This is a genomic window from Pantoea cypripedii (genome assembly GCF_011395035.1).
Lineage (GTDB): Bacteria > Pseudomonadota > Gammaproteobacteria > Enterobacterales > Enterobacteriaceae > Pantoea > Pantoea cypripedii_A.
The window spans coordinates 391,636-449,306 of sequence record NZ_CP024769.1; the positions used below are offsets into that span (position 1 = coordinate 391,636).

At 53.7% G+C, this 57,671-nt stretch carries 43 protein-coding genes (2 of these 43 only partly in view); 19 read left to right on the plus strand and 24 right to left on the minus strand.

The window, feature by feature from the left end; translation table 11 throughout:
* The 4 genes from CUN67_RS22190 to CUN67_RS22205 form a co-directional block, all read left to right on the plus strand.
* On the plus strand, positions 1-448 hold the 3' portion of the coding sequence (locus tag CUN67_RS22190; RefSeq protein ID WP_208717620.1) for a sugar dehydrogenase complex small subunit. Its footprint begins 119 nt before the window's first position; the window shows 448 of its 567 coding nt (coding positions 120-567); its start codon lies beyond the left edge, outside the window; it ends in the stop codon at positions 446-448.
* 30 nt (positions 449-478) lie between these two features.
* Entirely contained in the window at positions 479-2,134 is a 1,656-nt protein-coding gene (locus tag CUN67_RS22195; RefSeq protein WP_208717621.1) for a GMC family oxidoreductase, read from the plus strand.
* Positions 2,131-3,531 carry a c-type cytochrome gene (locus CUN67_RS22200; RefSeq protein ID WP_208717622.1) on the plus strand — a complete coding sequence of 467 codons (1,401 nt, stop codon included), beginning with the start codon at positions 2,131-2,133 and terminating at the stop codon, positions 3,529-3,531. Before CUN67_RS22195 ends, CUN67_RS22200 begins: the two co-directional genes overlap by 4 nt.
* Before the next feature lie 303 nt (positions 3,532-3,834).
* Positions 3,835-5,148, plus strand: coding sequence for an MFS transporter (locus tag CUN67_RS22205; RefSeq protein WP_208717623.1), 1,314 nt, complete (start codon positions 3,835-3,837; stop codon positions 5,146-5,148).
* Positions 5,149-5,261: 113 nt separating this feature from the next.
* On the opposite strand, the gene CUN67_RS22210 is transcribed toward CUN67_RS22205, so the two are convergent.
* Entirely contained in the window at positions 5,262-6,062 is an 801-nt protein-coding gene (locus CUN67_RS22210) for a MetQ/NlpA family ABC transporter substrate-binding protein (RefSeq protein ID WP_208717624.1), read from the minus strand.
* 237 nt (positions 6,063-6,299) lie between these two features.
* Between CUN67_RS22210 and CUN67_RS22215 the strand changes: the two genes are divergently transcribed.
* Positions 6,300-7,415: a metallophosphoesterase gene (locus CUN67_RS22215; RefSeq protein ID WP_208717625.1), complete on the plus strand. Its 1,116-nt coding sequence runs from the start codon at positions 6,300-6,302 to the stop codon at positions 7,413-7,415.
* A gap of 272 nt (positions 7,416-7,687) precedes the next feature.
* Positions 7,688-10,048, plus strand: coding sequence for a glucose/quinate/shikimate family membrane-bound PQQ-dependent dehydrogenase (locus CUN67_RS22220; protein WP_208717626.1), 2,361 nt, complete (start codon positions 7,688-7,690; stop codon positions 10,046-10,048).
* A 58-nt stretch (positions 10,049-10,106) separates the two neighbouring features.
* On the opposite strand, the gene CUN67_RS22225 is transcribed toward CUN67_RS22220, so the two are convergent.
* The 3 genes from CUN67_RS22225 to CUN67_RS22235 form a co-directional block, all read right to left on the minus strand.
* Complete coding sequence (locus tag CUN67_RS22225) at positions 10,107-10,907, minus strand: pyrroline-5-carboxylate reductase family protein (protein WP_208717627.1); 801 nt, start codon at positions 10,905-10,907, stop codon at positions 10,107-10,109.
* Entirely contained in the window at positions 10,904-12,088 is a 1,185-nt protein-coding gene (locus CUN67_RS22230; RefSeq protein WP_208717628.1) for a M20 aminoacylase family protein, read from the minus strand. Before CUN67_RS22230 ends, CUN67_RS22225 begins: the two co-directional genes overlap by 4 nt.
* Before the next feature lie 62 nt (positions 12,089-12,150).
* Positions 12,151-12,852, minus strand: a complete 702-nt coding sequence (locus CUN67_RS22235; RefSeq protein WP_208717629.1) for a GntR family transcriptional regulator — start codon at positions 12,850-12,852, stop codon at positions 12,151-12,153.
* A gap of 499 nt (positions 12,853-13,351) precedes the next feature.
* Between CUN67_RS22235 and CUN67_RS22240 the strand changes: the two genes are divergently transcribed.
* From CUN67_RS22240 to CUN67_RS22265, 6 genes are read left to right on the plus strand one after another with little or no spacing between them, the layout of a single operon-like run.
* Positions 13,352-14,458, plus strand: coding sequence for an ABC transporter substrate-binding protein (locus CUN67_RS22240; RefSeq protein ID WP_208717630.1), 1,107 nt, complete (start codon positions 13,352-13,354; stop codon positions 14,456-14,458).
* A 36-nt stretch (positions 14,459-14,494) separates the two neighbouring features.
* Complete coding sequence (locus CUN67_RS22245; protein WP_208717631.1) at positions 14,495-15,388, plus strand: branched-chain amino acid ABC transporter permease; 894 nt, start codon at positions 14,495-14,497, stop codon at positions 15,386-15,388.
* Positions 15,381-16,253: a branched-chain amino acid ABC transporter permease gene (locus CUN67_RS22250; RefSeq protein WP_208717632.1), complete on the plus strand. Its 873-nt coding sequence runs from the start codon at positions 15,381-15,383 to the stop codon at positions 16,251-16,253. Before CUN67_RS22245 ends, CUN67_RS22250 begins: the two co-directional genes overlap by 8 nt.
* Positions 16,250-17,029 (plus strand): ABC transporter ATP-binding protein, encoded by a 780-nt coding sequence (locus CUN67_RS22255; RefSeq protein ID WP_208717633.1) that lies wholly within the window; start codon positions 16,250-16,252, stop codon positions 17,027-17,029. Before CUN67_RS22250 ends, CUN67_RS22255 begins: the two co-directional genes overlap by 4 nt.
* The gene (locus tag CUN67_RS22260; protein WP_208717634.1) at positions 17,026-17,745 is read left to right on the plus strand and encodes an ABC transporter ATP-binding protein; all 720 of its coding nucleotides are present in this window, start codon (positions 17,026-17,028) and stop codon (positions 17,743-17,745) included. Before CUN67_RS22255 ends, CUN67_RS22260 begins: the two co-directional genes overlap by 4 nt.
* A complete protein-coding gene (locus CUN67_RS22265; RefSeq protein WP_208717635.1) occupies positions 17,742-18,590 on the plus strand; it encodes a VOC family protein in 849 nt (282 codons plus the stop codon). Before CUN67_RS22260 ends, CUN67_RS22265 begins: the two co-directional genes overlap by 4 nt.
* Here CUN67_RS22265 and CUN67_RS22270 read toward each other — a convergent pair.
* From CUN67_RS22270 to CUN67_RS22305, 8 genes are all read right to left on the minus strand, one after another.
* Positions 18,587-20,224, minus strand: a complete 1,638-nt coding sequence (locus tag CUN67_RS22270; protein WP_208717636.1) for a hypothetical protein — start codon at positions 20,222-20,224, stop codon at positions 18,587-18,589. The genes CUN67_RS22265 and CUN67_RS22270 overlap by 4 nt on opposite strands.
* An 18-nt stretch (positions 20,225-20,242) precedes the next feature.
* Complete coding sequence (locus CUN67_RS22275; RefSeq protein WP_208717637.1) at positions 20,243-21,433, minus strand: hypothetical protein; 1,191 nt, start codon at positions 21,431-21,433, stop codon at positions 20,243-20,245.
* Positions 21,430-23,079, minus strand: coding sequence for a hypothetical protein (locus CUN67_RS22280; RefSeq protein ID WP_208717638.1), 1,650 nt, complete (start codon positions 23,077-23,079; stop codon positions 21,430-21,432). The genes CUN67_RS22275 and CUN67_RS22280 overlap by 4 nt, the downstream gene beginning before the upstream one ends.
* Positions 23,080-23,226: 147 nt before the next feature.
* Positions 23,227-23,904 (minus strand): respiratory nitrate reductase subunit gamma, encoded by a 678-nt coding sequence (gene narI / locus CUN67_RS22285; RefSeq protein WP_208717639.1) that lies wholly within the window; start codon positions 23,902-23,904, stop codon positions 23,227-23,229.
* Positions 23,904-24,593: a nitrate reductase molybdenum cofactor assembly chaperone gene (narJ, locus tag CUN67_RS22290; RefSeq protein ID WP_208717856.1), complete on the minus strand. Its 690-nt coding sequence runs from the start codon at positions 24,591-24,593 to the stop codon at positions 23,904-23,906. The genes narI and narJ overlap by 1 nt, the downstream gene beginning before the upstream one ends.
* The gene (narH, locus tag CUN67_RS22295) at positions 24,593-26,128 is read right to left on the minus strand and encodes a nitrate reductase subunit beta (RefSeq protein ID WP_208717640.1); all 1,536 of its coding nucleotides are present in this window, start codon (positions 26,126-26,128) and stop codon (positions 24,593-24,595) included. Before narH ends, narJ begins: the two co-directional genes overlap by 1 nt.
* Positions 26,125-29,862, minus strand: a complete 3,738-nt coding sequence (locus CUN67_RS22300) for a nitrate reductase subunit alpha (RefSeq protein ID WP_208717641.1) — start codon at positions 29,860-29,862, stop codon at positions 26,125-26,127. The genes narH and CUN67_RS22300 overlap by 4 nt, the downstream gene beginning before the upstream one ends.
* 16 nt (positions 29,863-29,878) lie before the next feature.
* A complete protein-coding gene (locus CUN67_RS22305) occupies positions 29,879-31,252 on the minus strand; it encodes a NarK family nitrate/nitrite MFS transporter (protein ID WP_208717642.1) in 1,374 nt (457 codons plus the stop codon).
* 500 nt (positions 31,253-31,752) lie between these two features.
* Here CUN67_RS22305 and CUN67_RS22310 point away from each other — a divergent pair, with 500 nt between their 5' ends.
* Positions 31,753-32,022 carry a hypothetical protein gene (locus CUN67_RS22310; protein WP_208717643.1) on the plus strand — a complete coding sequence of 90 codons (270 nt, stop codon included), beginning with the start codon at positions 31,753-31,755 and terminating at the stop codon, positions 32,020-32,022.
* A gap of 59 nt (positions 32,023-32,081) precedes the next feature.
* On the opposite strand, the gene CUN67_RS22315 is transcribed toward CUN67_RS22310, so the two are convergent.
* Positions 32,082-32,315, minus strand: coding sequence for a DUF2526 family protein (locus CUN67_RS22315; protein ID WP_208717644.1), 234 nt, complete (start codon positions 32,313-32,315; stop codon positions 32,082-32,084).
* Between the two features lie 156 nt (positions 32,316-32,471).
* Between CUN67_RS22315 and norR the strand changes: the two genes are divergently transcribed.
* Entirely contained in the window at positions 32,472-33,989 is a 1,518-nt protein-coding gene (gene norR / locus CUN67_RS22320; protein WP_208717645.1) for a nitric oxide reductase transcriptional regulator NorR, read from the plus strand.
* A gap of 38 nt (positions 33,990-34,027) precedes the next feature.
* Here norR and fliD read toward each other — a convergent pair whose 3' ends face one another.
* The 7 genes from fliD to CUN67_RS22355 form a co-directional block, all read right to left on the minus strand.
* Entirely contained in the window at positions 34,028-35,440 is a 1,413-nt protein-coding gene (gene fliD, locus CUN67_RS22325; protein WP_208717646.1) for a flagellar filament capping protein FliD, read from the minus strand.
* A 208-nt stretch (positions 35,441-35,648) separates the two neighbouring features.
* Complete coding sequence (locus CUN67_RS22330) at positions 35,649-37,379, minus strand: penicillin-binding transpeptidase domain-containing protein (protein ID WP_208717647.1); 1,731 nt, start codon at positions 37,377-37,379, stop codon at positions 35,649-35,651.
* A 400-nt stretch (positions 37,380-37,779) separates the two neighbouring features.
* Positions 37,780-38,703 (minus strand): arginase family protein, encoded by a 924-nt coding sequence (locus tag CUN67_RS22335; protein ID WP_208717648.1) that lies wholly within the window; start codon positions 38,701-38,703, stop codon positions 37,780-37,782.
* A gap of 134 nt (positions 38,704-38,837) precedes the next feature.
* A complete protein-coding gene (locus CUN67_RS22340; protein WP_208717649.1) occupies positions 38,838-40,073 on the minus strand; it encodes a type II toxin-antitoxin system HipA family toxin in 1,236 nt (411 codons plus the stop codon).
* Positions 40,063-40,314: a helix-turn-helix domain-containing protein gene (locus CUN67_RS22345; protein WP_208717650.1), complete on the minus strand. Its 252-nt coding sequence runs from the start codon at positions 40,312-40,314 to the stop codon at positions 40,063-40,065. Before CUN67_RS22345 ends, CUN67_RS22340 begins: the two co-directional genes overlap by 11 nt.
* 104 nt (positions 40,315-40,418) lie before the next feature.
* Positions 40,419-41,555, minus strand: coding sequence for an HlyD family secretion protein (locus CUN67_RS22350; RefSeq protein WP_208717651.1), 1,137 nt, complete (start codon positions 41,553-41,555; stop codon positions 40,419-40,421).
* A 4-nt stretch (positions 41,556-41,559) separates the two neighbouring features.
* Positions 41,560-41,883 (minus strand): DUF3302 domain-containing protein, encoded by a 324-nt coding sequence (locus CUN67_RS22355; RefSeq protein WP_208717857.1) that lies wholly within the window; start codon positions 41,881-41,883, stop codon positions 41,560-41,562.
* A 284-nt stretch (positions 41,884-42,167) separates the two neighbouring features.
* Here CUN67_RS22355 and pqiB point away from each other — a divergent pair, with 284 nt between their 5' ends.
* Positions 42,168-43,823 carry an intermembrane transport protein PqiB gene (gene pqiB, locus CUN67_RS22360; protein WP_439332295.1) on the plus strand — a complete coding sequence of 552 codons (1,656 nt, stop codon included), beginning with the start codon at positions 42,168-42,170 and terminating at the stop codon, positions 43,821-43,823.
* Here the strand turns inward: pqiB and malT are convergent.
* Complete coding sequence (gene malT / locus CUN67_RS22365; RefSeq protein WP_208717653.1) at positions 43,794-46,496, minus strand: HTH-type transcriptional regulator MalT; 2,703 nt, start codon at positions 46,494-46,496, stop codon at positions 43,794-43,796. The two genes, pqiB and malT, sit on opposite strands and share 30 nt — an antisense overlap.
* A 285-nt stretch (positions 46,497-46,781) precedes the next feature.
* On the opposite strand from malT, the gene malP reads away from it, so the two are divergent.
* Both malP and malQ read left to right on the plus strand, forming a co-directional pair.
* Complete coding sequence (gene malP, locus CUN67_RS22370) at positions 46,782-49,181, plus strand: maltodextrin phosphorylase (RefSeq protein WP_208717654.1); 2,400 nt, start codon at positions 46,782-46,784, stop codon at positions 49,179-49,181.
* Positions 49,178-51,199, plus strand: coding sequence for a 4-alpha-glucanotransferase (gene malQ / locus CUN67_RS22375; protein WP_208717655.1), 2,022 nt, complete (start codon positions 49,178-49,180; stop codon positions 51,197-51,199). The genes malP and malQ overlap by 4 nt, the downstream gene beginning before the upstream one ends.
* 266 nt (positions 51,200-51,465) lie before the next feature.
* Here malQ and malM read toward each other — a convergent pair whose 3' ends face one another.
* The 3 genes from malM to malK all read right to left on the minus strand — a co-directional run bounded on the left by malM (position 51,466) and on the right by malK (position 54,944).
* Complete coding sequence (gene malM / locus CUN67_RS22380) at positions 51,466-52,395, minus strand: maltose operon protein MalM (RefSeq protein WP_208717656.1); 930 nt, start codon at positions 52,393-52,395, stop codon at positions 51,466-51,468.
* A gap of 95 nt (positions 52,396-52,490) precedes the next feature.
* Entirely contained in the window at positions 52,491-53,792 is a 1,302-nt protein-coding gene (locus CUN67_RS22385) for a maltoporin (RefSeq protein WP_208717657.1), read from the minus strand.
* A 42-nt stretch (positions 53,793-53,834) separates the two neighbouring features.
* Entirely contained in the window at positions 53,835-54,944 is a 1,110-nt protein-coding gene (gene malK / locus CUN67_RS22390; RefSeq protein WP_208717658.1) for a maltose/maltodextrin ABC transporter ATP-binding protein MalK, read from the minus strand.
* Between the two features lie 361 nt (positions 54,945-55,305).
* On the opposite strand from malK, the gene malE reads away from it, so the two are divergent.
* The gene (malE, locus tag CUN67_RS22395) at positions 55,306-56,496 is read left to right on the plus strand and encodes a maltose/maltodextrin ABC transporter substrate-binding protein MalE (RefSeq protein WP_208717659.1); all 1,191 of its coding nucleotides are present in this window, start codon (positions 55,306-55,308) and stop codon (positions 56,494-56,496) included.
* A gap of 60 nt (positions 56,497-56,556) precedes the next feature.
* Positions 56,557-57,671, plus strand: partial view of a maltose ABC transporter permease MalF gene (malF, locus tag CUN67_RS22400; RefSeq protein WP_208717660.1) — the 5' portion only. The gene runs 424 nt beyond the window's last position; the window shows 1,115 of its 1,539 coding nt (coding positions 1-1,115); the start codon lies at positions 56,557-56,559; the stop codon falls past the right edge of the window.

Sequence of the window (57,671 nt, forward strand, 5' to 3'; positions counted from 1 at the left end):
GCCGGGCAGGGCCTTCGCCGCCAGTGTCATCAGTGGCAGCGATGCCGTAAAGCAGTTCATCAGCATCTCCCAGGCCATCACCGAGCATAAGCATCTTGATACGGTGCTGGCCGCGCGTTTTTTTCAGGCATTCAGTCAACGTGATGCGCAGTTTGGCCCGCGTCTGACCCAGCTGGCGCTGCTGCTGCAACACGGTATGACCGCACAGCAGTTGCTTGATCAGGCCGATAAAGCCGGTCTGCACGATTTCCTCTACCAAATCGTTACCGCCTGGTACACCGGTACGGTGGGCGATGACTATCACGGCACCCTGGTCGCCTATAAACAGGCGCTGATGTATCAAACCGTCAGCGATGGCCTGATTGTGCCGACTTATTGCGGTAACGGTCCGATCTGGTGGACCGCACCGATTCCGGATGAGCACAGCAGTCTCATTGACTCGCTATAAATTTCTCTTGCATAAAAAACGACGAAAATCATGAAAAAACCTATTTTTTCTGCGCAGGGTGATGCTACCGCAGACATTGTTATTGTTGGATCCGGAGTGGTGGGCGGCTTGATGGCGAATGAGCTGGTCAGCCAGGGCTATTCCGTACTGGTACTGGAAGCAGGTTTACGTATTGATCGGGCGCAGGCGGTGGAAAACTGGCGCAACATGCCGTTTGCTAACCGTGCTGGCTCCGATTTCCAGGGGTTATATCCGCAGTCAAAATTTGCCCCGGCACCGCTTTATTTCCCACCGAATAACTATGTGAATGTCACCGGCCCGAATGCTGCCAGCTTTCAGCAGGGCTACCTGCGTACCGTTGGCGGCACCACCTGGCACTGGGCGGCATCGTGCTGGCGTCACCATCCCAGCGATTTTGTCATGCAGTCCAAATATGGCGTGGGTCGCGACTGGCCAATCAGCTATGACGAGCTGGAACCCTGGTATTGCCGGGCGGAAAACGAAATCGGCGTGGCAGGCCCAAATAATGTGGCGATGCAATCGCCTGCGGAACGCAGCCAGCCGTATCCGATGGATATGGTGCCTTTCGCCCACGGTGATAATTACTTTGCCAGCGTGGTTAACCCGCATGGTTACAACCTGGTTCCTATCCCTCAGGGACGCAGCACGCGCCCGTGGGAGGGACGTCCTACCTGCTGTGGTAACAATAACTGCCAGCCGATTTGCCCTATCGGGGCGATGTACAACGGTATTCACCATATCGAACGTGCGGAACGGGCCGGTGCGGTGGTGCTGGCCGAAGCGGTGGTTTACAAAATTGATACCGATGGCAATAACCGCGTAACGGCGGTGCACTGGAAAGACAGCTCCGGCGCGTCACATAAAGCCACGGGCAAAGCGTTTGCGCTGGCCTGCAACGGTATTGAAACGCCGCGCCTGCTGTTGATGGCAGCCAACGGCGGTAACCCGAATGGTATCGCCAACGGTTCGGATATGGTGGGACGCAACATGATGGACCACTCCGGCTTCCATTGCTCATTCCTGACTGAAGAACCGGTATGGCTGGGGCGTGGTCCGGCACAGAGCAGCTGCATGGTGGGCTATCGTGATGGCGATTTCCGTCGCGACTACTCCGCTAACAAAATGATTCTGAACAATATCTCGCGCGTGGTTGCCGCAACGCAACAGGCGCTGAAGAAAGGCCTGGTGGGTAAGGCGCTGGATGAGGAAATTCGTTACCGCTCGATCCACAGTGTCGATATCTCCATCAGCCTTGAACCGCTGCCAGACCCGGAAAACCGTCTGACATTAAGCAAAACCCGCAAAGATCCGCACGGTCTGCCTTGCCCGGATATCTATTACGACGTGGGTGATTACGTGCGTAAAGGTGCTGAAGTCTCCCACGCCCAACTGGAACACATCGGCCAGTTGTTTAATGGCAAGGAGTTCAACATCAGCAAAGGGCTGAATGCCAACAACCATATTATGGGCGGCGTGATCATGGGTAAAAGCGGCAAAGACGCGGTGGTGGATGGTAACTGCCGGGCATTCGATCACGAAAACCTGTGGCTGCCGGGTGGCGGGGCGATTCCTTCAGCGAGCGTGGTGAACAGCACCCTGACGATGGCGGCACTGGGTCTGAAAGCCGCACAGGACATCGCCCAGCGAATGAGGACTATGGCATGAAGACGCTAATCGCCACCGGCTTTGCGGCTTTGGTCGCCTTTAGCGCACAGGCCGATTCCCTTGATACCAACCTGCTGAAGCAGGGTGAACAGGTTGCTATCGCGTCAGACTGCCAGGCCTGCCATACCGCACCGGGCAGTAAAACCGCCTTTAGCGGGGGTTATGGTATTGCTTCACCGATGGGGGTGATTTATGCCACCAACATCACGCCAGCCAAAAGTGGTATCGGCGACTATACCGAAGCCCAGTTCTCGGCTGCGGTCCGGCATGGCATACGTGCTGATGGTGCACAACTGTACCCGGCGATGCCTTATACCTCTTACAGCATGATGACCGATGCGGATCTGCATGCCCTGTATTATTACCTGATGCACGGTGTTCCCGCTGTCGAGCAGCATAATCCGCAAACTGACTTGCCGTTCCCGTTCAGCCTGCGTTTTAGTATGCGTTTCTGGAACATGATGTTTGCTAACGACAAAATGTGGCAAAACGATGGCAGCAAAAGTGCGGAATGGAACCGGGGAAATTACCTGGTTAACGGCCTGGCGCACTGTAATACCTGCCATACGCCACGCGGTTTCCTGATGCAGGAGCAGCAGGATCGTCCGCTGGCGGGCGGGCCGTTGGGTAGCTGGTATGCGCCGAATATTACCTCGGACCCGGTAAGCGGTATCGGTGGCTGGAGTGATGACGAGCTGGTGCAATATCTGAAAACTGGTCGTGCGCCGGGTAAAAATCAGGCCGCAGGCGGGATGGCAGAAGCGGTTGAGCACAGCCTGCAATATCTGCCGGAGAGTGATCTGCACGCCATTGCGGTTTACCTGAAAGGGACGGCACCGATTCGTGATGAGGGCGAAACGCAACCGGCATACAGCTGGGGGGCGCCGATGGATGTAGAAAATAGCGTGCGTGGACGTAATCCCAACAATGCTAATCTCTCCCTGACCAACGGCGAAGCGCTATTTAGCGGCAATTGCGCCAGCTGCCACCAGCCCGATGGCTCAGGCAGCGCCAATCAGGCTTATCCCTCGTTGTTCCACAATACCGCCACGGGTATGCGTAATCCGAACAACCTGATTGCCGCTATTCTGTTTGGTGTGCAACGAAATACCGCCGACCATCAGGTGCTGATGCCAGGCTTTAGCTCGCCGTCGTATGTTGATAAGTTGAACGATCAGCAGGTGGCGGATATCAGTAACTTTGTGCTGAAAAACTACGGCAATCCGCATGTTACCGTCACGGCGGAAGATGTTGCCTGGGTACGTAAAGGCGGCCATCCACCGCTGCTTGCGCGCCTGCAACCGCTGATGATGCCGGGTATCATCGGGGGGATTATCCTGGTGCTGGCGGGAATTGCTCTCAGCCGGATTGTGAAACGAAAAGCCAAAAAGGCATAACCTTCATCCAGGCCTGGTTAACCACCAGGCCTGTCTTGTTACAACTCCGTGTTACCACCGCTGTGACTTACTGCAAATATCAGGTTTTACGCCCGCTGGCTTTGCGCGATAAATCGCGCCGCTACAGCCGGTGTGGATGCTAATTACCTGAAGTGATGCATTTTCGCGCATGGTTTCTCTGCCATATCACGCTGTTAGTAACAGCTTTCCTTAACACGATTTGCAGTGATTCAGATCGCAAAAATAATATCCAGACTCTCTTTAATAGATAGCAGAACCACGAATCTAAACGAAGGGGGCATTATGCAGGACCGTATTCCCGGAACACGTTGGTATCGCGTTATTGCGCCGATTTTGATCGTTTGCATCGTCTCCTTCATGGACCGCGTCAATATCAGCTTTGCGCTGCCTGGTGGTATGGACCAGGATCTGGCCATTACCAGCCAGATGGCGGGTATCGTCAGCGGCATTTTCTTTATCGGATATCTGTTTTTGCAGGTGCCGGGTGGCCGGACAGCGGTGAACGGCAGCGGTAAACGTTTTATCGCCTGGTCGCTGGTTGCCTGGACGCTGGTTTCCATCGCCACCGGTTTTGTCACCAACCACTATCAATTGCTGGCGTTGCGCTTTGTGCTGGGCGTATCGGAAGGGGGGATGTTACCCGTGGTTTTAACCATGGTGAGCAACTGGTTCCCCGAGAAAGAGCTGGGTCGTGCCAATGCTTTTGTGATGATGTTTGCTCCGTTAGGTGGCATGTTTACCGCACCGATTTCTGGCTACATCATCAATGTGCTGGACTGGCGCTGGCTGTTTATCATTGAAGGGTTGTTATCGGCGGTGATCCTGCTGATCTGGTGGCTGGTGGTCAGCGATCGCCCGGAAGAAGCGCGTTGGTTGCCCGAGAAGGAAAAGACCTGGCTGCTCAGCCAGCTGGGACGTGAACGTGCGGCAGTGCGCTCTGTCGCGTCGGTGAGTAAAGCACCTTTAAAAGCGGTGTTTCGCAATCCGGGGCTGATGAAGCTGGTGGCGCTGAATTTCTTCTACCAGACCGGGGATTACGGCTACACCCTGTGGTTGCCCAGTATTCTGAAAAACCTGACCGGATCGAACATGGCGGGTATTGGGCTGCTGGCGGCATTGCCCTTTGTCGCGACCATTCTGGGTATCTATGCGATTTCATGGTTAAGCGACCGCACCGGCAAACGTCGTCTGTGGGTGATGGTGTCGCTGTTCTGCTTTGCGGCAGCGCTGCTGGCTTCGGTGATTCTGCACAGCAACGTGGTAGCGGCCTATCTCGCATTGGTGGTCTGTGGTTTCTTCCTGAAGGCCGCCACCAGCCCGTTCTGGTCAATTCCTGGACGCATTGCCGCGCCAGAAGTTGCGGGTAGCGCGCGTGGGGTGATCAATGGCCTCGGTAACCTGGGAGGATTCTGCGGGCCTTATCTGGTCGGGATTATGACCATGCTTTATGGACAGAATGTCGCGGTCTGCTGGCTGGCGGGTTCGCTGGTGGTGGCGGGTTTGCTGACCACCACGTTACCCAAAGCCTGTGACCTGAAGCCGTCAGAAGGGTTGGGGGATATGCAGCAGGATAACCTGGCGACGTATAAACATTAACGACATATTTTGTAGCGGCGCGATTTATCGCGCGCCTTTTGGCCAGGGCGCAGTTGAAAGCAGCGCAATAAATTGCGCTGCTACAAATTTGAGCAAGAGGGACGTCAGCAGTATTACCAGCCTTTAATAATATCGCCTTTATAGATTTCATTGGCTTTATTGAGAACTTCCGGGGACTGGAATGCTTCTTTCAGCTTCTGAATATTCGGACTGTCTTTATTGTCTTCACGCGCCACAATCGCGTTCACATAAGGTGACGCCTTGCCTTCCATAAACATGCCATCGCGCGAAGCGGACAGATTCGCCAGTGCCGCGAAGTTGTTATTAATGATGGAGACGTAAACCTGCGGATCGTCGAGAGTACGCGCCAGCTGCGGGGTATCCACCTCAACAAACTTCAGGTTTTTCGGGTTAGCGGTGATGTCCAGCGTGGTTGGCAACAGGCCCGCTTCCGGTTTCACGCTAATCAGCCCCTGCGCCTGTAACAACAGCAGGCTGCGTCCGAGGGTGGTGGCTTCGTTGGAAATGGTGATGGTTGCGCCATCAGGCAGATCTTTTAATGATTTGATTTTGCGTGAATAGCCTGCGATGGGGAAAACAAAGGTATTGGTGATCACGGCAAAATGATAACCACGTTCTTTTGACTGCATCTCCAGATAGGGCAGGCTCTGGAAGGCGTTGGCATCGACGTCTTTGTTGAACAGCGCTTCGTTAGGCTGGACATAGTCGTTAAAGGCCACCACATCGACATCCAGATGATATTTATCGTGAGCAACCTGCTTCACGGTGTCCCACAGCGCCTGATCTGGTCCGGTGTTGATCGCCACTTTAACACTGTTGTTGCTGTCTTTATTGCAGGCACTGAGCAGCGTCACTGAAGCAGCCAGCAGCACGGAGACTAATTTCTTATTCATAACGAAGTTCCTTTCTAAAAACGGCGCAGCCCAAATGGGGCAGGTGACGCACTATAATCTACATCTGGACGTCTGTACATCCAGATGGAAATCGTTTGCTGAAAATTACAGCGTCATGCTGTGCCATTTTTTCTCAGCCCCCATCCTGACGATTTCGCCAGTTTTGAAAAGCCGCTGACCTGTTTTTCGCCGATAATGGCGTGCCAAAACTTCGCTTAAATTCCAGGGAATCTCACGATGTTTCACCTGATTTTCAGCCTGCCTGGCTGGTATGTCATCGCACGTTTTATCGCTCCCCTGGCGTTGCCGCTGGGTGTGAAGCTCCTTTTCTCCGCCGTGGTGTTGCTTGCCACGCAGTATCTGTTCTTCAGTCGTTTTACCTCCGGCAGCATCATGTCGCCGGAAATGCCGCGTCCGGTGATTATTCTGTTCAACTGGGCGTTCTGCGCGGTGCTGTTTCTCGCCATGCTTCAGGTCGTCATCGACGCAGTAGGGCTGATTGCGCTGCTGGCAGGGCATCCGCTGGTGATTGCGCCGGAAGTACGCTATCTGGCGGGCGGGTTCGCCATGCTGCTGGCGGCGGTGGGGGTGCATCAGGCGATACGTGTCCCCCCGGTGAAAGACGTGGTCTTCAGCATTAAAAACCTGCCTGCTGAATTTGAGGGGTATCAGCTGTTGCAGCTGACGGATCTGCATATCAGCAAACTGTTCAATGGAAAATGGACAGCGAAAATGGTGGAGAAGGCGATGGCGCTGGAGGTGGATCTGATTGTTGTCACCGGCGATGTGATTGATGGCACGCTGAACAATCGCCGTGATGACGTTGCGCCATTGCAGGGACTGAACGCGCCCGATGGGGTGTTTGCCATCACCGGTAACCACGAATATTTTTTTGAGCAGGCGCGCTGGACGGAACATCTCGCCTCGCTGGGGCTGAAGCCCTTGCTTAACAGCCATACGGTGGTGACCCGCGATGATGCCAGCCTGGTGATTGTCGGGGTGACGGATGCATCGGCACCCAACAGAGGCGCACCGGGGCCGGATTTGACTCGTGCATTGTCGGGCGCACCCATCAATGCGCCAGTGGTGTTGCTGGATCATCAACCGCGCAATGCCCGCCAGAATGCGGCGCAAGGGGCGGATGTACAGCTATCCGGCCATACCCACGGTGGCTTAATTGCCGGGTTCGATCGCCTGTTCGCCAAACCCAATGGTGGGTTTGTTTCCGGGCTTTATGCCGTCGAGGGTATGCAGCTTTATGTGAATAACGGGACCGCGCTGTGGCCGGGCATGGCCGTGCGCTTAGGCCGTCCTTCTGAACTGACGCGCATTACGCTCAAACGGGCAAATTAAGCGACGGGGGCGCGCAAGGTGCCCCCATTTTTTAAGATTGATTGGTATCGTTTCCACTAAATCCTCGTGTCATGAAATTTCCTCTTCAATGGAATAATCCTGAATTGCCACTTCATCGAGAATGAAAACAATAACATATTGATTGTTATCTTTATTTTTAAAATACATGGAAAGATCGCACAGAATTATAATGTAAATCCTTTGTGATAGCGTTTACACTAATGATGTAAATTCTTTACAGTTGTCACGTTTTTCCCTTCAAGGTTAATAAAATGTCACGGGCATCCCGAATTCTAAATTTGTTAACACTCATCTTTTCAGTGGTTTGTGCTGCATGGCTGCTGATTGGTGGTGTCTGGTTACTGTCGCTGGGCGGCAGTGCTTATTACCTGATTAGCGGTCTGGCAATGGCGGCGTTTAGCTGGCTGTTGCTGAAAAGAAAGCGCAGCGCGCTCTATCTTTACGCCGCGATTCTGTTTCTTACTGCTATCTGGGCCTGGCATGAAGCCGGGAGCGATTACTGGACGCTGGTTCCGCGTCTGGATATTTGGGTGTTGCTAGGTATCTGGCTCATCCTGCCTTTCAGCTATCGTCAATTCTCCACCAGCAACAAAAAACCGTTGGGTGCGATGCTGGTTGCTCTGCTGGTTAACGTAGCGTTGCTGGCGGGTTCAGCGATGCACGATCCGCAGGAAATCAACGGCGAACTGCCGCTGACCGATAAAGCGCCTGCCGCTTCAACGGTTCCGGCGGAAGACTGGACGGCGTATGGTCGTACTCAGGAAGGGGTTCGCTACTCACCGCTGCAACAAATCAATGAGCACAACGTTAAAGATTTGCAGGTTGCCTGGCAGTTTGAGACTGGCGATCACAAAACTGCAAATGACCCTGGTGAGATCACTAACGAAGTAACGCCACTGAAAGTCGGCAACATGCTGTATCTCTGCACGCCGCACCAAATCCTGATTGCTCTGGATGCGGCCAGCGGTAAAGAGAAATGGCGCTTCGATCCCAAACTGAAATCGGACCCGACGTTCCAGCATATTACCTGCCGTGGCGTCTCTTACCATGAAATGCCGATTGCAGCTGAAAGCAACGCCAGCCAGCCTGCCAGCTGTGCACGCCGTATTTTCCTGCCGGTGGATGATGGTCGCCTGTTTGCGCTCGATGCGCAGACTGGTGAGCGTTGCCAGACTTTCGCCAACAATGGCGAACTGAATCTGCAACATCAGCAGCCGAATGCCTATCCGGGTGGCTATGAGCCGACATCTCCGCCGATCGTGACCAATAATATGGTTATCGTGGCAGGTTCAGTAACGGATAACCTGTCTACCCGCGAGCCTTCAGGTGTAATCCGTGGTTTTGATATCAACAGCGGCAAACTGGTTTGGGCGTTCGATCCCGGCGCGAAAGATCCGAATGCGCTGCCTGCGGATGGCGAGACGTTTACCGCCAACTCACCGAACTCCTGGGCACCGGCAGCTTACGATGCCAAACGCGACATCATCTATCTGCCGATGGGGGTATCGACGCCGGATATCTGGGGTGGCAATCGCACCGCCGATCAGGAACGTTTCGCCAGTGGCCTGTTAGCGCTGCATGCCTCCACCGGTAAACTGGCCTGGTTCTATCAGACCGTACACCACGATCTGTGGGATATGGATCTGCCGTCACAGCCGACCCTGGCGGATATCACCGACAAAGACGGTAACGCGGTTCCGGTGGTGTATGTCCCGGCTAAAACCGGCAACATTTTTGTTCTGAACCGTGAAACCGGTAAGCCAGTGGTCCCGGCGCCGGAAACCCCGGTTCCGCAAGGCCCGGCAAAAGGTGATCACCTCAATCCAACCCAGCCATTCTCTGAGCTGACATTCCGTCCGCAGCAGAAGTTGCAGGGCAAGGATATGTGGGGTGCCACCATGTTTGATCAGCTGGTGTGCCGCGTGATGTTCCATCGTCTGCGCTATGAAGGACCGTTCACACCGCCTTCTGAGCAGGGCACGCTGGTATTCCCGGGTGACTTCGGCATGTTCGAATGGGGCGGCATTGCGGTGGATACCGATCGTCAGATCGCTATTGCCAACCCGATGGCGATGCCATTTATCTCTAAACTGATTCCGCGTGGTCCGGGCAACCCGATTGAGCCGGGTGCCGATGGCGCTGCGGGTTCCGGTTCTGAATCTGGCGTGCAGCATATGTACGGCGTGCCTTATGGTGTGGAACTGAATCCGTTCCTGTCGCCGTTTGGTCTGCCATGTCTGCAACCTTCGTGGGGCTTTGTTTCCGCGATCAATCTGCAGAATCATCAGATCGTCTGGAAAAAACGCATTGGTACGGTGCGTGACAGCGCTCCGGTGCCGTTACCGTTCAAAATGGGTGTGCCGATGTTAGGCGGCCCGGTTACCACTGCCGGTAACGTGTTCTTCGTGGCGGGTACGCTGGATAATTATCTGCGCGCCTATAGCGTCCGCGATGGTCAGTTGCTGTGGCAGGCACGTCTGCCAGCGGGTGGTCAGGCAACACCGATGACCTATGCGGTCGATGGCAAGCAATATGTGGTGATCATGGCGGGTGGACACGGTTCGTTCGGCACTAAACTGGGTGATTACGTCATCGCCTATAAACTGCCGTAAACCTGATTACCTCTGTCAATCGCGCCCCCGTCGGGTTATCCGGCGGGGGCGTTTTCGTTTAGTTTCCGGATAATTCGGTGGTTCTGCGCAAGGCAGCTAAAACGCTTTGCTGTAAACCGGCCGCAAAATCACTTTTGTTCAGTTCATAGATGCCGTTGATACCGACGCCGCCCGGAGAATTGTTGATATCCATCAGCTGACGCGGATGGCATTGTTTTAACTTCAGCATTTCCACCGCACCAATAAGATTTTCGTACACCGCCTGGGTTGATTGCGTGCGGGTCAATCCCGCCAGTACGCCCGCATCGGCTAATGATTCGATAAAGTAATAAACGTAATTCACCCCGGCGACGGCAAAAGCCGTGAAGGCGTCGATCAGGCGCTCCTCCAGCAACATCACCTTGCCAAAACTCTCAAGGAACGGCAGCAATGGGCCGCGTTCGACCTGGGCATTGAAGGCTACGCCACTGAAGCCCAGCCCGGTATCGGTGAGGGTGTTCGGGATAATGCGCGCAATGGGGCGCGTTGCGCCCAGCAACGTCGCCAGTTTCTCCAGTGTCACTCCGGCGATGATCGAAATGACGGTGGTATTGGCAGCGGCATACTGGTTAATCTGCGCGGCAACGGCGGCCAGATCATCCTGGGGTCGGATACCCAGCACAATATAGTCGGCGCTGGCTAACGCTTCCGGCTCCGTCAGGGTGCAATTGAGTTGATACCGTGTCTGTAGCAGCGCAATACGCGCCGGATCGATATCCGAAAGGGTAACGCGACTGGTGGATAATGTGTGACGTTGTAACGCAGCGCGGATAATGGCCTCTGCCATTTGTCCGGCACCAAAAAAGTGGATGTGACTCATGGGTGTATCTCCTGGTCAGAAAAACGCGAAGGCAATAACCGTTCCACCAATGAAACCCACAAGCCGATACCGGGGGTGATCAGGTCATCGTTGAAGTCGTAATTCGGGCTGTGCAGCGATGCGGAAGGCGTCGCGCCATCTGCGCCGAGCCATAAATAAGCGCCGGGGCAAGCCTGCAACAGATAAGCAAAATCCTCAGCTGCCATCGAGGGGCGCGGATTGTCATGCACGCGCGTGATACCTGCGGTCGCGAGGGCGGCGTGGCGTAATTCGTCAGCCTGGCTGGCGTGGTTTTGGGTGACCGGGTATCCATAGGTCCACTCGACGTTTCCCGCCACACCCAGCGCTTGCGGGACAGTGCGGGCATAGTCGTCAATCAGCTGCCAGCAGCGTTCCCGCGTCGCGGTGCTCAGACAGCGTAACGTGCCAGACAGCGTCAGGCGATCCGGGATGACGTTGATGGCTTCCCCGGCGTGAATCTGTGTCACGCTAATGACGCACTGCTCCAGCGGTGACAAACGGCGCGCGGCGATGGTTTGCAACGCCAGCACCAACTGCGAGGCGGCAATAATCGGGTCCGCGCCCAGTTCCGGCATGGCGGCGTGGCAACCTTTACCTTGCAGGGTGATGGTGAAGTTATCCTGCGATGCCATCATCACTGCGGAACTGATGGCGCATTCGCCCAGCGGCAGGCCGGGCCAGTTATGCAGCGCAAACACCGATTGCATCGGAAAACGGCTGAATAAACCGTCCTCAATCATCAGGCGGCCACCTCCGGCATTTTCTTCCGCAGGCTGGAAAATAAAATAGACGGTGCCGCTAAACTGGCGCGTTTGCGCTAAATCACACGCGGCCCCGAGCAGGATGGCGCTGTGTCCATCATGCCCACAGGCGTGCATGGCGCCTGCATGGATCGACTGCCAGTCACAGCCGGTACGCTCCTGCATGGGCAGGGCATCAATATCGGCACGTAGCCCAATGGCAGGGCCAGGCCCGTTGCGCAGCACGGCCACAATTCCGGTTCCGGCAATGCCACGGTGAACCTCCAGACCGAACTCGCTTAATAACGCAGCGATTCTTTCCGACGTTCTGAGTTCCTGTAAACCAATTTCCGGGATGCGATGCAACTCCCGCCGCCAGTCAATCGCCTGACGGATCAGCTCCTGAGAAATATTTCCCATAGCGCCCCACAATATCACAGCTAATAACATGGCGATCTGGATAACCGCCGCTAATTAATCAGTTAAAGACTTAAATATATGCGTGCCAGACCTTCTTTGGTCACCGCCACCGCATGTTCTGAACTCAGGGAAATATGCTGCTCCATTAAATGGACGCCTTTATCAATATCACGAGCGCGCAGGGCAGCAATAATTTCCACGTGTTCGTCGTAAGCGTTATTACGTCGTACCGGAGCTTCCAGATCGATGCGACGGAAGAAACGGCTGAGGGAGTTTAAACTTTCCAGCATTTCGTATAACCGGGTATTGCGGGCGATACGTGCGATCTCCATATGAAACTGTTCATCAACCTGGGCAATGCGCGCCCAGTAGGCGGCATCCTGCAACTCAGGTGGATGAAGGGTGACGTTTTCCCAGATGGCGGTAGTACGCGCAATATCCTCATCGCTGGCGCGCAGGCAGGCAAAGCGGAAGGTGGATTGTTCAATCACCATGCGTACTTCATACAATTCACGCACACCCTCGGGCGTCAGATCGCGTGAATAAAAGCCACGGTTCGGCACAAAATTCATAAAACCTTCCTGCGCCAGACGGTTCAGCGCCTCGCGTACCGGGGTGCGCGAAACCCCCAGCTCCGCCGCCAGCTCGACCTCATTAACCCGTTCGCCAGGGCGAAACTGGTAGTCGATTGCCAGCAGTTTTACCTTTTCGTATACCTTTTCCACGCTGTCGGCGCTGCGGATTTTCTTTTTTGCGATGACCAATGCTGTCCCCTTGATTTTTGCTGCATACGCACCTGCAACGATATTTTTAAATTGTTAGCACAGTCGTGGGGCGCAACTCAACTAATAAATGCATACACTTCTGTGCGCACCACCTAAGACAATGTCGTTTTATTTACTACGCCATGCTCAGGCTTATTTGCACCATAAAGTGACATCAATGCACCAAAATAGCGTTAAGTGTATTCACTTGTGCATTACGATTTTCTCGCCTGGCAGGTATTTATGAGCCTGCGGTGGTTTGCTACGTAAAATTATTTCTGCCGTCACCGACTTTGTATTTATTGAATATTTTCTCACCAGCTGAATAAAACCCCGATGTGATGCTCTCTGCCACTTAAGTGCATGGCACAGCCTTTGCTTAATACACAAGTGTATGCACTTCTGCATCGACTTTGCTTCACCTTGCCAACATCAGGGTCCCCTCGGGGGATAAACACCGGCCTCAGAGCCGGAACTCATTGAAAACTGGAGAAAGATCATGAAAAAGATGTTCCCCTTTTCGGCTGTTACGGGTGTTTTGTTGTCACTGGTTGCACATAATGCCCTGGCGGATATCACGCTGGGAGCGATTCTGCCACTGACCGGGACCAGCGCCAGCATTGGCGAAGATCAGCGTCGCGGTATCGAACTGGCGGTGAATCAGATCAATGCTGCGGGCGGTGTCAACGGTGAAAAATTACAGGTGATGGTGGAGGACTCGGCAGGCAGCCCGGTGACGGGGCTGAGCGCAGTGCGCAAGCTGACGCAGGTCAACAAGGTCCCGTTGGTGGTGGGGGATTTCTCCTCCAGCGTCACCATCCCGGTGGGACAATATCTGGTGAAGAACCAGCTGCTGCATATCAATATTTCCGGCACCAGTGCAGATATCCGCAAAATCGGTAAAACCTCCTGGAGTGTGATGGGTCTTGATGACCTTTCTGCACGTTTCTCGGCGGCGGATGTCCGCAAACTTGGCTACAGCAAAGTGGCGTTTATTGCACCCGATGGCGCCTACGGCCAGGGCATGGCGCAGCAATTCACCCAGGCGTTTGAAGCCGCTGGCGGCAAAGTGGTGGCGAAGGTGCTGTATACCAGTGGCCAGCCTTCTTATCGCCGCGAACTGGAGCAAATCTCCCGCGCCCAGCCTCAGGCTTATGTGTATACCAGCTACGGCCAGGATGCGATCGTACTGAACCGTGAGGCGTGGGAACTCGGGCTGCACAACACGCCGTGGTACGGCATGTATCTGACGATGGCGATTGCCGATTCACCCGCACAGTACACCAATGGCCAACTGGGCATGGAAGTGGGCGGTGCCAGCGGTAATCAGGCGGCTGAAGCCTATAACCAGCAGTATCTGGCACAGTTCAAAGAAAAACCCCGCTCCGTCTACGGTAGCTATGCCTATGACAGCATCATGCTGGCGGCCGCCGCGATAAAGCAGGCACACAGCAGCGCACCGGCGGCGATGATCCGCGCAATGCAAACGGTGGCCCCTGGCTTCAGCGGCCTGACCGGCAAGCTCGATCTGGATAGCGATAACCAACGCCAGAGCCAACCGTATCTCAACGTGAAAGCGCAGAACGGTGAACTGGTGGCGCGCTAACCCGTGCCTTTACGGTCTTGATTGCAGGAAAACGCTATGTTGCCGTTTATGCTCGATACGCTGATGCGCACTGCTGATTTATCGCTGGTGGCGCTGGGATTAAGCCTGGTTTATGGGCTGGTGCGTTTTGCCAATATCGCCCATATGCAATACGCCATGACCGGCGCGTTTCTTACCGCCGGGGGGTTGCAGCTCGGTATGCCGTTGTTGCTGGCGATGCTGCTGGCTGCTGCGTTGTGCGGCCTGATGTCGGTGCTGCTGCATCACTGGGTATTTCAGCCATTGCTGAAGAGTGGTACCGCCAACGCCATGATTGGATCGCTGGCGGTGTCGATGGTGATCATCGCTGTGATGTCAGGGGCCGAAGGATCGGCACCTGTCAGCTTTAACCTGCCGATTGGCAGCATGTGGGAGTTTGCCGGTGTACGCCTTTCCAGCGACCGGTTATTCAGCCTGGTGATGACGTTGTCGCTGATTCTGGCCTTTGCAGGAGTGCTGTTTTGCACCCCCCAGGGGCGGGCAGTACGGGCACTGGCGAGCAATCGTGAGCTGGCAGCGGCAGCGGGACTGAACGCCAATGCCATTGTGCATGTGGTCAACCTGGTGGCAGGGATGCTCGCCAGCCTCGGGGGTTCGATGATGGCGATGCAGGGCAGTGCTTATATCAACCAGGGTAACGACCTGATGCTCCCGGTGCTGGCTGCGGCCATTCTCGGCGGGCTGGGTAATACGCTCGGGGCGGTGTTTGGCGCGTTGCTGATCGCCATCACCGAAACCCTGGTCACCAATATTGATTTCGGCAGCCTGATTAACGGCGAAATGGCCTTTGTACCGGTGACCTGGGTCAATGCCTGTTCGTTTGTCATGTTGCTGCTGGCGCTATGGCTGCGTCCTTTTGGCTTGTTTAACCGCGAGGTGCGACGTGTCTGATTTTCTTCTCAATATCTTCTGTCTGGCGGGTATCTACGCGGTCATCGCGCTGGCGCTCAATCTACAGGCAGGCTACGCCGGACTGCTCAACTTCGGCCATATCGCCTTCGTCGGTATCGGTGCCTATGCGGTGGCTTTGAGCAGCCAGTTCGGTTGGTCATTGTGGTTAGCGTTACCGGCAGGCATCGCCGTCGCCATGCTGGTCAGCCTGCTGATGGCGGCGCTGGGTCGCCAGCTGGCGGCGGATTACTGGGGCATTGCGACGCTGGCATTGGCGGAGATCATCCGCATTGTCATTACCAATGAGGATCAGGTCACCGGCGGTGCGCAGGGGATTGGCGGCATCAGCGCACCCTGGAGCGGCGGGCAATGGGTGTTCGGGGTGGTGATCCTGCTGGCGGTGATTCTGAGCACCGTGGTTTCGGTGCGTTTTGCCAGCAGTCGCTTTGGCCGCGCGCTGCGCCTGATGCGCGAACAACCGCAGCTGGCAATGTGCATGGGCTACTCGCTGCCGTGGCTGAAATGCCGGGCGCTGATGAGTAGCGCCGTGATGTGTAGCCTGGCAGGGATGTTGCTGGCCTGGTACACCAACTACGCCAGCCCGGATTATCTGTTGTCATCGGAAACCTTCCTGATCTGGAGCATGGTGATGATTGGAGGGCTGGGTAACGTGTGGGGCGTATTGCTTGGCGTGCTGGTGGTGGAAGCGTTATACAACCTGATCCCGTTCGCCAAAGACTACTTACACTTCAGCGCTGACCTGACAGGCGCATTGCGCCTCGGTCTGGTTGGACTCACCTTGCTGCTTTGCCTGCTGCTGCGTCCGGCAGGGTTGCTGCCGGAAAAACTGAGGGTTTTATCATGACACCCATTTTACAGGTCACGGATCTGAGTAAAGCCTTTGGCGGCAACAAGGTGCTGACCTCCGTCAGTTTCACCCTGGGGAAGGGGGAAATCCTCGGCCTGCTGGGACCCAATGGCTCAGGCAAAAGTACGCTGCTGAACACCATCTCTGGCTTTGCGCCTGCGGACAGCGGCAGCATCCGTTTTGCCGATCAAGCCATTGATCACCTGCCAACGCATCGCATTATCGCTGCCGGTATCGCCCGTACTTTTCAGTTACCGGCGATGCCAGAAAAAATGACGGTGCTGGAAGTGGTGATGGCGGCCGGAACGCGCGCACATGGTTTGTGGAGCGGCCTGCTGGCCTGGCGGCAAGCGCGGCAAATCGAACAACAGGATAAACAGAAAGCATTGCATCTGCTGGACGTCATGCTGCTCAGCAAAGTGAAGGATTTGCCTGCCGCCGCGTTATCGGGTGGGCAGAAGAAACTGCTGGGGATCGCCTGTGCGCTGATGGGCAATCCCCGGGTGCTGATGCTCGACGAACCGATGGCGGGTGTGCATCCGCATCTGCGCCAGCAACTGGTGGAAACCTTGCTGAATCTCTCTGCTCAGGGGATTGCATTGCTGGTGATCGAGCATGACATGCATTTTATCGCCAGTCTGTGCCAGCGCTGCATTGTGCTGGATCGCGGACAGATCGTCGCCAGTTGCCGCCCGGATGAACTGGCTAACCATCCACAGGTGCTGGAGGCCTATCTTGGTCACGGCACAGCTGCATTAAAGGAAGCGGTATGATCACGCTGAATGAAGTGGTGGCAGGATACACCCCAGGCATCGATATTTTGCACGGCATCTCGCTTGAGGTAACCGACTGCGAAATCGTCACGCTGCTGGGACCCAACGGCTGCGGTAAATCGACGTTGTTAAAAACCATTGCGGGTTTTCTCGCCCCGCGTCAGGGAAGTATCACCATCAATGGCCGGGAAACCGGCGGCATTCCGGCACATCGCAAAGTGCGCGATTGTGCGCTGGGGTTTGTTCCGCAGTTAAATAACGTGTTTAACAACCTGACCATTGCGGAAAACCTGCAAACCGGCGGGCAGTTTCTCGCCCCGGAACAGCGACGTCAACGCATGGCTAGCCTGGCAGAAACCTATCCGGTGCTGAAGACCAAATGGCGGATGGCGGCCTCAGCGCTCTCGGGGGGAGAACGACAAATTCTGGCGCTGGCGCGGGCGTTGATGCCTGCCCCCCAGGTGTTGCTGCTGGATGAGCCTTCCGCCGGGCTGTCCCCGAAAATGCTGAGTGATGTGTTCAGCGCGATTCAGACTATCCGTCATCAGGAAAAAGTGACGGTGTTAATGGTGGAGCAGAATGCGATGGAAGCGTTGCATATTTCAGACCGCGCTTATGTGCTGGCGCTGGGCAAGGTGGCCATGAGTGGCGCTGCGGATAAGCTACTGAGCGATCCGCAGATGCGTGAACTCTACTTTGGAGGGCGGGCGGCATGACATCCTCCCTCAAACCCCGTTTTGATCACGCGGTGATTAACGTTAATGACCAACTCGACCAGGCCTGTGACCGTTTTACCCGTATGGGGTTTCAATTGCTGGAACGTGGTCATCACAGCATGGGGTCCAGCAATCATCTGGCGATTTTTGGCGAAAACTATCTGGAACTGCTGGGTTACGAACCGACCCGTGCCACCGGCAGCCGGGGATTGTGGCAGGTGACGATTGGTCTGGCGGGGCTGGTGTGGAAAACCGCCGATGCCCGGCAGGCGTGGCAAGTGCTGAAAGCGCTGCATCTGGAGGGTGAACCTCCCACGATGTTCTCACGCGAGGTGACTTTGCCTGATGGCGAACATTGTGACGCCCGGTTCTGTATTACCCGGCTGCGTGCCAGCGCCGTTGCTGGTGGCTTCAGTTTTTTCTGCCAGCACCTGACACCCCAGGCGGTGTGGCAACCGGACTGGCAGCAACATCCCAACGGGGTGCAGGATATCACCGAGTTTGTGCTGGCCGCAGACAATCCCGGTGCCGGGATTGCGCTCTATGCCCGGTTGTTCGCCAGCGAACCGGTGCTGGATGCCAGCGGTGCGGGCTATGCGTTGCAAGGGGGTCGGACGCGTATCCGGGTGATCACTCCGCAGCAGGTCAGCAGGGAGTTTGATATGAAGATCACCGCGCCTGAAACCCGGATGGTGGCACTGGTGTTTGCGGTGAAATCTTTATCGATACTGCAATCCTGCCTTGATCAGGGGGAAATACCGTTTGTGGCGCGTGACGGTGCCGTGCTGGTCAGCGCCGGGGCATCAGGATATTTGCCGCTGGTGTTTCGGGAAACGACTGATTAGCTCAGTTCCTGGTCCAGGGACCATTTCAGTTCTTCTTCCGGGTTCAGGAGAAAACTCACCTCGTCATCATGACCCGATGCCATTGCCCCGTCATACCACTGTTCCAGGGATGGAATCAGTGCCGGGGTATCCACAACCTCAACGGCATCGAAATGCAGGGAGGATGGACCCAGCCATTCCAGATCCAGCCGTTCAGGGGGAGCAATCTCTCCCCGAGCCTCGGCCAGCGCCCTGGCCACTTCGGCAAAACTCGCAGGGTAGAACTTAGACTCCCACAACAAACGCAGCGCTTTGGCAGCGTTGTTCTCATGCAAATTTTTACAGTGACGCAATACCCTCACCAGTTGTTCATAGGGGGTGCCAAAGGTGGGGGTGGATTGATGGATGATCCGGAATCGCGCGACTTCTTCCCGCGTGACGCGGGTCCTGATCGTTTCGTCAATCTGTGCCAGTTCGCTTCTGTCAATCGACACACAGGCTAACTCCATGGCCTCATGCAATTGCGGCAGGGGAATAGATTCATGTTTGAGGCACAGCAACAATAACATCAGCTGATTGATATTGCTGATATTCACCCCGCGATTGATGGCATCCCAGCGTGATTTAACCTGGGCGATATACTGGTCCTGCGGAATACTGTGCAGTTTCATCATGTTTCTCACGGTTGTCATGCTGGTTTCGGCCCCGCCATTGTAAAGCAACAACCAGAATTGCGGTTCATCCATGCCTGGGCGATCCGTTTGACTTAACAAACTTGCCAGCCACTCCTGCTTGGTTTCTTTATGATTTTTCTCCCTGCAACTCTCAAACCACCGCTGTTGACGTTCGGCGATTCGGGTGCGGAAAGCCGTCTGCGCCAGCTTAATCATGTCATTGCCCATACGCAGGCCGGCGTTATCCAGCGCTGATTTTAGCTCTGCCCAGTGGCAATCTTCATAGCCGGGTCGTTGTAATAAAGCGATCAGGATATCCAGCGGTTTACCCGCACGAGCAGCGACGATGAGATTCTCTTTGACCCACCTCTCCATTTTTTCTGACAGGATCACTTTGAACGGCTTCATCAACGGGCAGAGCTTGGGTACCGGGACATTCAGGCTGTCTTTCATTTCCAGCAGGCCGCGTCGCATCTGTGCGGGTTGCAGATGCAGATAACTCAGTTCGTCCAGCAGCCGTTTTAACCGTTCACACTTGCTTGTCAGACCGTATTCTCTGGTAATTCTGTTCCAGGTGGTCTCAATTAACTGTTGAGTCGCTGCGTCGAGTTTTACCCGAGCAACTGCCAGGGCAGCCGGCAGCGTGGTTTTGTTTACCTGTACGCCAAGGTTATTCAGGATGTTCAGCAGCTCAGATGTTTGCGTTTCATGCAGGAACTTGCTGCTCAGCAGAAAGAGCAATTTTTCCAGGGCGGTGACGACATCGTTTTCATTGACAAACGTTTCCCAGTGCTCCGCAATCAAAGCGGGGAGTTCCGGTAACCCTGCGGTGGGGGCATCTTTCACGGGCGGCCTGGAAAGTTGCTCCGGGCTTTGACATACGGTGGTGATGGCGAAGGGTGGGTTGAGTGGGTACTGCCCATGAGGAACGCCAGCGGCTGAACCTGATACGGCAGAGAAGGATGTTGATGGGCTATACATAGGAATTTCTCTGTAATATTAGGGATCCAGTTCCTGGTCCAACTGCCGTTTCCAATCATGTTCCTGAAGCGGGAACAGTTCATCCTGCTCAGGCAATTGCAAGCGGGCTGGCATAGCTGGCGTCACTACAGGCGGAGCGGGCGGCAATTCCGGTTCCAGATCGATAAGCTCAGGCACCGGATCATCCGGGACAATGATGATATCATCGCGCTGCTGCCTGACTATGCTGAGTGCATTACCGATGGTCGCCGGGCAGATATATTGGTCAATTTCCCACAACAGACGTAGCATCTTGCCGGGGGTGATGTCATCCAGGTCAGGATATTGGTTAAGTAAATCTATCATCTGCATAAATTGTGGCAGCTCCTTGTCGATGCCCGGCCACGCTATTTTTATCCAATCCACATCGGAGGGGGTAAACTCAGCCCGCACGGCGGCAGCGGCGTGACCCATTGCCGTGGTGTTAACCTCGACATTCCGTTCAGTCAGTGCAACCAATACTTCAACCGGTTGCAGTCTGGTCCGGTTTTCGAGATGCAGCAACAACCGGATCAGTTGCGTCACAATGCTGGTGGCGTGGCAATGATCGAGGGAATTCCAGGCATCATTGACCAGTTTGATCTGCGTCTGTGTGATTTGAACCGTTGCCGCTGCCAGCATATTACGCACCGTTGTCAATCCCATACGCTGATTCGCGTTGTACAGCAATAACCATAGCTCAGTTGCCTTGATCAGCGGCCGTCCTGGTTGGCTGAGCAGGCTTGCAAGACGCTCCTTTTTGGTGATGCCTGAAACTTTTTTCCAGCAGACATCAAACCATTTTTGCTGTGCCTCCGTGATCTTTACCCGGTAGGCTGTTTGCGCCAGTTTCACAATATCCCGGCTCACCTTCATCCCCGCCCGCCTGACTGCATGTGTCAGAGACTCAAGACTACAATCCTGATAGCCCGGTATTTTCTGCAACGCGATGAGTTGATCCAGCGAATTGCCCTGGCTGGTGACAGTCGTAAGGTTCGTTCTGATCCATTGCAACAGCCTCTCATTATATTCCATCGCGCTATTATGACTGGGGCTGGAAGATAACGTGAGATTGAGGGGGTTTTGGCTAACAAAACTAATCTCTGAAGCAAAAGTGGTTTGCCAGCTCATAACCGGTGTGGCTGCTGCGGGCTGAAAAGATGAGATCGAGAAGCTTGTCGGGCTGTTCATAGGGATTCCGTGCCGGATGGAAGGAGGGGATTATCGAGCAGGTCATCCCATTCGTGCATAGCCTGATAGCCGAATTCATCAGGGATTGTGGATAGCCATGCATCGTCTTGCTGACTTCCCGCCGCGGTCGGTCTGGCCGATGTGGACGCTGCCGATTGACGGGCAATGATATCCAGCGCGATGCTCAGGGTAGTGAAACTGACATCTGCGCCAATCTCCCACATCAGGTGCATCAGTGCGGGAGTGGTAATCTCTTTTAGCGCCTGTGGACACCCCGTCTGACTCAGCATTTTTAGCACCCGGAATTTTTTATCCTTGTCAGCAAAGGGGGCCACTATTCTCTGGTCAGCGAGTTGTTTCCAGTTGTCAGTTGCCCAATTCACGACTTCCCGCGCCGGGAGATGGGTTTTGGCCGCCAGTCCGGAACGATGCATACTGGTCGGGCAGACCTCGATAGCGGCGTGACTCAGGACGAACGACAGTTGAGCGGCATTGATTTTGCACTCGATCATCGTCAGCCCCATTATTTTCTCCGGCGACATGCCTCCCGGCTGAGAATAGCGATCCCAGGTCTCCTTAATATGTTTCTTCTGTTCATCCGTGAGGCTCACCATCATGCTTTCATTGGCTATGGTGAGCGCCAGGCTCAGGCTGGCAAATCCCAGGGTTACGCCTGCTGTCCACAACAGGCGCCATAATTGCCCCTGTTCCAGTGGCGGTCGGCCCGTCTGGGACAGCAAAATGACCAGTGCGCCAGACGTGGTATGGTGGGTGAGCTTTCTGCGATTCGCCGCAAACCATTTATCAAACCAACGCTGCTGTTTATCATTAATGGTGGCGTTAAACACCGATAGCGCGCTTTTCATGATGTGGTCATTCACGGCAAGCGCTTTCTGCAATTGATTATCATGCAATTCCAGCTGCTGATATTCAGTCATATTCATCAGCATCACCAGGCGGCTAATGACACAGTCTTCAGCGGACAGCTTTTTCCATAGCAGGTTAACCTGTGTCTGTTGTTGTTCGGTGATTTCGACCTTAAGCGCCCGCAGCAAAATATTCAGCGTGGTGGAAATCACATCGACACCTATTTTCAGCAGTGCACGTCGCAGAGCGGGTTGTCTAAGCCTTGGGCATCCCTGCGCATTCAGCATGGTTCTGACCCAGCCGGTGACAGGACGCTTGCGCCTGACTGGATTTTTTTGAATGTAGGTGTCAAACCACAACTGATCTTCGGCAGATACAGTCGCTTTGACCGTTGCCAGAGCGTCACTCGCCGCCGTGATGTTGGCTATGATGCCATTAAGTAACAGCACTTCCCTGAGCTGATATGCCATTAAATCACCCACTTCATGCCGCTCGAACTGAAATAACAGCTGTTCCATCTGGCTTTGTTTGCTCCCCACTTGCGGTACGTTATCCCACCAGGTTGTAAAATCGCTCATCAATGCATGCAGACAGACATTGTCGATTTTCTGACTGAGAATCCTTAGCGCAGTGTGATGTCGGGCGGGGGTATTGCTGGCAGGTTGAGCAGGGGCGTGTTGTACGTTGTGCAGACTCTTAGTCAGTTTGCGCCTTTTACCCGGAGCAGGCATGGCGGGGGATTTTGCTGGACGCACGGACAGGGCAGGATTGATTTCCATAGGAACTCCGTTTCACGATGGGCATTAATTTGCGTTAATTATATGACTTATTGCCAGATAAAAGCGCCGCATGCCGCGCAGTTTCAAACCTGTCATCGCAACGGATTGGCTTCCGTCCAGCAGCAGGCAGCCGCTGGACGGATTTTGTCATCGCCGTGAACGGACCACCTGGTAGCGACGGGTAAAGTATTCCACCGGCGCACTCCATACGTGTACCAGCCGGGTGAACGGGAACAGCAGGAAAATCGTCATGCCCAGCACCAGATGCACGCGGTAAATCCATTCCACCCCGTTGAGATGCTCTGCTGCATTGCCACGGAAGGTCACAATCGCCTGCGCCCAGCCCACCAGTTTCATCATGCCTTCCCCGTCCATATGCTGCATCGAGAACAGGATAGTGGTCAGGCCCAGCGTGCACTGGATCACCAGAATGGCAAGGATCAGCACATCAGCATGGGTAGACGTGGCCCGGATGCGCGGGTTATACAACCGACGTTTCAACAGCAGCAGGCCCCCCACCAGCGTCATGATGCCAAACACGCCGCCTGCCGCCATCGCCAGTTTTTGCTTGGCGGCGATAGAGAGAAAAGGCTCGTACACCCAGTGCGGTGTCAGCAGGCCAAACAGGTGGCCAAAGAAGATACCGAGAATACCGATATGAAACAGATTGGAGGCGAGGCGCATGCCTTTTTTATCCAGCATCTGGCTGGAGGAGGCACGCCAGGTGTACTGGCCGTAATCGTAACGCAGCCAGCTGCCGACCAGAAACACAGTGCCGCACAGGTAGGGATAGATATCAAAGAACAACAAATTGAGATAGTGCATTAGCGTGATCCTCCCGCAGAGAGATCGAGATACTGGGGTGAGTGCTCATCCCGGAAACGTCTTTGATGCTGCTGTTGCGCGCTGTTATCACAGGCGTTGTCATCAATAAACTTCACCTGTTCTTCTTCCCACACCGCATCCAGCGCGGCATGGGTGTCATCGCGTACCTCGCTGGCGACCTGACTGGTGACGCTGTCACTGCGTAGTGGGCTTTCCGCCACGCGGAGCATCGCATCAAACAGCTGACTAAAGTTGCTGTCACGCTCCTTCAGCCGTCCACCGATCAACGCCAGAATCGGGGCGACATCCAGCAACCCCTGACGCGCCTCACTGGCAGGCAACATACTCAGATATTCGAGATACAGCGGCAGATAGTCGGGCAGTTCGCGGCAGTTAAGTTGCCATCCGGCCTGTTCATATTGCGCCAGCAAATCCACCATCGCCTGGCCGCGATCGCGTGATTCCGCATGCACATGCTCGAACAGCAGCAACGATGTTGCCCGGCCGCGTTCAAATAAGGCACACCAGTCGCTCTGCATATCCAGCGGCGGGGTGGCGAGATACTGCTGCACAAAAGGCAGCAACATCGGCTGTTGTTGTGCCGCCAGCGACAGCACTTCTTCCTGATGTTGCCAGATATCCTCGTCGGGATATTCCAGCAGGATGCCGATGAGTTTCAGAATCTCCATCATTCACCTCCCGCTTTATCGCCCACATTGATGGCATCAATGCGACGGCTGTTAAACAGGTTGAATTTAGTGTCGCTGCCGTGGCAGCCATCGCCAAAACTGAAGCCGCAGCCATTGCGTTCCGGGAAGGCTTCGCGCGCCAGTTCCCGATGGCTGGTGGGGATCACGAAACGGTCTTCGTAATTAGCGATCGCCAGATATCGGTACATTTCTTCAACCTGGGCTTCCGTCAGACCCACTTCTTCCAGCGCGCGGGTATCCGTTACGCCTTCCACCGTCTGGGAACGTTTGAAATGACGCATTGCCATCATGCGTTTTAAGGCGCGCAGCACCGGCGTGGTGTCGCCCGCCGTTAACATATTTGCCAGGTATTGCACCGGGATACGCAGGCTCTCGACATCGGGTAGCACGCTGTCATGGCTTTCCAGCCCGCCATTGTCGGCGACCGACTGAATAGGAGATAACGGCGGCACATACCACACCATCGGCAGCGTGCGGTATTCAGGATGCAGCGGCAGCGCCAGTTTCCAGTCCATTGCCAGTTTCCACACCGGTGAAGCCTGAGCGGCATCGATCACATTTTGCGTAATGCCTTGTTTGAGCGCTTCCTCGATTACCCGCGGATCGTTGGGATCTAAAAAGACATCGCACTGACGTTCATACAGCTGCTGCTCGTCTTCTGTGCTGGCCGCCTCGGCAATTTTATCGGCGTCATATAGCAATACGCCAAGGTAGCGGATACGGCCGACGCAGGTTTCTGAGCAGACGGTCGGCATACCGGATTCAATACGCGGATAACAGAAAATACATTTCTCGGATTTGCCGCTTTTCCAGTTGAAATAGATTTTCTTGTAAGGGCAGCCACTGATGCACATGCGCCAGCCGCGGCATTTGTCCTGGTCGATCAGCACAATGCCGTCTTCTTCGCGCTTGTAGATTGCGCCGCTGGGACAAGTGGCGACGCAGCTGGGATTGAGGCAATGCTCACACAAGCGTGGCAGATACATCATGAAGGTGTTTTCGAACTGCCCGTACATTTCCTTTTGCATCGAGTCAAAGTTCTTATCCGCCGAACGTTTGCTGAACTCACCGCCCAGCAGTTCTTCCCAGTTGGGACCTCCGGTGATTTTATCCATGCGCTCGCCGCTGATCAGCGAACGCGGACGTGCTGTTGGCTGGTTTTTTCCCGCTTTCGCGTTATGCAAATGCTGATAGTCGTAGGTGAAGGGTTCGTAATAATCATCAATCGCCGGTAACACCGGGTTGGCGAAGATTTTGGATAACACCGACGATCGATTACCGAGCCGAGGCGCGAGGCGACCGTTGATTTTGCGGATCCAGCCGCCGTGCCATTTTTCCTGGTCTTCCCACGCATGGGGATAGCCCAGTCCAGGCTTGGTTTCAACATTGTTAAACCAGGCATACTCCATGCCTTCACGGCTGCTCCAGACGTTTTTGCAGGTCACTGAGCAGGTATGGCAACCAATGCATTTGTCCAGATTCAACACCATGCCGACCTGTGAACGGATTTTCATTTCGCACCCTCCTGGACCTGATCGCGGTTTTCATCGTCGAGCCAGTTCACCTTGTTCATCTTGCGCACCATGATGAATTCGTCACGGTTGGAACCAACGGTGCCGTAGTAGTTGAAGCCATAGGCCAGCTGCGCATAGCCACCGATCATATGGGTGGGTTTCGGACAGACGCGGGTGACCGAGTTGTGGATACCGCCGCGCATGCCGGTGACCTCGGAACCGGGGATATTCATCAGACGCTCCTGCGCGTGATACATCATGGTCATACCGGCGGGTACGCGCTGGCTGACCACCGCGCGCGCGGTTAAGGCGCCGTTGGCGTTGAAGGCCTCAATCCAGTCGTTATCTTTGATACCCAGTTCTTTGGCATCGGCTTCACTCATCCACACGATGGGACCACCCCGTGACAACGTCAGCATCAGCAGATTTTCGCTGTAAGTGGAATGGATGCCCCATTTCTGATGGGGGGTGAGGAAGTTAAGCGCCTTCTCCGGGAACCCATTCGACGGAATGTGGCTTAAATTCGCCACGCTGCGCGTATCCACCGGAGGACGGTAGGCCACCAGGCTTTCGCCGAACGCGCGCATCCACGGGTGATCCTGATACAGCTGCTGGCGTCCGCTCAGGGTGCGCCACGGGATCAGCTCATGCACGTTGGTGTAGCCGGCGTTATAGGAAACGTGTTCATCTTCCAGTCCCGACCAGGTCGGGCTGGAGATGATCTTGCGCGGCTGGGCCTGAATATCGCGGAAGCGGATTTTCTCCTCTTCTTTCGGCTGCGCCAGATGCGCGTGGTTACGGCCGGTAAACTCGCTGAGCGCGTTCCAGGCTTTCACCGCCACCTGGCCATTGGTTTCCGGTGCCAGCGTCAGGATGACTTCCGCCGCATCAATCGCGCTGTTGATCTGGGGTTGTCCCTTTGCCGGTCCTTCCGCTTTGACGTAATTAAGACGACGCAGCAGATCCACTTCTTTATCGGTATTCCAGCTGATCCCTTTGCCACCATTTCCCAGTTTTTCCAGCAGCGGACCGACCGAGGTAAAGCGTTCGTAAGTGGCGGGATAATCCCGCTGCACGCTGATGATATGCGGTGCGGTTTTACCGGGGATCAAATCACACTGGCCTTTTTTCCAGTCGAGAATGTCACCCGTCTGCGCCAGTTCAGCCGGGGAGTCGTGCTGAATCGGCTGCAACACCACATCGGTTTCCTGCCCCAGATGGCCCACGCAAAGCTGTGAGAAGGTTTTGGCGATACCTTTGTAGATTTCCCAGTCACTTTTGGATTCCCAGGCAGGATCCACAGCAGCGGAAAGCGGATGGATAAACGGATGCATATCCGAAGTGTTCATATCATCTTTTTCATACCAGGTGGCGGTTGGCAGGACGATATCGGAGAACAGGCAGGTACTGGACATGCGAAAATCCAGCGTCACCAGCAGATCCAGCTTGCCTTCAAGGGCAGCGGTACGCCATTCCACCTCTTCCGGCATCACCGCCTCATCCTCTTCAGGTTGCCCCTGAATACCGCTCTCGGTTCCCAGCAGGTAACGCAGCATATATTCATGGCCTTTACCCGAGGAACCCAGCAGGTTGGAGCGCCAGATAAACATATTGCGCGGATGGTTGCTGCCGCTATCAGGTTGTTCGCTGGCCATACGCAGATCACCGGACTTCAGGGCCGCGGCGGTCCAGGTTTCGGCCGTCTGGCCGCTCTGCCCGGCTTGCGCGGCGATAGTTAGCGGGTTGATATTGAGTTGCGGCGAAGAGGGCAGCCAGCCCATCCGCTCGGCGCGCACGTTGAAATCGAGCAAATGCCCGGAATACTGCCGGGGATCCGCTAGCGGTGACAGCAGCTCTTTCACCTGTAGTTTTTCAAACCGCCACTGGCTGGCATGGTTATAGAAAAACGAGGTGCTGTTCATATGACGCGGAGGACGGTTCCAGTCCAGGGCGAATGCCAGCGGCGTCCAGCCGGTTTGTGGCCGCAGCTTTTCCTGTCCGACATAATGCGCCCAGCCGCCGCCGGTCTGACCGACGCAACCACAAAATACCAGCATGTTGATCAGGGCGCGGTAGGACATATCCATGTGATACCAGTGGTTGATACCGGCACCGAGGATAATCATGGAGCGTCCATGCGTTTTATGCGCGGTGGTAGCAAATTCGCGGGCAATTTTTTCGATTTGATGGCGTGGCACACCGCAAATCTGTTCTGCCCAGGCCGGGGAGTAGGCACGAATATCGTCATAATCACGGGCGCAATGGTTGTCATCCAGACCGCGATCCACACCGTAATTGGCGAGCGTTAAATCATAAACTGAAGCCACCGGTGTCTGGCTGCCGTCCGCCAGGGTCAGGTATTTCACCGGCAGTTTATGCAGCAGCACCGATTCCTGTTTCACATGGCGGAAATGCGGGCTTTCCAGACCACCGAAGTAGGGGAAAGCCACATCCAGCACCGCATCGCGTTGCTCAATCAGACTCAGCGCTAATTGCGTGGTCGCGCCTGCTGCTTTCGGCTCCAGGTTCCATTTGCCTTTTTCACCCCAGCGAAAACCAATCGAACCATTGGGCACCACCAGTTCACCGGAGGCATCGCAGGCGACCGTTTTCCAATGCGGATTGTTTTCCTCGCCAAGGTTATCGACCAAATCCGCCGCCCGTAACTGGCGACCGGGTGCAAAACTGCCATCTTCACGCGGCTCCAGTACGACCAGCATCGGCAGGTCGGTGTAGTGACGTGCGTAGTTGATGAAGTAATCGCTGGGAGTTTTCAGATGAAACTCATTCAGGATCACATGGCCCATCGCCAGTGCCAGAGCGCTGTCGGTACCCTGTTTCGGGGCCAGCCACTGATCGCTCAGTTTGGCGACCTCAGAGTAGTCAGGGGTGATGGCAACGGTTTTGGTGCCTTTGTAGCGCACCTCGGTGAAGAAATGGGCATCCGGTGTGCGGGTCTGCGGCACATTCGAACCCCAGGCAATGATGTAGCTGGAGTTGTACCAATCCGCCGATTCCGGTACGTCGGTTTGCTCGCCCCACGTCATCGGTGACGCAGGTGGCAGATCGCAGTACCAGTCATAAAAACTCAGGCAGGTACCGCCGATCAACGACAGATAACGTGTGCCTGCCGCATAGGAGACCATCGACATCGCAGGAATGGGGGAGAATCCGGCGATACGGTCCGGGCCATAATGTTTGATGGTCCAGACATTGGCGGCAGCAATCAGCGTGTTTAACTCCTGCCAGCTTGCCCGGACAAAACCGCCACGGCCACGTTGCGTTTTAAACTGCTGACTCTTTGCGCTGTCAGCCATAATCGCCTGCCAGGCGCTGACCGGATCGTCGTGCTGGCTCAATGCTTCACGCCACAGTTCCAGCAGCGCTTTACGTATCAGCGGATATTTCAGCCGATTGGCACTGTAGAGATACCATGAGTAACTGGCGCCACGCGGGCAACCACGAGGTTCATGATTGGGCAGGTCAGGGCGGGTACGCGGATAATCCGTCTGTTGTGTTTCCCAGGTGACCAGGCCGTTTTTGACATAGATCTTCCAGCTACAGGAACCGGTGCAATTGACGCCGTGGGTGGAGCGCACAATTTTGTCGTATTGCCAGCGCTGGCGATAGCTGTCTTCCCAGTCACGGTTGGTGTGATACACCTGACCATGTCCATCCGCAAAACTTTCACCTTTCTGTTTGAAATAGCGAAAGCGGTCAAGAAGTTTACTCATGACGCTTCTCCAGTAATTATTCGGTGACCGCTTTACGACGGCCATAAAGAATCCAGGTGATAAAAAAACAAACGAGATAGAACAGCAGGAATATTTTCATCGCGCCGACGGGGGAGCCGGTTATTTCCAGCGATGTGCCAAACGCTTTAGGAATAAAAAACCCCCCAATGGCACCCAATGCAGAAATAAACCCCAGCGCCGCAGCGGTGTCGGTAATGGCGGTGTGGCGGGCAACTTCAGGGCTGGCGCCTTTTGCCAGCATGCGCTGTTGGGTGAGCTGGCGGAATATTACGGCGATCATTTGATAGGTGGAGCCGCTGCCTAAACCGGCCGTCAGGAACAGCCCCATAAACACGATATAAAAACTTAAAAATGAGGCTCCACGCGCGCCAGGCAAAGTTAAAAACACCAGCGCAGAAAAGAACGCCATCAGCAGGAAATTAACCGTCGTGACACGAACGCCACCCAGGCGATCGGAAATCATGCCGCCTGCGGAACGCGCCAGCGCGCCCAGTAACGGACCAAAGAAGGCGAGATGGATGATGTTGACTTCAGGGAACTGTGTCTTAGCCAGCATGGCAAAACCGGCTGAAAAGCCGATAAAAGAGCCAAAGGTCGCCAGATAAAGCATGCCCAGGGTCCACAAGTGGACGCTTTTAAGGACCGGGAGCTGATCACGCAACGATGCGCGCATCCCGGCGATGTCATTCATACCAAACCAGGCGGCAAGTGAGGCAATAATCAGCAAGGGCACCCAAATCCATGCGGCGTTCGCCAGCCACAAGGTGCTGCCATCCTGCAGGGTGATGCCGCCGACAAAAGGCACCACAATCACCAGCGGCGCGAGCAACTGCATAACGCTCACCCCCAGATTGCCCAATCCACCATTGATACCCAGGGCTGACCCCTGACGTGCTTTAGGGAAAAACAGGCTGATATTGCCCATGCTGGAAGCAAAGTTGGCTCCGGCTAATCCGCACAGCAGCGCAATGATGATAAATACCGCATAGGGGGTGGAAGGATTCTGCACGGCAAAGCCCAGCCACAGGCAGGGAATGACTAAAATCGCCGTGCTGATTACCGTCCAGCGTCTGCCGCCCAACACCGGCACAATAAACGAGTAAGGCACGCGAAAAAGTGCCCCTGACAACGAAGGCAGGGCCGTTAATAAAAAAAGCTGGTCTACAGAGAAATTAAATCCAACCCGATTGAGATTTAGCGTAACGGCACTAAACAGCATCCAGACACAGAATGCCAGTAATAACGCGCTGACAGAGATCCACAAATTGCGTTGTGCAATATGCTGCCCTTGCTGTTGCCAAAAATCGGGGTCTTCAGGAGTCCATTTCTGTATTAAAGATTTTTCAGATGGAAGTTTTTTAACACTCACATATTCCTCCTGGTGTTAAAGCCTGACTGCATGGGTTTCTTTTTATTAAAACAATAACAGTAGGTTAAAAACTTTGATCCAGAATCATCTTATGCGCTGATCGTTATACCCCATTAGAGGTATATTTACCTGTAAAGCGAGTAATTCATCGTGGCGGGTTATTTTTTCTTAGAGATGAATGGGGGAATAATCAACCAGGATAACCATTCAATGTGTAAGGATAGGTTTCATTTTTAATTAAATGCTTGTTTTCGTAATTTTTAATATTTTGTGCGCTAAGGTGTTTATTAACCCTCAATAGAGAATGATTATCATTTAAATATCAATTGGCGCATGGCTTCGCTTTTTATTGTTAATTATACAATTCATGTCCGCCAGACAGGTTAAATAGACAATTTCCCCAACAATCAACGGCATGGCTCCTTTAAATACAGGGCGCTGAGATTGGCACGCTACTTGCTTTAACCGGTGTAATAGTCATCGCGAAATAAGGACCTGATATGTTGGTTGACGAAAAACCGGACCCGAATTTAGTGGTTCACAATGCACCTTCCTGCACTTGCAGCCGCATGGTGTGGCTGGGTAATCACTGCGACCGTTTTCAGTTGTCTCTGGCCGAAAAGCAACATGAATCCCTGATAACGGCAACACTGGAAGAGGTCAGGGTAGATATCCGTTTCGACATTGACGAGTTACGCGAGGTGGTGGGTGAAGTGTTCTGGAAGATATGGCATAGCTGGACGCCAGCGGCGGGTATCAAAGTAGAGTAAAATTTAAAAAGCCGCATTTGATGCGGCTGGTTTTATTTCTGGCAGACTAAGTGTCTCCGTCACTTAATTATCCCGCCGCGTGTTAGCTGTTTATGACGTTGTTCATCCAGTGCCTCTTTCTCCGTGCCGCGCATAAAAACCGCCTGTCGCAGGCGTTGCTGGGCGACAAATCGATCCTCACGACTCAGCTCGGCATCTGTACTGAGCTGTCCGAGCAATTCGTTCATTTCCCGGATGACGTTGTTTTGTAATGCCAATTCGACCTGGGCAAAGACTTCGTCACGATGTTTCATAGTGAATTCACCTGTTATTTAGCCAGTATGTATTCTTCAGGCATAAACAATGCCAGTTTATAATTGTATGATTTTAAACATTAAACTCTTTCTGATATTGTCAATATTACAATGCATTGCTATTGTGTTTTTAACATTATCTGGCGAGAAAACATCATGGCCCTTTCATTTGACGGTATTGCCGCTCTGGCAGTTGAATTGCAGAGTGGCTTATCTGGTCATGATCGCTTCAGTCGCATCATCCACAGTATCCACCATTTGTTTAAATGTGATGCCACCGCGCTGCTGCGTTATGAACATCGGGGCTTCCGCCCCCTTGCCACTGCGGGACTGGCACCCGATGTGATGGGGCGTCGTTTTAGTATTGACGCCCACCCCCGACTGGAAGTGATTGCTCGTGCGGGTGATGTGGTGCGTTTTCCTGCGGATAGTGATTTACCCGATCCCTGGGATGGACTCATTCCTGATAATACGCAGCAGCATGTTCATGCCTGTATTGGTTTACCCCTGTTTTATGGGCAAACCCTGATCGGGGCACTGACGCTGGATGCGTTGCAGGCGGGACATTTTGAAGCATTTCGCGACCGGGAACTGCGTTTTGTGGCGAATCTGGCTGGAACTGCGCTTAACAATGCGCTGTTACTGGAACAGCTGGAAAAAAACACCACGTCCTTCGCCTCCCTGCAACGGCAACATAATGAATCATCGGCCAGTGAAATCATTGGTGAATCGGCTGCCATGCTGCAACTGAAGAAAGAAATAAGCATTGTGGCTCCTTCGGATCTCAACGTGCTGATAACGGGGGAAACGGGGACGGGGAAAGAATTGGTCGCGCAGGCCATTCATCAACAATCAACGCGCAGAACTAATGAACTTATCTATCTGAACTGTGCCGCTTTACCGGAGACGGTGGCAGAAAGTGAATTATTTGGTCACGTTAAAGGAGCTTTTACCGGCGCAGTACATAAACGTGCCGGTAAATTTGAGCTGGCGGATAACGGGACTCTGTTCCTTGATGAAATCGGGGAGCTGCCGCTTGCGCTACAGGCAAAATTATTGCGCGTTTTACAATATGGCGATTTGCAGCGGGTTGGTGAGGATAGGGCGTTAAAAGTTGATGTCCGGGTTATTGCTGCCACCAACAAAGATCTCAAACAGGCGGTGATTGATGGCACTTTCCGAGCCGATTTATATCATCGTCTGAGTGTGTTTCCTTTGCATGTACCTGCACTGCGCGATCGCAGTGAAGATGTTATCTTACTGGCTGGATTTTTTAGTGAACGATGCCGGATTAAATTTGAACTGAAGCGAATATCCCTCAATGTCGGCTTGCGCAGGTTATTGATGTCATATACCTGGCCAGGTAATGTGCGTGAACTTGAGCATACCCTTTATCGCGCGACGGTGATGGCCCGGGCAGATTCCATTAATGATGAAATTGAACTGATGCCATCTGATTTTTCATTACAAGCCGACATGACGATTCCGCCAGCGGAAACCACGGAGCATGACAGGCCCGTTAAAAGCTTACAACAGGCAACGCGGGAATTTCAGCGCGACTACATTTTGCACGTTTTTAATACCAATGGGCAAAAATGGGCGACTTGCGCCAGACTACTGGATGTTGACCCGGGGAATTTACATCGTCAGGTTAAAAAGCTCGGAATAAAATAACGCAAACAGGTGACCCGGCGCTACCGGGTCACACAGGGCTATGTATTATTGCTCTTTGTCATATTTTCAAACTGTGTTGTCAGATAACTGCTCGTGCTATTTAATGAGCTGAGCATGGTATCCAGATGAGTAAATTGGGTTTTATATCTGGCAATGGTATTATCTATTTTCTGACTGGCTTTATTATATTGGTCGGTCAACGCATTAAGTTTTTTACTGATACTGTCCGTTGCCCCCTGCAGAGCCCCCTTACTACTCAGTATTGACGTCATGCTGGAGGCCATCACCGTTGCTATTCCGGTATTTTTACCGTCTCCGGCGAAAATATCGCGGATAGCCTCCGGGGTGGTGGAAAGTGCACTGCTGAGTTTATCCTCATCCAGTTTTAGTTTACCGCTTACCGGGTCTGAAGTGATGCCCGCCTGGGTCATTGTTTTAAACGTCAAAGACCCGGAACTATTGGCCAGAATACTTTTTAATTGCGTCTGGATAATTCGAAGCGTGCCATCGCCCAGCAAAGCACCATTTTTACTGTCCTGATCCTGACCCGAATCTACCGGTGTGTATTTGGTCAGATTTCCTATTGTGTCTTGTAGCGAATTGTACGAGGTGACCCAATCGGAAATTGCACTTTTCGCTTTGGCACTGTCACTGCTAACCGTGAGGACCTGGTTGCCGGTTGTCACATCATTTAATTTGAGCGTGACGCCTTCAACTGCATCCGTAATGACGTTACTGCTATTTTCAATGCTGACGTTATTAATGCTGAGCAACGCATTTTTCGCAGCGACATTTTGTGTCATCCCATTATTATTGGCGGCGACATCGTAACCAATAAAGCTCTGCAACGTATCATCACCCGTGACGGCAAGAGATTTCACTGCATGCCCGATGCCAGTCTCGGTTGATGTTAACGACAGACGATACTCTTTGTCCGAAACCCGAATCAGGCTGGCACTGATACCCACATTGGACTTATTGATGGTATCGCGCAGGGCTGAAAGTGAGGTTTGGTCTTTGCTGAGGGTAATATTGTGTTCTTTGCCATCCTCCATGGAAATTTTTAGCGTCCTGCTATCCGCGTCACTCCCGGCTGGCAATTTGATGTCATTTTTTGCCGCGCTGGTGAGCGTTTGCGCCTGTGCGAGTTGCGTGACGCTGACGGTATATTTTCCCGGAATAGCTTTGCCGTCCGAAACGGCGCTAAACGTGGTGGAGCTGCTGACTGTGTTGGTCTGAGTATATAACCCGGTTTCCTGCAACTTACTGTTAGCGCTCTGAAAATTCTGGATTGCTGTTTTCAGTGTTCCATAAGCAGAAAGCTTCGCAGTGGCTGCTGATTGCTGCTTTGAAATAGGGGTTAAAACCTGTTTCTCAGCGGTTGTTAACTTGGTGAGAATTTCATCAAGTTTTAACCCCGAGCCTATCCCTAACGTAGAAATCCCTACCATTTTTTCCTCCTGTTAATATTTTATTACATCTACTACCTCAAAAATTACAACAGGGTGGGATCTTATGATCGATAGCCTTACACAATCCTTACGTTATAGGGTGTTTTTCAGGGTATTTGTGCTGATGGGGATGATGAGAGGCTAAAAAATGAGCAAAAAAGAAGGGTTGCGACGTTAACGCCGCGATCCTGTCCTCACTTGGCTCACATCAGGAAGAAGTGGCGGGGGATTTCATATTAATTGCGTCTGGCGGCACATTCATATGTTTAAGCACCGGCCCCATGATTTTGCCGAAAATGGGTGCCGCGACCGAGCCACCAAAATGATCCCCCGCAGTGGGGTGATTAACCATCACGACAAGCGCGACATCCGGATGGCTGGCGGGCGCAACGCCAGCGGTGTAATTGATGTAACCGCCATCATATTTACCGTCGGTACCCATTTTTTCCGCCGTACCGGTCTTCGTTGCAAGCCGATATCCCGGTACTGCCGCGCGTAATCCCGAGCCGCCAGGTAAAACATCGCTTTCCATCATATGAACGACTATTTGGGTTGTGACTGGATTAGCGACCTGAACACCCATCACCGGCGGTGTCACTTTAGTGATTGAAAGTGGCCGATAAATGCCGAAGGAGCCGAGGGTGGCATACTCTCGTGCAATTTGCAGTGGCGTTACCCGCAGGCCATAGCCAAACGAGAATGTCGCACGTTCGATATCAGCCCAGCGCTGGCGATGTAATGGGAAGTAACCCACACTTTCCCCCGTCAATCCTAACCCCGTCGGTTTACCCAAACCGAAGGCCTGATAGGTATCAACAATTGCCTGAGCAGGCATCGCCAGCGCAATATGAGACGCCCCGGTGTCACTCGATTTTTGCAGAATTCCGGTTATCGTCAGGCGCGGCCAGTGCCCCACATCGCGTATTACATGGCCATTTACCACGTAGGGGGAGGTATCGATAACCGAATCCGGGTTAATTAAATGGCGCTCCAGCCCCTCAAGCACCACCAGGGGTTTAACCGTTGAACCAGGCTCATAACTGTCGTTGATCGCCGTGTTACGCATATCGGCGGGGGAGGCACTCTCATAATTATTCGGGTTAAACGAGGGATAAGAGGCCATTGCCAGAATTTCGCCGGTATCAATTTTCACCAACACCGCGGCACCGGAATCGGCTTTATTCAATAGCACGCCATCGCGTAACGCGCTGTAGAGCGTATATTGATCGAATTTATCGATGCTAAGTTGCACCGTGGGTGGCGATTGTGGGGGTTCGTAATCAATCATTGAAATGATATGACCGTCACCATCCTGGCGATATTCCTCTTTACCCGGTTTTCCCTCAAGTACGGCGTTATAGCCTTTTTCCAATCCATTCAGGCCGGTATTATCCGCCCCGACGATACCCAGCAACGGTGCAGCAGCCTCGCTCATTGGATAAAAACGGCTGTCATCGTCTTCAGAGCTAATACCTTTAAGGTGCAGTTCAGTAATATCTTTGGCAATACCCAGTTCGATTTTTCGGCCCAGGTAGATGAATCGTTTGTTTGGATTATCCGTAATTTGTGCACGTAACTGTTCCGGACTGAGATTAAGTGCGGTTGTCAGATAGCGCCATTTAGCACTGGTGAAGTCGGGGTTAGCTTCCAGCACGCGTTTTGGATCAGCAATAATGTCACGCGAAGGTACGCTGAGGGCCAGCGTCTCACCATCCCGGTCGACCAGCGTGCCTCGATTGGTCGGCAGCGTCACGGTACGTAATGAACGCTGATCGGCCTCATGTTCCAGCATCGGATGATTCAGCAACTGCAGGTCAGCGATACGCGTCAGCAGCAATCCCAAACAACCGAGGACGCCAACACATATTAAGTTGTATCGATAACGATTAAATGAGGATCGGGACGAGTCCGTTCCCTGGTATTTTTTTGGGGGAGGCATATTATTCCGCTATGATCATCAAAATTCCCCAATCACTTATAAATAAATAATTTACCCGGTGACAGGCAAACTATGTGTCAGTTCGTTAAGAATCTTAATCAGAAGATATACCTACAACATCTATGTAGCATAGGGGGTATTAACTGAGCAGATTGTCGGTATAACGGGCGGATTTTTAACATAACATGATCCACAATTGGATTCGCATAATCATGATTATGTTAAATAAGATATCCGCACAGACCCCGGAACGCACCTCTCCCGTAGCGGCGTGATTTATCACGCGGGTTTTTGGCACCCCGCACTGGATTGCGCGATAAATCGCGCCGCTACGACATGTACCAACCTGACGCCGCTACGGCAAAATATCGCAGCATTTGCCCTGCTCTTTTCTCAGATTTCACGTAGCGATGTCATCGCTGGTTATCTGACTGATAATCCGCGCAATCAGTTGCGCCTGCTCCCCTGAAGGATCCAGGTCTGGGTCGTAGATGGTTACCGTGATGCCACAGCAGCGTGGATTTTCAAACAAGCAGTGGCCAATGTGCGTAAGAGTTTGTGATGTCAGGCCTGGTGAGCCTGGGCTATCAACGGCTGAAATCTCTGACTGATCCAGTACATCCATATCAAGATGGACCCAATAACGCCAGCCTGGGAAGTCATCAAGACGCCGGTATATCCGTGTGATGATTTCGCTGTCACTCAGCTTTAAAGCGTCGAAAATTGTCATTCGTTCAATGTCGGTAGCAAAGATATCTGCCCAGACATAACCCTCATCGAGAGATTCTCGTTCGCCGAGCTGAATCACGGCTCTATCCGGCACCAATGGCCCCTCAATGCCCGGCCAACTGGTTAACATGGCTTCCCCTCTGCCAGTCACCAGAGCGAGATCCATTCCGGCAGCCGCCGCTGGTTTTTGGGCTTCTTTGCGATTCCAGTTTCCGGGATGACGAAAATCACTGTGACCATCAATATGAACCAGCGCCACTGGCCCGTGTTGCCGGCTTCCGGCAAGCGCACCAGGCAGGATTGCACAATCCCCACCAATAACAATAGGTTTTAAACCACTGTGTTGAGCTGAACTGACCTCAGCAGCGAGCCGTATATTCAACTCGCGTAGCTTGTGGCCGTTAAGGATGTCGGTTCCTGGTTCAGGAAGCGGACTGTACTCAGGTTGTGACATTGTCACAACCTCATATCCCGCGAAGGCTTCTCCTAACCCGTGCTCCATTAACACGTCAGGTGCCTTAAAAGTGCCGGGGATATGATTCTCCCGCAGTGGGTTCAGCCCTAAATTCGACGGAACCAGAATGATTTTTTTCATCAGGGGCTGCTCCTGATTGTCAGATACCTTCTTTATTCTCATAGCTTATCATTTTCAACTTTTCCGCAATCCGCATAATTTTTGTCGCCATATAACAACATTTATTCATTTTTTCTATTTTTGTCGCTATATAACTACAAAATTGAATCTGTTTTACGTTTTTTAGGCCGCTTTACATCTGTGGTTAAAAAAAGGTTGTTAGTTGCCCCGCTTCGACTCAAAGAATGACCGATGGAGGTGTGCAGCTCCGGGAAGTCAGCGAACAATGCCGGATTTGCCAGCTGATCGCTGATCACATCGGCAAATTGCTCCAGCACATGGGCGGGATTGATAATTTTCAGTTCTCGCCCGAATTTGATCAAACTATCGCGATCAGGGAACTGTTTGGTTTTATTCAGCTTTAACGCCAGATCATTATCATTGGTGGGATAAATTAGCGTATTCACCACATCATATAACGGTGAAAGCCGTGGAGCTGCTTCAGCTTCAGCGTGATAAACCAGCGAAAAGTTCTTCAGATGTGCATCGCCGTTGCCAACCATGCAACTAAACAACACATAGCGCCAGTAAAGCTCCACCTGTGACTGATCGCGGGTAAACAGGCTGACGATTTTCGCGCCAGTTTCATACGAGCCACTGTATTTATGATCCGACGTCCTCCCTGATAGCACACAAAAATCCTCCATCGCCTGGCGTTTATTCCCTGCAATATCAAAACGTTCCATGATAAACAGTTCTTTATTATCTGAAAGCCAGAAATTAGCGACAGGTAAACCACAGGCTCTCGCCAGCGACATACAAATAAATTCGTTCTCTGCGAGACGCGGATATTCTTCATCACCGGTTTTTGCGATCAGATTTGGATAAAGAACCGTGCCCCGGCTTTCAGTGCTGATCATCACTTTGGGTTGCACACCGGAAATGGTGGTTTGCAGCAAGTATTTATTGAGCAGATATTGAAATGCGCTCTCTTTGTGGTCCCATCTCAATAAATCTTCCAGTTTTTCCGGGGATGGCCGTGGTAAATCGATATCGCTGACATAAGAAAGCGCGCCAATACCGGTATCCTGCTGCAACGCGAGGAACAGCATATCGGAGATATTACCCACATAACGGCGCAAGCGTTCGGCAATGTGATATCGCACATAGCCTTCAGGGATATTCATCTCAAAAATATTAAACAACCGGCTGCTGTTATAACCCATGCGATTGTCCGGCAGCATGGTTAACGAGACACGACGGCTCTGCGGCGAGGAATAGGTGAAGTTGTAACTGCCATGCTCATGCAATAATTTTCCGCTGTATTCCCCCCCGTTGTATACCTCAATCTGGCGTATCGGCCGGGCAAGCTGTTGCAGATCAGTCATCATCGAATAATGCCTCCAGTTCATCCAGCTGCGGCAAGCCAGCAGTCTGAACCGTTAACATCAGGTCCATGGCCGTCAGATAGATGGTTAAGGCTTTCAACGATCCGGTATAAGCTCCGTTCTCAATTTCAGAGACCAGAGTACGGTGGATTCCTGCGCGTGATGCGGCAACCTGTTGTGTCCATCCCCGCGCTTTGCGTCGTTCACGACATGTTGCTCCAATCGCTTGCATTCCTGGCAACATAGCTCCCCCTGTATAATGTACCCATATAGTGACAAAATCGCATATAAATGCCTTTTTGTCACTATATAGCTACCATTATCGCAGGAGAATCATTCCGTCGGGAATCAGTGATCAAGATACAAATAATGCATCCAGCTGGTCATGCGTAGCAGCACTTTGCGCATCACCGAAACATGTGAAAAGTGATCCGAGTAAACAGCAACCTGAGCAAATATGCCATCTGGCAAAGCATCAACGTCAGCATTGGGTATCAGTTCAATCACTGCCAGTACCCCATCGCTGCCGGGAGTGATAGTGAGCGATTGCAGCGAGCCCTGCGCCTGATAGGTGCCACCCGGCACAACGGGGAGAATACTGGTTAATTTTCCCGGAAAAACCTGCCCGGGAAGCGCGGTGAAAACCACTTCAGCTTCATCACCTGCTTTCAGTCGCAGCAGAGAATTTTGTCTGAACTGAGCAATAATCTGGCGTTTTTGTTCAGGTATGAAAATCATCACCGGCCGCAACGGCAAGGCGGCGGCATAGGTTCCGGGGCGGATAAGCACCTGCGTAGCATAACCATCACTTGGAGCGCGAACGACGGTTTGATCTAAATTATATCGGGCTTCAGTCAGCTGAGCGCGCAGGCTGACAATTTGTGATTGCTCCCCATTAACCTGGCTATCCAGCTGGCTCTTAATTTGTGCCTGTTCAGCCAGGGAACTTTTTACCAGGGCATCCTGCGCCAGAAAGTTTTGTCTGGCATTATCAATATCCCTTTCGGAAAAAGGATTTACTTTTGCCCTGCTCCCCGCAAGATAGCGTTGATAATCGTCGTATAACCGGTCTCGCTCCGCACTGACATGTTGCGTATTGGCGATGGCTTCATCCAGTTGCCCTTTCAGGCTTTGTGTATTGTGAATCGCCGTGGTCAGGTCCGCCTGCAATCTATCTACCCGCGCCTGGTAGCGGGTGCTATCAAGGCGAAATAACATCTCACCTTTCTTAATTAATCTATTCTGTTTATTAGTCACTTCGCTAACGACCCCGGTAACCTGTGGGGTTATTGGAATAGAAATAACCGCTTTTTGCGCCAGCGCGGTATAAGGGTGATTATAATTCATTAACAATATCAGCGCGCCAACGATAAAAACCCCACCCAACGCAGCGGTGGGTACGGTCCATTTATTTACCGGGATTCTGAATATTTTAAAAATAGCCCATGCGATGGCAACATAGGTCAGAATAATTAGCAAATCCATAGATTTACTCCGAAGGCGGCTGGTTGATTATACCTTGTTTTCTTTCCAGTTCCGTCACGCGTTGTTTAAGCTGCTCCAGACTCTCATCGTTACTTTGCATTCCCCAGCCACGTTCCGGACGATATAACGTGGCCCAGATCCATAAAAAGGGCCAGATAACATGCAGTGTGAACAAACTCACCCAACCGGCAACGTGGATAGCGTCCGCATGCGGATGATTGCGCGATTTTGCAATCAGATAAGGAATGTCATGAAGAATGATAATCCCGTAAAAAATAATAAGAAATACAAAGACGAGTACACCCAGCGCGAAGTAGTTCAGGAACATATCCGCCTCGATTGAAAGTCCAGCTTGCTGATAAATATAGACGTTGTGAATAACGGAAGAAAGGACAGCAATAAAAAAATTATGCACATGAGTTATCACTGGCACTACCACTACGCCACAGCAACCCCTTCGGTATTTTAAGCCAGACGGCAATTTATCCTGAGATTAATTATTTCTGTGACGAACTTTCAGATTGTCCTTTTTCATAAGAATCAGATAAGGTGATTTTTCTATAATCAGTGTGGCCTCCCGGCTCCTTTTAACACATGCTGATGAGCTGAGTCATAATGGAAAAGAATGACGAAACCACCCCTGTTAATAAAATTAAACGCTGGTCGCCGGTGTGGTTTTTTCCTTTTATCACCCTGGTGATTGGTGTCTGGATTATCTTCTATCACTTCAGTCATCAGGGGCCAGAAATCACCCTGATTACCGAAAATGCCGAGGGGATCGAGGCCGGAAAAACGGAGATTAAGAGCCGCAGTATCACTGTTGGTAAGGTCGAAAGCACCGTTTTATCGGATGATCTTCAGCATGTTGAGATTAAAGCGCGCCTGCAGGAAGGTATGGAGACCTTGCTGCATGGCGACAGCCTGTTCTGGGTGGTGAAACCACAGGTGGGCTTCCAGGGCGTTAGCGGGCTGGGTACCTTGCTCTCAGGCGCTTATATTGAATTACAACCCGGTTCTGAGGGCAAAGAGCCCCCGAGCTATGTTCTGGGCGACACCCCTCCGCCTGCAGCCGCCAACGCGCCCGGTATCAGAGTCACCCTTTTCAGTGAGAAAGCCGGCCAGCTCAGGGCGGGAGACCCGGTGTTATTCAGGCGCTACCCTGTTGGTACGGTGGAGAGTAACCATTTCGATACGGATAAGCGCATGATGTCCTATCAGCTGTTTATCTCTGCCCCTTTTGATCGGCTGGTGACGACGAATGTGCGTTTCTGGAAGGACAGCGGCATTGCCATCGATATGTCAGCCGCCGGTATGCGGGTAGAGATGAGTTCCCTCACCACTTTACTTAGCGGTGGCGTCAGTTTTGATGTACCCGACGGCTTGCCCTATGGCAGCCCGGCAAAGAATAAGGCCGAATACCCTCTTTTTAATGATCAGCACAGTATTCAGAATTCACTTTATACCGAGCACGTGGATTATCTGTTGTTTTTTAACAGTTCGGTGCGCGGGCTGGAAGCCGGTGCGCCCGTCGAGTTCCGCGGGATACGTGTTGGCACGGTTGCGCAGGTGCCGTTCTTTTTGCCTGGTATTGTTCAGGATCTGCAACGTAATTATCGCCCTCCCTTGCTGATCCGCATTGAACCAGAACGCTTTGTCCGCAACTTCAATCTGCAACAACGACTCAACGAAGCGAAAAAGAACGGTCTGCGTGCCGCGCTGAAAACCGGCAGCTTTATTTCTGGCTCGCTGTATGTTGACCTGGATTTTTATCCCTATGCGGAGCCGTATACCGGTCAGACGAGCCTTGCCGGCTACGAAATTATTCCGACCGTCGACAGTGGTCTGGGACAGATCCAGCAAAAACTGGTGGCGATACTCGATAAACTCAATGCGTTGCCGCTTAACCCCTTGCTGACTCAGGCGACGGATACCTTCAAAGCCAGCCAGCTCACCTTACGTGAATCGCAGAAGGCGCTGCATAATCTCAACGTGTTTATCAGCAGCCAGGCGATGAAAAACCTGCCGGAACAAACACAGCAAACGTTACGGGAACTGAGCCGCAATATGCGCAGTCTGCAACCCGGCTCTCCGGCTTACGAAAAAATGGTCGCGAACATGCAACGCCTTGATCAGGTCCTGCGGGAGTTACAGCCGGTATTGAAGACCCTCAACAACAAGAGCAATGCCCTGATTATTGCCCCTGCCGTGGCTAAGGATCCTCAACCCAAAGCCGTGCAGTCAGACATACCCCATCATGCGCAGCATTGACTGTGCCTGATTCACTGCATCAGAACGATGGGAGACACCCAGTTTCTGATACAGATTCCGTATATGCGTTTTAATGGTGGTGGCGGCGATAGCCAGTTCAACGGCAATCTGTTCATTGCTGTAACCTGAATAAATCAACCCCAGCACCTGCCACTCACGCTGGGTCAGCGGGCTGGTCCGGATCAGCTCTGGTACATCAGGATGACTGAGCAGGCGGCTGACAAAGCCCTCATCGAAATGGGCAAACTTGTGGCGATGATGTTTATTGATCTCATCAAGAATACGTCTCGCCCGATGGTTATCCAGTTCATTCAAAATGTTGAGCTGAATCAGCTGGCGTAGCTGCTGTGCCATCATCTCCCCTTCAATGACAAAGTGGCAGATGAAACCGGTGCTACGTGCCAGCTGCAACGCTTCAATCAACGTCCGCTGCGCGTCGGCTTTACGGTCGGTCTGCCAATGGATCTGGTTCATCAGCAGCAGATTACGGTTTAGATCACTCATCAGCCGTAGCGCCCGGGCGTTGTCATTCAACTCATCCAGTACCACTTCCGCATGCGTCAGATTACCCAGCAGAATCTGTGCACGGGCGATATTGCGCCATTGCCCTTGCAGGAAATGATTATTGGCAAACTCGGGTTTTGCAGTTTGATGCAGCCAGTTGCTGGCGCTTTGTTTGTCGCCGGTCATCTGCCAGTAAATGACTCTGACCTCGTCAGCATTGGTGATCCAGTCACTGTGCCAGTTGCCATTGTTCAACAGGTTTTCCAGGCGGTTGAGATGACTGCGCGCATTATCCAGATTCCCGCGTGCGAGGGAGCATTGCACCAGCAGACCCAGGCACTGAATTTGTTGCTGTTGCTGGAAGCCTTTCAGCACCTTGATCCCGGTACGCGCCGCCTGCTCCGCCTCTTCCAGCCGTCCCCAGGCCCACATCAGTTGAGCGCGGATGCGCAGCAGAAACTCATGCAAAGGAAATTGCGTCAGATGCTGCTCATGGACCAGCACAAATGCCTTCTCCTGCGTTTCATAGGCATTTTGCAGGTAGCCCTGAGCAAAGAGAATTTCGCTTTGCTGGATCAGGCTCCATAGCGCGTAATGCCAGGCTTCATCACGGCGCGCCATCTGCTCGGTCTGACGCATCAGCTGTAGTGAATTCACCAAATCGCCTTTGCAGTGCATCACTTCGCCGAGCACAGAAGTGGCCACAATGCGGCTGTAAGTGCAACTGTCGGGCAGGGTTTCCAGTGCCAGCATCGCCAGACGTTCTGCGTCCTCAGCGTTACCATTATTGATGGTCACCTGAGCGCGCACGGCATTAAACTCACCGCGCAGGGCCTCATCAATCTGACAACGCCCCTCCTCCTCAAATCTGGCCAGCAGACTATTAACCTCGTAAAACCGATGCTGACTCTGCATCAGCCAGGCCTGTAGCAGCACCAGCCGGGGATTCTCCAGCAACGTTTCCCACGGCAGGGTTTTCAGCGATGCTTCCAGCAGCGTCAGCTCGCTTTGATTGAAGAGCGTCCAGGCATGTTCCAGCAGCACATCCCTCAGCATGCTGGTATCGCCAGAAGCCAGAGCATGATGAATAGCCTCACGCGGATACCCCTGTGCCATCCAGCTTTCCGCCGCGGCACGATGAATAGCGGGCAGTTCTGCGGCCAATTCGCGCTGACAACGCAACCGCAGGAAACTGCCAAACAACGGGTGATAACTAAACCACTGCCCGGAATCATCCATACGCTGTAAAAAAAGCCCCTGCCGCTCGACTTCTTCCAGCCGTATCTGGCCGTTCTCTTCCCCCGTGACGCAGGTAATCAGCGCGTCATTCATTGAACGCAGCAGAGAACTTTTCAGCAGAAAATGGCGTGTCGCGACATCGACGTTATCCAGCACTTCCTCCACCAGATAATCCGAAAGGTGGCTGGCATTGATGCCGGAAAGACGCCGCGCGGAGTCCTGAGCCGCGCTGGACCCCTGGCGGGCGGAAAGGGCAATAAGTTGTAATGCGGTAGCCCAGCCCGCGACGTCATCACACAATTGGTCACTTTCTTCTGAGGCCAGCGGTGCCGTCAACCGACCATCAAAAAACTGTCGCGCTTCCTGGTGGGTAAACGCCAATTGCTGGCTGCTCAGTTCGATAAGTTGTTCGCGCACGCGGAGATTAGCGATGCCCAGCTGAGGCAAGTTGCGCGATAACAGGATCACCGTCAGGTTATCCGGCTGGTGACGTAAAAAGAAACGCATCGCTTCATGAATCGCGGGATTGGTGATGTGATGGTAATCATCAACGATCAGCCAGAGCGGTTTTTGCCATTCAGTCAGTTCAATAAATAACTGGGCAAATAACGCATTAAGATTTACATACTGGCGTTTCTGCGCCAGTGCCTCACTGCGTGAACAGCCACCTTGCGTGGCTTGCTGGAGTGCCGCAATCAGGTAATCGGCAAAAGGCTCCGGGTGATTATCTCCTTCGTCCAATGAATACCAACCCAGATTTGTTTTCTCCGCCGCCCATTGCGAAACCAGTGTGGTTTTGCCATAGCCTGCCGGGCTGGTGACCAGCACCAGCCGATAATTTCCAGCAGCCATGAGCTTTTGCAGCAGGCGATCACGCGTGACGGTGCTTTCCAGGCGAACGGGACGACTGAGTTTCGAGGGTATTAACATAGTCGCATGCTCCTCCCTTTACATGTTGCGAATTATTTTTTTACGCTTCGAAATTATTATTCATACACGTTCGATTATTCGTTTAATGATTGCAAGCAAACTCATTAACTAATCTTTACAAAAGTGGCAGTTATCACATTCCTGGCCCCTCTTTCAGATTCCCCTCAGCCTCTCCACCCCGCCTATCCTCCCTGGTGAATTTGTTGCAGGAGGAGGAGCACGCCGGGTCACACGGGCAAACTGATTCGCATATTTTCACTGATGACTTACAGGACAAACCCGGCTATGACCCAACAATTTGATCACCCACGTTTTACCGACGCCCTGACACGACAGTGGCAACGTTTTGGCCTGCGTGATGCACGCGACATGACGCAGCAGCAATGGTGGCAAGCCCTGAGCGGTGCGCTGGCTGAGATGCTGGCGAACCTCCCGGCTCAGCCCGCCAGCAAAGCACAGCGCCACGTTAACTACATCTCTATGGAGTTTTTGATTGGTCGGCTGACTGGCAACAATTTGCTCAATCTGGGCTGGTATGACGCGGTTAATGATGCGCTGAAACAATGGGATATCTCGCTCAGTACGGTGCTGGAATGTGAAACCGATCCGGCGCTGGGCAATGGCGGACTGGGTCGCCTGGCGGCCTGCTTCCTCGATTCAATGGCCACCGTTGGGCAACCGGCAACCGGTTATGGCCTGAATTATCAGTACGGTTTGTTCCGCCAGCGCTTTGTCGATGGCAAGCAGTATGAGCAACCGGATGACTGGCAACGCGACAGCTACCCGTGGTTTAACCATAACGCTGCCCTGACGGTACCGGTATTGATGGGAGGAAAAGTCATCACCGAAAACGGCGTACCGCGCTGGGAACCGGCGATTTACCTGCAAGGTGAAGCCTGGGACCTGCCCGTGGTGGGTTACCAGAACGGCGTCACTCAGCCCCTGCGTCTGTGGCAGGCAAAACATGCTGAACCGTTCGATCTGCAACGTTTCAACGACGGTGATTTTTTGCGTGCTGAACAGCAGGGCATCACAGCTGAGAAACTCACTAAGGTGCTCTACCCCAATGACAACCATCAGGCGGGTAAAAAGCTGCGTCTGATGCAGCAATATTTTCAGTGTGCCTGCTCGGTGGCGGATATTCTGCGCCGTCATCATCAGGCAGGACGCACCATCGCCACGCTGCCTGATTACGAAGTGATTCAGCTGAACGACACCCATCCGACGCTGGCGATTCCCGAACTGATGCGTCTGCTGCTGGATGAACATCAAATGAGCTGGGAACAGGCGTGGGACATCACCCGTCGTACCTTCGCCTACACCAACCACACGCTGATGCCGGAAGCGCTGGAGCGGTGGGATGTGCGCATGGTACGCGCCCTGCTGCCACGGCATATGATGATCATCAACACCCTGAATGCGCAGTTGAAAAAGCAGGTTGAAGCCCATTGGCCGGGTAATGAGGCGGTGTGGGCAAAACTGGCGCTGGTGCACAACAACCAACTACGCATGGCGAATCTGTGCGTGGTCGGGGGTTTTGCGGTGAATGGCGTTGCCGCGATGCATTCACAACTGGTGGTGGACGATCTCTTTCCTGAATATCACACGCTGTGGCCGGAGAAGTTTCATAACGTCACCAATGGCGTAACGCCGCGCCGCTGGATTAACCAATGCAACCCGGCACTGGCGGCCCTGATTAGCGCTACCCTGCACCAGCCGTGGGTCAACAACCTTGATGCCTTGCAGGGGTTAGCCCCGTTTGCTGATGATGCAGCATTTCGCGCTCAGTACCGCGCCATCAAACAACGGAATAAAGCCGAATTGACGCGCTGGATTGGCGCGCGCACCGGCATCGTCATCAACCCGGAGGCGATGTTTGATGTGCAGATCAAACGGCTGCACGAATACAAACGACAGCATCTGACTTTGCTGCACATCATTGCCTTGTGGCAGACCCTGGTCAGCGATCCGCAGGCCAATCTCACCCCGCGCGTGGTGCTGTTTGGTGCCAAAGCGGCACCCGGTTATGTGCTGGCGAAGAACATCATCTACGCCATCAACAAAGTGGCGCATATCGTCAATAACGACCCACGGGTGGGCGATCGCCTGAAGGTAGTCTTCATCCCTGACTACAACATTTCGGTGGCTGAACGGTTGATTCCGGCGGCGGACCTCTCAGAACAGATTTCCACCGCCGGGAAAGAAGCGTCCGGTACCGGAAATATGAAACTGGCACTGAACGGTGCGCTGACCATCGGCACGCTCGACGGCGCGAACGTGGAGATTGCGGAACAGGTCGGGAGCGAAAATATCTTTATCTTTGGTCACACGGTTGAACAGGTTAACGCATTAAAAACCGGGGGATACGCACCTGCTGTCTGGCGCAAAAAAGATCAACAGCTTGACCGGGTGTTAACCGCACTGGAAGACGGCACCTTTAGCGATGGCGATACACACGCGTTTACCGAGCTGCTGCACAGCCTCGGTCCACAGGGCGGCGACCCTTATCTGGTGCTGGCAGACTTTCGCCACTATCTGCAAGCGCAGGAGCAGGCGGAAGCGTTGTGGGCTGACCAGGACGCGTGGACGCGAGCAGCGATCCTCAATACAGCGCGCTGTGGCATGTTCAGTTCCGATCGTTCCATCCGCGACTACCAGCAACGTATCTGGCAGGCAGCACGATGAAACCACAAAATCTTATCGCCCTGGATTACATTGATGCCCATGGCCAGTCACAAACTATCTCTACCCTGACCCGCCAGCGTTTGCTGGCGGTACTCAAACCCGTTTCCTCCACGTTATCCCTCCTGCCAGCCGTGAAAGTTTTCCGCCACGGTGAGCCGCTGCTGTTATCCCCCGCATGCGCCAGCCCGGTTGAATGGCAATTGCAAAGTGAGAGCGGACAACAATGGGCAGGACAATGTGCCGCCAGTCAGCCCCTGCCACTGCCGCCTTTGCCAGAGGGCTATCACCAGTTGCGCGTAAACGCAGGCGAAGCCAGTGAGTCCTGCACGCTTATCGTGACACCGTCACGTTGCTACGAACCTGAGCCACTGCTGAAGGGCGAGTCGCTGTGGGGTTGTTGTGTGCAGCTCTATACCCTGAAATCGGAACAGAACTGGGGCATCGGTGATTTTGGCGACCTCAAACAGATGTTGCGCGAGGTCGGCGAGCGCGGCGGTGCCTTTATTGGGCTGAATCCGCTGCATGCCCTGTTTCCCGCCACCCCCGAAAGCGCCAGCCCTTACAGCCCCTCATCACGCCGCTGGCTCAACATTATTTATATCGATGTCTCCGCGGTGCAGGATTTTATCCACAGCCTGGAAGCACAATGCTGGTGGCATTCGGAGCAGACACAGCAGGACTTACAGGCGGCACGCGCCACGGCATGGGTTGACTATCGTGCCGTCACCACATTGAAACTGACGGCTCTGCGTCTGGCATGGCGGCAGTTCCGGCAGCGCGCGGTCAGTGATCCGCAGGTGAAAGCTTTTGAGGCATTTATCACCGCCGGAGGAGAAAGTCTGTGGCATCAGGGCGTTTATGATGCGCTGCATGCTGAGCAGATGGCGCAGGATGGCGCGCGTTATGGCTGGCAGCAATGGCCAGATGCCTTGCAGCATCCCGACAACGCGGCGGTGCGCGCCTTCACCATCGAAAACAGTCACGAGGTCCATTTTTACCTTTGGCTGCAATGGCTGGCTGAGGGACAGTTCGCCGCATGCTGGCAGCAATGCCAGCAGCAGCAGATGCCCATCGGGCTGTATCGTGATCTGGCCGTCGGTGTGGCTCAGGGGGGCGCAGAAACCTGGAGCGATCGCGAACTGTATTGTTTGCAGGCCAGCGTAGGTGCGCCCCCGGATATCCTGGGTCCGTTGGGTCAAAACTGGGGATTGCCACCGATGGATCCCCAGGTGATGCAGGATCGCGCCTATGCCCCATGGATCGCCCTGTTGCGAGCCAACATGCGTGATTGTGGGGCATTGCGCATTGACCATGTGATGGCCTTGTTGCGCCTGTGGTGGATTCCGCAGGATGGCAGCGCAGCGCAGGGGGCCTACGTTCATTATCCTATCGATGATCTGCTGGCGATTCTGGCGCTGGAAAGCCAGCGCCATCGCTGTATGGTGATCGGTGAAGATCTGGGTACCGTACCCGCAGCCATTGTCGGGAAACTGCGCGACGCCGGAGTTTATTCTTACAAGGTGCTGTTTTTCGAGCAAACGTCACCGCAAGCGTTTCGTCCAGCGCAGCAATGGATGCGTCAGGCGATGGCCGTCGCTACTACTCACGATATGCCCACGCTGCGTGGCTGGTGGCAAAGTGACGATTTGACGTCAGGCAGTCAGCTGGGGCTGTACCCCGACAAGGTCATTCTGGCTGGCCTGCATCAGGATCGCCTCGCGGCTAAACAGGCGCTGCTACGCACCCTGCAACGGGCTGGGTATCTGCCAGCAAGCAAACATCCTGTGACGATGAGTAAAACATTAAATCGGGCGATGCATCGTTTTCTCGCTGACAGCAACAGCGCGTTGCTGGGATTACAGCCGGAAGACTGGCTGGATATGGCCTCGCCGGTGAATGTCCCAGGCACCACCAATCAATATCCCAACTGGCGACGCAAGCTGCGCGTCACGCTGGAAGCCTTATTCCGTGACCCACATATCAACGCCCTGCTGGCAGATATTGACCAGCGACGTTAACTACCTAACCCCGCGCGATAAATCGCGCCGCTACAACCCGGTGCGATGATTCACCACCGCGTTCAATCCGTAGCGGCGCAATTTATTGCGCAATGTCGTACATCGCGCCGCTACAACCCGGTGCGATGATTCACCGCGGAGTTCGATCCGTAGTGGCGCAATTTATTGCGCAATCCCGTACATCGCACCGCGACGACCAACTGGGGACATAAAAAAGGTGCGCCGTAGCGCACCAGGTGGGGCAACTCAGCATTGCCGGGGTTGCATCACCCCTTGCCTTTAACACTGCTGATAAAAGTGGGCCGTGCGGTGGTGGATCCCAGACGTTCGGCCTCATCAAGCAGCTTCAGTGCCTTGTCGATATTGCCCTGTTTCACGGCCTGCTGGATGCGCTGATTAAAGTAACTCTCGGTATCATCCATGATCGGCTCATGCTTTGCCGCAGGTGGTGGTGCCGCAACCGCTGGCGCTGGAGCCGGTGCTACGGGTTGAGTGCTGCCAATCGTCACCGGAGCCGGGCCGGAGGATCCAAACAGAGGACCGACGAGAATCGAGGATCCTGAATTGGTTTTCACCTGCACTTTCAGCTCACCTTCGCGGCTATGTCGCGCAACAGGATCCGGAATGTCGGGAATAGCGTTGCTGGTCCCTTTGGCATAGGCCTTGGCGGGATCCAGTAGCGTAGTGGTTTGCGTCAGATCTTTTTCGGTGGTAAACACCAGCAAATAGATCTTTTGCTGTCCTGGCACTGGCGTCAGTTTCATTACCCCTTCCAGTCGATCAGGGGTCATCACACCCGGTTCCTGATAAGTAAAAAACTGGCTCGGAAACCAGGCCGCTGGACGCAGGTTTTCATCCAGCACCAAAACGTTAGGGGCAAACACCTGATTATTCTTCACTTCACTGCTTAACGTCACCGTCAGCTCACCGATATTGGCGGGCAGGCTATAGGCCGCCACCGCACCGGTCACGCCGCTGGCCGTTAACTGTGGGCTGCTGTCAGTCAGACGGGTGACCTGTTTGCGAGAGGCATCCAGCGGCGTCCAGCTCAGCTGTTGCAGGCTGCCTGCCGGGAAAGTGGGGGCCGCCGAGAGATCCTGTGGCACCAGGGTGATTTCAGCCTGTGCTGGCAAGGTTGTACCCACCAGCAGCGCAGCACTCAGGCAGAGCGCGGTAAATGTTTTTGTCATTTTCATAGTATTGACCTTCACGGGGTGTCAGGCAGCGGCGTAAACCAGGCAATGGCCGCCGCTGCCGAAGAGACATTATTCAGAGTTGATGCAAGACTGGCTTACCACCAGATCTCCATCTGTGCACCAAACGTCCACTCGTCGTTATTACCGCGACTGTTGGTTAAGATGCCGTTGCCGGTGCTATCGGCAGACGCAAAGGAAGTGAGATCACCCGAGGAATCTTTGGTGTAGCCCCATTTCTCATCCCATTTGGCGTAAGTCGCGAACAGACGCAGCGCCGGGCGTGACCAGATGCTGTCGCCAGCCTGCCACTGCTGGGCAAGGGTGATTTTGTACTGGCCGTTGCGCTCTTTCGCCTGTTGTGACTTGACGTTGTCGTAGCCCACTTCCAGCAGCGTGCTCATGATCGGCGTCCATTTGTACATCGGGCGCACCCCAACGGTGTACCACTCGGTACCACGATCATTGTCGAGGTCGACATTCTGATACATGGCGACGTACATCAGGTCCCAGTCGTCTGCCAGCGAGATCGCCCCGTGGTCAAGGATACGGTACATGTTGCCGTTGTTATTGATGTTGGTGCCTTGCGGAATGCCCTTGCCCTGCGAAGTCATGGCGTCGGTGGCATATTGCAGCACAAACTTGTTGTAGCCTTTCAGCATGCTCTGCGTGTGTTCGGCGGTGAACATCCAGCCATCTCGGGATGCGCCGTCTTCCAGATGGTAGCCATCACGTTCGTTGGCACGCCCGTAATCGACACCCAGCTCCAGCACCCCGTTCGGGTTGGTTTGCAGGCCAGCAAGGCGCACATCAAACACATCGTTGGCGGTGGCCGTGGCGTAATCACGCGTCTGATCGCTGGAGAAGGCGTAAGAACCGCCTGATTCTGACGAACGTGTCGCGGCGAAGGAAAGTTTACCGAAACCGAGGTCGACATCTTCCAGGCCAGCACCCGGACCGGAGATATCCCAGTAGTAGAAGTCAATCATATGGACGTCATGGCGCTGATAGAAGCGTTTACCCGCCCACATGGTGGCACCTGGCAGGGCATCAATCAGGTTCTTACCTTTGACGTTGGCTTCACGGAAAGCCGGGGAAGTCGCTTCCCAGTCGTTCTGCTGAGAAACCGAGTAAGCCACGTTAGTATCGAAGTAGAAGCTCTTATCGCCCTCCTTCCACACTTCCTGGCCCAGTTTCAGTTCAGCATAGGTTTCGCATTCGTTTCCCAGACGGTATTTGCTTTGCGCACCGGTTGCCTGAAAACATTGTTGTTCACCGCCACTGCCGGTCCAGCCGATGCCGGAACGGGCATAGCCGGTAAAATCGACCGCCATAGACGGGGCTGAAAGCGTACCCGCCGCGATGGCAACCGCGAGGGGAAGTTTGCGCAGAGTTAACATGTTTTATCTCCTGAGGTCATTGCTTTTCTTGTTTTTACGGGGCTAAACACCAGGCTCCTGATGCAACCTGCGACAGGCGCTCCCGTCCTCACGGAACAGGTGACAACGCTCAGGCGGCAGACCAATGCCCATCAGGGCGCCCTCTTCTACCAGCACTACGTCCTCCTGGCGGTAAACCAGGTTCTGACGAATGGCGGGAATTTGGATGTGAATTTGCGTTTCAAAACCCAGTTGCTCGACGACCTGCACCTCACCTTCGAGGGTGACATCGGCGATCTCACTGGAAATCAGATGTTCGGGACGGATGCCTAACGACATGTTGCTGCCCACCTGCACGCCCGCGCTGTCCACCGGCAGCCACACCAGTTGATCGTTGGGCAGGCGTACCTGCACCTGCTCAATGGCGGTGGCAGTCACTTTGACGGGCAGGAAATTCATCTTTGGCGAGCCGATAAAACCGGCAACAAAGCGGTTGGCGGGATAGTGATAAAGTTCGAGTGGCTTGCCGACTTGCGCCACGCGCCCGGCATCCAGCACCACAATCTTATCGGCCAGCGTCATCGCTTCGATTTGATCGTGCGTGACGTAAATCATGGTGCGTTTCAGTCGCTTATGCAGACGGGAAATTTCAATGCGCATCTGCACGCGTAACGCAGCGTCAAGGTTGGAGAGCGGCTCATCCAGCAAAAACACCCGCGGTTCCGCCACCAGCGTGCGGCCAATCGCCACGCGCTGACGCTGACCACCGGAAAGCGCTTTCGGGCGGCGATCGAGCAGGTGCGCCAGTTGCAACACCTCGGCGACCTGGTTCACCCGCTGCGTGATTTCCGCCTTTTTCACTCCGGCCAGTTTCAGACCGAAAGACATATTCTCCGCGACGGAAAGATGGGGATAGAGCGCATAAGACTGAAACACCATCCCGACGCCGCGTTCGGCGGGGGGCACCTCATTCATGAGTTGATCGCCAATGTGCAATTCGCCCCGGGTGATGGTTTCCAGCCCGGCGATCATGCGCAACAGCGTGGATTTACCACAGCCTGACGGGCCGACAAACACCACAAACTCCCCTTCGCCGATCTCCAGGTTGATATCTTTCGACACCTCGGTATCACCCCAGGCTTTGGTGACATTGCGTAACGTGACGCTCGCCATGATGCTTATTCCTCTCAACGTGCTAATCCTTGTCCACGAAACGGCGGACAGACCCCGACGACCACTATGGGCATGGACGTGACAGGCAACATCCTCCGCACCGGGCTGATTTATGGGGGAGGAGACGGGAGGAGGAGATCAGGCAGGCAGGCCGCCGTAGCATGGGGTATAGGCCATTTTTGTGACCGGCAATACAAACCGGAGCTGACAGTTTTGTGCGCCAGACCGTGATAACGGGCATGTTTTGCAACACAGATCACAGCAAGCGGCTGGCAGGCGTAGATCGCAGGAGGATGAGAAGTTGGCGGAGACAAACAAAATGAAACGACAAGATTACCGTTTCTGCTAACAGGATGGAGTTATGACGATGAATACCGGTGCACGCATTCTGGCCTTATCCGCCCTTACCGCCGTGCTATTTTCGGCCTCGGCGATGGCAAAGATCGAAGAAGGAAAACTGGTCATCTGGATCAACGGCGATAAAGGCTATAACGGCCTGGCTGAAGTCGGCAAAAAGTTTGAACAGGAAACCGGTATTAAGGTGACCGTCGAACATCCCGACAAGATGGAAGAAAAATATCCGCAGGTGGCGGCAACCGGCGATGGCCCGGACATCATCTTCTGGGCGCACGACCGCTTTGGCGGCTATGCCGAATCAGGACTGCTGGCCGAGATTAACCCGGACAAGAATTTCCAGGAGAAAATCTTCCCGTTTACCTGGGACGCGGTGCGCTTTAACGGCAAGCTGATTGGTTATCCCATCTCGGTTGAAGCTCTGTCACTGATTTATAACAAAGACCTGCTGCCAGAGCCGCCGAAAACCTGGGAAGCGATCGCCGCGCTCGACCAGAAAATGCGTAAGCAGGGTAAAAGCGCCATCATGTTCAACTTGCAGGAACCCTACTTCACCTGGCCGCTGCTGGCCGCTGGCGGTGCTTATGCCTTTAAATACGCCGATGGTCACTACAACGTGAAAGACGTTGGCGTTGATAATCCCGGTGCCAAAGCCGGGTTGCAGTTCCTGGTGGATCAGGTCAAAGCCAAAACCCTGAATGCCGATACCGATTACTCCATCGCCGAAGCCGCGTTCAATAAAGGCCAGACGGCCATGACCATTAACGGTCCCTGGGCGTGGAGCAATATCGATAAAAGCGGCATCAACTATGGCATCACGCTGTTGCCAACCCTGAAGGGTAAACCGTCAAAAGCCTTTGTGGGGGTACTGAGCGCCGGTATTAACGCCGCCAGCCCGAATAAAGAACTGGCGAAGGAATTCCTGGAAAACTACCTGCTGACCGATGCCGGTCTGGATGCGGTCAATAAAGACAAGCCGCTCGGTGCCGTCGCCCTCAAATCCTTCCAGCAGCAGCTGGAGAAAGATCCGCGTATTGCCGCCACCATGAGCAACGCCCAGAACGGCGACATTATGCCTAACATCCCACAAATGGCGGCCTTCTGGTATGCCATGCGTACGGCAACGCTCAACGCCCTGAGTGGTCGCCAGACGGTGGACGCCGCATTAAAAGATGCCAAAGCCCGTCTTACCAAGTAATTCCCACTACCAGAGCCGGAATGATCCGGCTCGTCACTGGCTGTTAAGGAAAACCGAATCATGTCAGGAAAACCGCAATCGGGATGGCAAAGCGCAGTGCTGAAGGGCCTTCTCGTCGGGATCTGCTGTCTGCTGGTCGGCTACCTTCTGGTGCTGATGTATGCCCAGGGTGAGTACCTGTTTGCGCTGGTCACGTTGATTATCAGCGCGGTCGGCATCTGGATTTATGCCAATCGCCGCGCGTATGCCTGGCGCTATGTGTACCCCGGCATTGCCGGGATGACGTTGTTTGTGTTGTTCCCGCTGGCCTGTACCGTCGCTATTGCCTTCACCAACTACAGCAGCACCAACCAGCTGACGCTGGAACGGGCGCAGCAGGTGTTGCTCAGCCGACAATATCAGGATGGTGCGGGGTTAAATTTCTCGCTGTTTTCGGCGGGTGAACGCTGGCAGCTGGTGTTAACCGATGGGGAGAACGGGCAGACATTCGTCTCATCGCCCTTCTCTTTTGGCGGTGAGCAGACGCTCAAACTGACCAGTGCCCCGGTGCCTGGCGGTGAACGTGCGATGCTCAGGGTCATCACCACCCATCGCCAGGCATTGAGCCAGATTCATGCCGAACTGCCCGATGGACGTCAGCTGGTGATGAGTTCTTTACGCCAGTTTTCCGGCACGCGTCCGCTTTATCTGCTGGGTAGCGACGGGGAGTTGAAAAATCAACAAAGCGGCGTGCTTTACCGGGCGAACGGCGCGAGTGGCTTTTATCAGACCAGCAATGCCGATGGCAGCTGGGGCAGTGAAAAGCTCAGTCCCGGCTTTACGGTGAATACCGGCTGGAAAAACTTTATCCGCGTGTTTACCGACGCAGGTATTCAGAAACCGTTCCTGGCGATATTCGGCTGGACGCTGATTTTTTCGCTGCTGACGGTGGTGCTCACGGTGGCGGTGGGTATGGTGCTGGCCTGCCTGGTGCAGTGGGAGGCGCTAAAAGGCAAAGCTATCTATCGCGTGCTGTTGATCCTGCCCTACGCGGTGCCCGCGTTTATCTCGATCCTGATCTTCAAAGGATTATTCAACCAGAGTTTTGGTGAGATCAACGTGATGCTGAAAGCGCTATTCGGGTTGCAACCGGCGTGGTTCAGCGATCCTTTGCTGGCTCGCTCCATGCTGGTGAT

What these genes read in the sequence shown, in the direction of transcription:
- narH (WP_208717640.1), bottom strand. Translation starts at nt 26,128, where the DNA reads ATGAAAATCCGTTCACAGGTCGGCATGGTGTTGAATCTGGACAAATGC.
- malQ (WP_208717655.1), top strand. Translation starts at nt 49,178, where the DNA reads ATGAAACCACAAAATCTTATCGCCCTGGATTACATTGATGCCCATGGC.
- CUN67_RS22200 (WP_208717622.1), top strand. Translation starts at nt 2,131, where the DNA reads ATGAAGACGCTAATCGCCACCGGCTTTGCGGCTTTGGTCGCCTTTAGC.
- malT (WP_208717653.1), bottom strand. Translation starts at nt 46,496, where the DNA reads ATGTTAATACCCTCGAAACTCAGTCGTCCCGTTCGCCTGGAAAGCACC.
- CUN67_RS22280 (WP_208717638.1), bottom strand. Translation starts at nt 23,079, where the DNA reads ATGGAAATCAATCCTGCCCTGTCCGTGCGTCCAGCAAAATCCCCCGCC.
- CUN67_RS22270 (WP_208717636.1), bottom strand. Translation starts at nt 20,224, where the DNA reads ATGTATAGCCCATCAACATCCTTCTCTGCCGTATCAGGTTCAGCCGCT.
- CUN67_RS22220 (WP_208717626.1), top strand. Translation starts at nt 7,688, where the DNA reads ATGTCACGGGCATCCCGAATTCTAAATTTGTTAACACTCATCTTTTCA.
- CUN67_RS22335 (WP_208717648.1), bottom strand. Translation starts at nt 38,703, where the DNA reads ATGAAAAAAATCATTCTGGTTCCGTCGAATTTAGGGCTGAACCCACTG.
- CUN67_RS22355 (WP_208717857.1), bottom strand. Translation starts at nt 41,883, where the DNA reads ATGTTCCTGAACTACTTCGCGCTGGGTGTACTCGTCTTTGTATTTCTT.
- fliD (WP_208717646.1), bottom strand. Translation starts at nt 35,440, where the DNA reads ATGGTAGGGATTTCTACGTTAGGGATAGGCTCGGGGTTAAAACTTGAT.
- CUN67_RS22275 (WP_208717637.1), bottom strand. Translation starts at nt 21,433, where the DNA reads ATGAACAGCCCGACAAGCTTCTCGATCTCATCTTTTCAGCCCGCAGCA.
- CUN67_RS22310 (WP_208717643.1), top strand. Translation starts at nt 31,753, where the DNA reads ATGTTGGTTGACGAAAAACCGGACCCGAATTTAGTGGTTCACAATGCA.
- CUN67_RS22260 (WP_208717634.1), top strand. Translation starts at nt 17,026, where the DNA reads ATGATCACGCTGAATGAAGTGGTGGCAGGATACACCCCAGGCATCGAT.
- narI (WP_208717639.1), bottom strand. Translation starts at nt 23,904, where the DNA reads ATGCACTATCTCAATTTGTTGTTCTTTGATATCTATCCCTACCTGTGC.
- CUN67_RS22385 (WP_208717657.1), bottom strand. Translation starts at nt 53,792, where the DNA reads ATGTTAACTCTGCGCAAACTTCCCCTCGCGGTTGCCATCGCGGCGGGT.
- CUN67_RS22255 (WP_208717633.1), top strand. Translation starts at nt 16,250, where the DNA reads ATGACACCCATTTTACAGGTCACGGATCTGAGTAAAGCCTTTGGCGGC.
- CUN67_RS22315 (WP_208717644.1), bottom strand. Translation starts at nt 32,315, where the DNA reads ATGAAACATCGTGACGAAGTCTTTGCCCAGGTCGAATTGGCATTACAA.
- CUN67_RS22350 (WP_208717651.1), bottom strand. Translation starts at nt 41,555, where the DNA reads ATGGATTTGCTAATTATTCTGACCTATGTTGCCATCGCATGGGCTATT.
- narJ (WP_208717856.1), bottom strand. Translation starts at nt 24,593, where the DNA reads ATGGAGATTCTGAAACTCATCGGCATCCTGCTGGAATATCCCGACGAG.
- CUN67_RS22240 (WP_208717630.1), top strand. Translation starts at nt 13,352, where the DNA reads ATGAAAAAGATGTTCCCCTTTTCGGCTGTTACGGGTGTTTTGTTGTCA.
- CUN67_RS22245 (WP_208717631.1), top strand. Translation starts at nt 14,495, where the DNA reads ATGTTGCCGTTTATGCTCGATACGCTGATGCGCACTGCTGATTTATCG.
- CUN67_RS22205 (WP_208717623.1), top strand. Translation starts at nt 3,835, where the DNA reads ATGCAGGACCGTATTCCCGGAACACGTTGGTATCGCGTTATTGCGCCG.
- malE (WP_208717659.1), top strand. Translation starts at nt 55,306, where the DNA reads ATGACGATGAATACCGGTGCACGCATTCTGGCCTTATCCGCCCTTACC.
- CUN67_RS22345 (WP_208717650.1), bottom strand. Translation starts at nt 40,314, where the DNA reads ATGTTGCCAGGAATGCAAGCGATTGGAGCAACATGTCGTGAACGACGC.
- malM (WP_208717656.1), bottom strand. Translation starts at nt 52,395, where the DNA reads ATGAAAATGACAAAAACATTTACCGCGCTCTGCCTGAGTGCTGCGCTG.
- CUN67_RS22330 (WP_208717647.1), bottom strand. Translation starts at nt 37,379, where the DNA reads ATGCCTCCCCCAAAAAAATACCAGGGAACGGACTCGTCCCGATCCTCA.
- norR (WP_208717645.1), top strand. Translation starts at nt 32,472, where the DNA reads ATGGCCCTTTCATTTGACGGTATTGCCGCTCTGGCAGTTGAATTGCAG.
- CUN67_RS22215 (WP_208717625.1), top strand. Translation starts at nt 6,300, where the DNA reads ATGTTTCACCTGATTTTCAGCCTGCCTGGCTGGTATGTCATCGCACGT.
- CUN67_RS22195 (WP_208717621.1), top strand. Translation starts at nt 479, where the DNA reads ATGAAAAAACCTATTTTTTCTGCGCAGGGTGATGCTACCGCAGACATT.
- CUN67_RS22230 (WP_208717628.1), bottom strand. Translation starts at nt 12,088, where the DNA reads ATGGGAAATATTTCTCAGGAGCTGATCCGTCAGGCGATTGACTGGCGG.
- CUN67_RS22300 (WP_208717641.1), bottom strand. Translation starts at nt 29,862, where the DNA reads ATGAGTAAACTTCTTGACCGCTTTCGCTATTTCAAACAGAAAGGTGAA.
- CUN67_RS22265 (WP_208717635.1), top strand. Translation starts at nt 17,742, where the DNA reads ATGACATCCTCCCTCAAACCCCGTTTTGATCACGCGGTGATTAACGTT.
- CUN67_RS22225 (WP_208717627.1), bottom strand. Translation starts at nt 10,907, where the DNA reads ATGAGTCACATCCACTTTTTTGGTGCCGGACAAATGGCAGAGGCCATT.
- malP (WP_208717654.1), top strand. Translation starts at nt 46,782, where the DNA reads ATGACCCAACAATTTGATCACCCACGTTTTACCGACGCCCTGACACGA.
- CUN67_RS22340 (WP_208717649.1), bottom strand. Translation starts at nt 40,073, where the DNA reads ATGATGACTGATCTGCAACAGCTTGCCCGGCCGATACGCCAGATTGAG.
- CUN67_RS22210 (WP_208717624.1), bottom strand. Translation starts at nt 6,062, where the DNA reads ATGAATAAGAAATTAGTCTCCGTGCTGCTGGCTGCTTCAGTGACGCTG.
- malK (WP_208717658.1), bottom strand. Translation starts at nt 54,944, where the DNA reads ATGGCGAGCGTCACGTTACGCAATGTCACCAAAGCCTGGGGTGATACC.